This window comes from Cupriavidus sp. AU9028, assembly GCF_019795295.1.
Taxonomy (GTDB): Bacteria; Pseudomonadota; Gammaproteobacteria; order Burkholderiales; family Burkholderiaceae; genus Cupriavidus.
On record NZ_JAIMCG010000004.1, the window covers coordinates 1 to 57671 of the forward strand.

Annotated in this window: 40 protein-coding genes and 1 pseudogene; 19 read left to right on the forward strand and 22 right to left on the reverse strand. The window is 68.5% G+C overall.

All coding sequences use genetic code 11. The features are described 5' to 3' along the window. Window positions 1-315 precede the first annotated feature (315 nt). From K6V06_RS05655 to K6V06_RS05705, 11 genes are all read right to left on the reverse strand, one after another. Complete coding sequence (locus K6V06_RS05655) at window positions 316-1749, reverse strand: sodium:solute symporter family protein (RefSeq protein ID WP_222240862.1); 1434 nt, start codon at window positions 1747-1749, stop codon at window positions 316-318. Window positions 1750-2075: 326 nt separating this feature from the next. Then, on the reverse strand, window positions 2076-3647 hold the full coding sequence (gene ubiB / locus K6V06_RS05660; protein ID WP_222240864.1) for a ubiquinone biosynthesis regulatory protein kinase UbiB: 1572 nt from the start codon (window positions 3645-3647) through the stop codon (window positions 2076-2078). Window positions 3648-3693: 46 nt separating this feature from the next. Further along, complete coding sequence (locus K6V06_RS05665) at window positions 3694-4395, reverse strand: SCP2 domain-containing protein (RefSeq protein WP_222240866.1); 702 nt, start codon at window positions 4393-4395, stop codon at window positions 3694-3696. Between the two features lie 192 nt (window positions 4396-4587). Next, a complete protein-coding gene (locus K6V06_RS05670) occupies window positions 4588-5613 on the reverse strand; it encodes a Tim44 domain-containing protein (RefSeq protein WP_222240868.1) in 1026 nt (341 codons plus the stop codon). A gap of 56 nt (window positions 5614-5669) precedes the next feature. After that, the gene (gene ubiE / locus K6V06_RS05675) at window positions 5670-6401 is read right to left on the reverse strand and encodes a bifunctional demethylmenaquinone methyltransferase/2-methoxy-6-polyprenyl-1,4-benzoquinol methylase UbiE (RefSeq protein ID WP_222240870.1); all 732 of its coding nucleotides are present in this window, start codon (window positions 6399-6401) and stop codon (window positions 5670-5672) included. 26 nt (window positions 6402-6427) lie between these two features. Next, window positions 6428-6841 carry a gamma-butyrobetaine hydroxylase-like domain-containing protein gene (locus K6V06_RS05680; RefSeq protein ID WP_222240872.1) on the reverse strand — a complete coding sequence of 138 codons (414 nt, stop codon included), beginning with the start codon at window positions 6839-6841 and terminating at the stop codon, window positions 6428-6430. A 37-nt stretch (window positions 6842-6878) separates the two neighbouring features. Then, window positions 6879-8759: an ABC transporter ATP-binding protein/permease gene (locus K6V06_RS05685; protein WP_222240874.1), complete on the reverse strand. Its 1881-nt coding sequence runs from the start codon at window positions 8757-8759 to the stop codon at window positions 6879-6881. Window positions 8760-8801: 42 nt separating this feature from the next. Next, complete coding sequence (locus tag K6V06_RS05690) at window positions 8802-9260, reverse strand: HIT family protein (protein ID WP_222240876.1); 459 nt, start codon at window positions 9258-9260, stop codon at window positions 8802-8804. A gap of 5 nt (window positions 9261-9265) precedes the next feature. Continuing rightward, entirely contained in the window at window positions 9266-13240 is a 3975-nt protein-coding gene (locus tag K6V06_RS05695) for an FAD/FMN-binding oxidoreductase (RefSeq protein ID WP_222240878.1), read from the reverse strand. A 147-nt stretch (window positions 13241-13387) separates the two neighbouring features. Further along, entirely contained in the window at window positions 13388-13966 is a 579-nt protein-coding gene (locus K6V06_RS05700) for a YqaA family protein (RefSeq protein WP_222240880.1), read from the reverse strand. A 147-nt stretch (window positions 13967-14113) separates the two neighbouring features. Next, window positions 14114-14326, reverse strand: a complete 213-nt coding sequence (locus K6V06_RS05705) for a hypothetical protein (RefSeq protein WP_222240882.1) — start codon at window positions 14324-14326, stop codon at window positions 14114-14116. Between K6V06_RS05705 and K6V06_RS05710 the strand changes: the two genes are divergently transcribed. The 8 genes and pseudogenes from K6V06_RS05710 (at window position 14325) to K6V06_RS05745 (ending at window position 22503) form a co-directional block, all read left to right on the forward strand. Next, on the forward strand, window positions 14325-14825 hold the full coding sequence (locus K6V06_RS05710) for a (2Fe-2S)-binding protein (protein ID WP_222240884.1): 501 nt from the start codon (window positions 14325-14327) through the stop codon (window positions 14823-14825). The two genes, K6V06_RS05705 and K6V06_RS05710, sit on opposite strands and share 2 nt — an antisense overlap. Window positions 14826-14845: 20 nt before the next feature. Further along, a pseudogene (locus K6V06_RS05715) lies at window positions 14846-17215 on the forward strand (xanthine dehydrogenase family protein molybdopterin-binding subunit); the annotation flags it as partial. Window positions 17216-17321: 106 nt separating this feature from the next. Beyond that, window positions 17322-18128: a xanthine dehydrogenase family protein subunit M gene (locus K6V06_RS05720; protein ID WP_222240888.1), complete on the forward strand. Its 807-nt coding sequence runs from the start codon at window positions 17322-17324 to the stop codon at window positions 18126-18128. Window positions 18129-18149: 21 nt separating this feature from the next. After that, the gene (locus K6V06_RS05725; protein WP_222240890.1) at window positions 18150-19046 is read left to right on the forward strand and encodes a MoxR family ATPase; all 897 of its coding nucleotides are present in this window, start codon (window positions 18150-18152) and stop codon (window positions 19044-19046) included. Between the two features lie 109 nt (window positions 19047-19155). Next, window positions 19156-20331: a VWA domain-containing protein gene (locus K6V06_RS05730; protein ID WP_222240892.1), complete on the forward strand. Its 1176-nt coding sequence runs from the start codon at window positions 19156-19158 to the stop codon at window positions 20329-20331. Beyond that, complete coding sequence (locus K6V06_RS05735) at window positions 20322-20903, forward strand: CoxG family protein (protein WP_222240894.1); 582 nt, start codon at window positions 20322-20324, stop codon at window positions 20901-20903. Before K6V06_RS05730 ends, K6V06_RS05735 begins: the two co-directional genes overlap by 10 nt. Then, the gene (locus K6V06_RS05740; protein WP_222240896.1) at window positions 20876-21904 is read left to right on the forward strand and encodes an XdhC family protein; all 1029 of its coding nucleotides are present in this window, start codon (window positions 20876-20878) and stop codon (window positions 21902-21904) included. Before K6V06_RS05735 ends, K6V06_RS05740 begins: the two co-directional genes overlap by 28 nt. Further along, a complete protein-coding gene (locus K6V06_RS05745; RefSeq protein ID WP_222240898.1) occupies window positions 21886-22503 on the forward strand; it encodes an NTP transferase domain-containing protein in 618 nt (205 codons plus the stop codon). Before K6V06_RS05740 ends, K6V06_RS05745 begins: the two co-directional genes overlap by 19 nt. 6 nt (window positions 22504-22509) lie before the next feature. Here K6V06_RS05745 and otsA read toward each other — a convergent pair whose 3' ends face one another. From otsA to otsB, 3 genes are all read right to left on the reverse strand, one after another. Next, window positions 22510-23904, reverse strand: coding sequence for an alpha,alpha-trehalose-phosphate synthase (UDP-forming) (otsA, locus tag K6V06_RS05750; protein WP_222240900.1), 1395 nt, complete (start codon window positions 23902-23904; stop codon window positions 22510-22512). Window positions 23905-23959: 55 nt separating this feature from the next. Next, on the reverse strand, window positions 23960-25717 hold the full coding sequence (locus tag K6V06_RS05755) for a glycoside hydrolase family 15 protein (protein ID WP_222241494.1): 1758 nt from the start codon (window positions 25715-25717) through the stop codon (window positions 23960-23962). A gap of 119 nt (window positions 25718-25836) precedes the next feature. Further along, entirely contained in the window at window positions 25837-26658 is an 822-nt protein-coding gene (gene otsB / locus K6V06_RS05760; RefSeq protein ID WP_222240902.1) for a trehalose-phosphatase, read from the reverse strand. A gap of 360 nt (window positions 26659-27018) precedes the next feature. Here otsB and ilvA point away from each other — a divergent pair, with 360 nt between their 5' ends. After that, window positions 27019-28557, forward strand: coding sequence for a threonine ammonia-lyase, biosynthetic (gene ilvA / locus K6V06_RS05765; RefSeq protein ID WP_222240904.1), 1539 nt, complete (start codon window positions 27019-27021; stop codon window positions 28555-28557). 33 nt (window positions 28558-28590) lie between these two features. Continuing rightward, a complete protein-coding gene (queF, locus tag K6V06_RS05770; protein ID WP_222240906.1) occupies window positions 28591-29424 on the forward strand; it encodes an NADPH-dependent 7-cyano-7-deazaguanine reductase QueF in 834 nt (277 codons plus the stop codon). Window positions 29425-29467: 43 nt separating this feature from the next. On the opposite strand, the gene K6V06_RS05775 is transcribed toward queF, so the two are convergent. Then, window positions 29468-30787, reverse strand: a complete 1320-nt coding sequence (locus tag K6V06_RS05775; RefSeq protein ID WP_222240908.1) for an ankyrin repeat domain-containing protein — start codon at window positions 30785-30787, stop codon at window positions 29468-29470. 371 nt (window positions 30788-31158) lie between these two features. Here K6V06_RS05775 and uvrA (K6V06_RS05780) point away from each other — a divergent pair, with 371 nt between their 5' ends. After that, complete coding sequence (uvrA, locus tag K6V06_RS05780; protein ID WP_222240910.1) at window positions 31159-37032, forward strand: excinuclease ABC subunit UvrA; 5874 nt, start codon at window positions 31159-31161, stop codon at window positions 37030-37032. 899 nt (window positions 37033-37931) lie between these two features. Here the strand turns inward: uvrA (K6V06_RS05780) and garD are convergent. Further along, a complete protein-coding gene (gene garD, locus K6V06_RS05785) occupies window positions 37932-39446 on the reverse strand; it encodes a galactarate dehydratase (protein ID WP_255581658.1) in 1515 nt (504 codons plus the stop codon). A 509-nt stretch (window positions 39447-39955) separates the two neighbouring features. On the opposite strand from garD, the gene K6V06_RS05790 reads away from it, so the two are divergent. Both K6V06_RS05790 and K6V06_RS05795 read left to right on the forward strand, forming a co-directional pair. Continuing rightward, window positions 39956-40924 carry a tripartite tricarboxylate transporter substrate binding protein gene (locus tag K6V06_RS05790; RefSeq protein WP_222240914.1) on the forward strand — a complete coding sequence of 323 codons (969 nt, stop codon included), beginning with the start codon at window positions 39956-39958 and terminating at the stop codon, window positions 40922-40924. Then, window positions 40914-41864 (forward strand): alpha/beta hydrolase, encoded by a 951-nt coding sequence (locus tag K6V06_RS05795; protein WP_222240916.1) that lies wholly within the window; start codon window positions 40914-40916, stop codon window positions 41862-41864. The genes K6V06_RS05790 and K6V06_RS05795 overlap by 11 nt, the downstream gene beginning before the upstream one ends. On the opposite strand, the gene K6V06_RS05800 is transcribed toward K6V06_RS05795, so the two are convergent. Both K6V06_RS05800 and K6V06_RS05805 read right to left on the reverse strand, forming a co-directional pair. Continuing rightward, window positions 41819-42793 carry a LysR substrate-binding domain-containing protein gene (locus K6V06_RS05800; RefSeq protein ID WP_222240918.1) on the reverse strand — a complete coding sequence of 325 codons (975 nt, stop codon included), beginning with the start codon at window positions 42791-42793 and terminating at the stop codon, window positions 41819-41821. The two genes, K6V06_RS05795 and K6V06_RS05800, sit on opposite strands and share 46 nt — an antisense overlap. A 106-nt stretch (window positions 42794-42899) precedes the next feature. After that, entirely contained in the window at window positions 42900-43895 is a 996-nt protein-coding gene (locus K6V06_RS05805; protein WP_222240920.1) for a LacI family DNA-binding transcriptional regulator, read from the reverse strand. Between the two features lie 266 nt (window positions 43896-44161). On the opposite strand from K6V06_RS05805, the gene K6V06_RS05810 reads away from it, so the two are divergent. Together K6V06_RS05810 and K6V06_RS05815 are read left to right on the forward strand one after the other, a co-directional pair. Next, window positions 44162-45322: a mandelate racemase/muconate lactonizing enzyme family protein gene (locus K6V06_RS05810; RefSeq protein WP_222241496.1), complete on the forward strand. Its 1161-nt coding sequence runs from the start codon at window positions 44162-44164 to the stop codon at window positions 45320-45322. A gap of 113 nt (window positions 45323-45435) precedes the next feature. After that, the gene (locus tag K6V06_RS05815; protein ID WP_222240922.1) at window positions 45436-46401 is read left to right on the forward strand and encodes a tripartite tricarboxylate transporter substrate binding protein; all 966 of its coding nucleotides are present in this window, start codon (window positions 45436-45438) and stop codon (window positions 46399-46401) included. 48 nt (window positions 46402-46449) lie between these two features. Here K6V06_RS05815 and K6V06_RS05820 read toward each other — a convergent pair whose 3' ends face one another. Next, window positions 46450-46635, reverse strand: coding sequence for a hypothetical protein (locus K6V06_RS05820; protein ID WP_222240924.1), 186 nt, complete (start codon window positions 46633-46635; stop codon window positions 46450-46452). Window positions 46636-46809: 174 nt separating this feature from the next. Between K6V06_RS05820 and K6V06_RS05825 the strand changes: the two genes are divergently transcribed. The 3 genes from K6V06_RS05825 (at window position 46810) to K6V06_RS05835 (ending at window position 50374) form a co-directional block, all read left to right on the forward strand. After that, window positions 46810-48210: a carotenoid oxygenase family protein gene (locus tag K6V06_RS05825; RefSeq protein WP_222240935.1), complete on the forward strand. Its 1401-nt coding sequence runs from the start codon at window positions 46810-46812 to the stop codon at window positions 48208-48210. A 267-nt stretch (window positions 48211-48477) separates the two neighbouring features. Then, complete coding sequence (locus K6V06_RS05830) at window positions 48478-50010, forward strand: CYTH and CHAD domain-containing protein (RefSeq protein WP_222240937.1); 1533 nt, start codon at window positions 48478-48480, stop codon at window positions 50008-50010. A 181-nt stretch (window positions 50011-50191) separates the two neighbouring features. Continuing rightward, entirely contained in the window at window positions 50192-50374 is a 183-nt protein-coding gene (locus K6V06_RS05835; protein WP_222240946.1) for a hypothetical protein, read from the forward strand. A gap of 91 nt (window positions 50375-50465) precedes the next feature. Here K6V06_RS05835 and K6V06_RS05840 read toward each other — a convergent pair whose 3' ends face one another. Together K6V06_RS05840 and K6V06_RS05845 are read right to left on the reverse strand one after the other, a co-directional pair. Then, a complete protein-coding gene (locus K6V06_RS05840; RefSeq protein ID WP_222240948.1) occupies window positions 50466-51032 on the reverse strand; it encodes a single-stranded DNA-binding protein in 567 nt (188 codons plus the stop codon). 219 nt (window positions 51033-51251) lie between these two features. Beyond that, complete coding sequence (locus K6V06_RS05845) at window positions 51252-52517, reverse strand: MFS transporter (RefSeq protein WP_222240950.1); 1266 nt, start codon at window positions 52515-52517, stop codon at window positions 51252-51254. Window positions 52518-52986: 469 nt separating this feature from the next. Here K6V06_RS05845 and uvrA (K6V06_RS05850) point away from each other — a divergent pair, with 469 nt between their 5' ends. Beyond that, the gene (gene uvrA, locus K6V06_RS05850; protein WP_222240952.1) at window positions 52987-55860 is read left to right on the forward strand and encodes an excinuclease ABC subunit UvrA; all 2874 of its coding nucleotides are present in this window, start codon (window positions 52987-52989) and stop codon (window positions 55858-55860) included. Window positions 55861-55873: 13 nt separating this feature from the next. Here uvrA (K6V06_RS05850) and K6V06_RS05855 read toward each other — a convergent pair whose 3' ends face one another. Further along, complete coding sequence (locus tag K6V06_RS05855; protein WP_222240954.1) at window positions 55874-57631, reverse strand: Na/Pi cotransporter family protein; 1758 nt, start codon at window positions 57629-57631, stop codon at window positions 55874-55876. Between the last annotated feature and the right edge of the window lie 40 nt (window positions 57632-57671).

The window sequence follows — 57671 nt, forward strand, 5'->3', positions numbered from 1 at the left end:
AGCTCAAAAAGGTGGCGTTGGTGGCAGCCATGCGAAAAGTCCTTGGCATGCTCAACGCCATGGCCAAGCACCGTTGCCCCTGGAATCCTGCTCTTTCCGCTTGACCGGCAAGACGGTTGCTCTCCCCTTGAAGGGGAGAGGGGGAAAACCGCCAGCCACCGAACCACTGCCGGTTTGCTCCCCTCGCCCGCTTGCGGGAGAGGGGCCCGGGGGAGAAGGAGAAAACCCGCCGCATATCCAGTGCTGCCGGTTTGCTCCCCTCGCCCGCTTGCGGGAGAGGGGCCGGGGGAGAGGGCCAGCGGGCGCAACCGGCCCCTAGATATGCAGCTGCTTCACCGGCGCCCGGTCGTTGATCCACTGCGGCAGCAGCGAACCGCCCAGCATGCCGCCCAGCGAGAACAGCAGCCCCACCATCTGCGGCGGCACGGCCGCGTCGGCGAAGGCCACCTCGGCGGTCAGCCACGAGGACAGCCCGAGCAGGATGGCCGCCAGTCCGCCCTGCCGTGTCGCCCGCTTCCAGAACAGACCGAAGGCGAGCGGCACGAAGGACGACACCAGCGTGACCTTGTAGGCGTTCTCCACCATATGGAAGATCGACAGGTGCGAGTTCAGCGCGAACAGCGTCACCAGCGTGGTGAACACCAGCACCACCGCCTGCATCACGCGCAGGAAGCGCCTGTCGTCCAGATGGCGGAAATACGGTCGCAGGATGTTCTCGGCGAAGGTCACCGACGGCGCCAGCAGCGTGGCCGAGGCGCAGCTCTTGATGGCGGAAAGCAGCGCACCGAAGAACATGACCTGCGCGAACAGCGGCGCGTGGTCGAGGATCAGCCGCGGCAGGATCAGTTGCGAATCGACATCGATATAGCGCTGCACCATGGCCGGATCGATCAACGTCGCCGAGTAGGCCAGGAACATCGGGATGAAGGCGAAGCAGAAGTACAGCACGCCGCCCAGCACCGAGGCGCGCGCGGCGATGTTCTCGGTGCGCGACGAGGTGACCCGCTGGAACACGTCCTGCTGCGGAATCGAGCCCAGCATCATGGTGAACAGCGCGGCGGCAAAACCGATGATGGCGATCAGGTCCAGTTCAGGCAGGAACTCGAACTTGCCCGCCGCGGCCGCATGCGACACCACCGCCGAGACGCCGCCGGCCTGGCCGCTGACCTCATAGCCGATATACAGCATGCCGATCACGATGATGATCATCTGGATGAAATCGGTGATCGCCACCGACCACATGCCGCCGAACAGCGTGTAGACCAGCACGCTGGCGGCGCCGATCATCATGCCGGCCTCCTGCGACAGCGCCCCGTCCGACACCGTATAGAACACCAGTCCCAGCGCCTTGATCTGCGCCGCCACCCAGCCCAGGTACGACACCACGATGCACAGCGTGGTCAGCACCTCGGCCAGCCGGCCATAGCGGTTGTGGTAGTAGTCGCCGATGGTCAGCAGGTTCATCCGGTACAGCGGCCGGGCGAAGAACAGACCGACGAGGATCAGGCACAGCGACGAGCCGAAGGGGTCCGATACCACCCCGGAGAGGCCCTCGTTGAGGAAGACGGCCGGAATGCCCAGCACCGTTTCGGAGCCGAACCAGGTGGCGAACACCGTGGCGGTGACCACGTAGAACGGCAGGCTGCGGCCGGCGACGGCGAAGTCCGCGGTGTTGCGCACCCGCAGCGCGGCCCACAGGCCGATGCCGACGGAAATAATCCAGTAGATAACGACAAACCAGATCAGCATGCTGCTGCCTATCCCTCAATGCCCGTGGGCCAAGAAACCGAATGGCGGGCGGCAGCGTCGCCGCGGGCCGGATGGCAGCGGCGAACCACGGCGCCCGCAGTCCAATTCATCGGTCGGGGCCGCGTGGATGGCGGACAGCTGCCCCGGGACGGGCGCTGGCCTGCGGTCGTAGCCGAATCAAAACGCGGATTATAGCGATGCATGGAGGGACACAAAGCGACGAAAACAAAAAATGCCGTCGCCTTGTTTGTGGTAGGGCGCCGTCGGAGCGCCAGGAAAGCGGTACTTCCGCGCCCCCTGCCCCGCCAGGATGGCCGGGACCTCGCCTAGCCGATCCAGTCGCCCAGTTGCGTCAATACCACGGTGGCAAGCAAGGCGGCGCCGACGATCACGGTCACGGACAGCAACCGGTTGGTGCGCCGCTGCTCGACCACCAGCGCGGCCAGCAGCCGGTCCTGCTCGGCGTTGGAAACCAGCGCACGGCGCTCCAGGAACTGGTGCGCGAGGCGCGGGAAGTCGGGGATCATCTTGGCCCATTGCGGCGCCTCGACCTGGATGCGCTCCCAGGCGCCGCGCCAGCCGACCTGCTCGTGCATCCAGCGCTCCAGGTAAGGCTTGGCGGTACGCCACAGGTCCAGGTCCGGGTCGAGCTGGCGGCCCAGGCCCTCGATATTGAGCAGGGTCTTCTGCAGCAGTACCAGCTGTGGCTGAATCTCCACATTGAAGCGGCGAGAGGTCTGGAACAGGCGCATCAGCACCATGCCCAGCGAAATCTCCTTCAGCGGCTTGTCGAAGTAGGGTTCGCAGCAGGCGCGCACTGCACTCTCCAGCTCCTCGACGCGAGTCTGCGGCGGCACCCAGCCCGATTCCACGTGCAGCAGCGCCACGCGGTGGTAGTCGCGGCGGAAGAAGGCGATGAAGTTCTGCGCCAGGTAGTTCTTGTCGAATTCGGACAGCGCCCCGACGATGCCGAAGTCCAGGGCGATATAGCGGCCGAAGGTCTCGGGCTGGACCGAGACCAGGATGTTGCCCGGGTGCATGTCGGCGTGGAAGAAGCCGTCGCGGAACACCTGGGTGAAAAAGATCTCGACCCCTTCGACCGCCAGCCGGTGCAGATCGACCCCGGCCGCCTTCAGCGATTCGGTCCGCGAGATCGGGATGCCGTCCATCCGCTCCATCACGAAGACCTCGCTGCTGCAGAAGTCCCAGAACACTTCGGGCACCAGCAGCAGTTCGGTATCGGCGAAATTGCGGCGCAGCTGGCTTGCATTGGCCGCCTCGATCATCAGATCCAGTTCGTCGTGCAGGTACTTGTCGAACTCGGCCACCACCTCGCGCGGCTTGAGCCGCTTGCCGTCGGCCGATACCCGCTCGATCCAGCGGGCGACATCCCGCATCAGCGCCAGGTCGCTGTCGATCACCGGCAGCATGCCGGGCCGCAGCACCTTGACCGCGACCTCGCGGCCGCGGTGCGGGCCGGCCTTCAGCGTGGCGAAGTGCACCTGGGCGATCGAGGCGCTGGCGATCGGCTGGTGATCGAAGTCCTCGAACAGCTGGTCCAGCCGGCGGCCCAGCGACCGCTCGATGATGGACACGGCAACCACGGAATCGAACGGCGGCACCTGGTCCTGCAGCAGCGCAAGCTCATCGGCGATGTCGGCCGGCAGCAGGTCCCGCCGCGTGGACAGCACCTGGCCGAACTTGACGAAAATCGGCCCCAGCCGTGTCAGCGCCAGACGCAGGCGCACGCCGCGCGGCACGTCCAGACGGCGTCCCACCGTGATGACTCGCGTCAGCAGCCGGATGCGGCGGTTGCGGAAGCCGGACAGCACCAGCTCGTCCAGGCCGTAGTAAAAGATGACAAAGACGATCTTGCAAAGCCGCAGAAATCGAGTCATTCAGGAATTCGGTTGGTTGGTTCCAGACGATGGGACATGCCCCGCGTCAACGATGGGCCGAAGGCAGGCCGCCATGCGGCGTGAGGGGCGTGAGCTGCGCCTGTTGTCCGCCCTGGCGCAGCCGCTCCAGCCGTTCCAGCCGCTTCTCCAGGCGGGCAAGATCGTCGCGCAGCACGGCAACCTCGGTGCTGAACTCCGCCAGCGCCACGTGCCGCACCAGCGTCGGCTGTTCGTCCAGCAGGTACTCGGTGACGTTGTCCAGCAGATGCATGCCGGCACGGATGGCGCCGGCATGCAACTGCTGCACCCCATCGACCACCCGCTGTGCGACCCCATCGCCCATGGTGTTGCCCATCACCGCGCGTAACGCGCGCGACAGATCCTCGGCGGCATCCCATCGCAAATGCCGGGCCAGCCCGGAAACGGTATTGGCCAGCTCGGCGTCGCCTTCCAGCCGGACGTGTCGCATGGCGGCCGCCTGTCCGCCCGAGGCGATGTCCGCCGCCACCAGTGGCCATTGCTGAAGCGGCACGCGCAGGATCACCGATGCTTCCGGGTCGCCCTCGCGGGCAACCGCCACGCGGCCGTCGGGCTCGACCCGCAGCGACAGCGCGAATGCCGCTGCATCGAAGCCGATGACACGGCCGGCATAGCCGGCCAGTTGCTGGCGGGCCCACGGCTCCTGTTCGAGCAAGTGATTCAGCGCGGTGATCAAAGGGGTCAGCAGCGCGGAAGGTAGCAGGTTCATGGCGTATGGCGCTTGCAAGCGCGCACTGAAAGGCGGGCGCGGCGAAGCCGGCGGCAACCGCAATGCCATCCCGCGGGAAGCGGAAGCGACCCCAACGGAACCGCGCGCCCAACAAAAAAGGCCCACGCGCATGCGCATGGGCCTCCATTCTAAGCCAGCGGCTGGCGCATCACGCCGCCGTCCAGCCAGGCGTCAGGATTCCTGCTGGATCCCGGCCAGCACCCAGCCGCCGGCACCGGCAGCCGGCTTGGCGAGATTCCACACCTCGCCGAACGGCTGCGCGGCATCGCCCTCATTCTCGCGAATCATGCCGGAGAAGCGCACGCTGGCGATGTGCTGGTTGTCGATGGTCTCGATGCCCAGCAGTGCCGCGTCCAGCGTGACCACGTCGGTCTTGTTGGTCTGCTGCCCGCGCTCGGTCAGGTCCATCTTGATCTCGGCGAACATTTCCGGGGTGGTGAACTCGCGGATGTCGTCGAGATTGCCTGCGTCCCACGCGGCCTGCAGGCGCACGAAGTAGACCTTGGCATTGCGCAGGAAGGCTTCGGTGTCGAAGTCCGCCGGCACGCCCCACGGCTGGGCCGCTGCCGCCGTGGCCGCGCCAGCCGCGGCAACGCTACCCGCGGCCGGCTGCGCCAGGCGCTCGCCGATCACGGGGCCGCGTTGCTGGGCCGAATCGCGCAGCATCGGCTCATTGGCACGGTCGAAGCCGCCGAAACCGCTGCGGCCCGCGGCGCCGCCTGCCGAACCGGCACCAGCACCAGCGGCCGCGCCGGCATAGGCCGGTTGCGGACGCTTGCTGCCGCCACGGAACTTGCGAATCAGCCAGATCGCGACGAAGGCGATCAGGGCGATCAGGATCAGGTTGGACAGGAAGTTCACCGCGGCGCCGCCCAGACCCATGCTCGACAGCAGCCAGCCAAGACCCAGGCCGGCGGCCAGTCCGCCCAGCATGCCACCCCAGTTGCGGCGCGGCTGCGCGGCGGTGGCCGCGCCTGCTGCGCCAGCCGTGGCCGGTGCCGCCTGCTGCTGGCCAGCCTGGCCCGGCTGCTGCGCCGGTGCCTGCGGCGCCTGCTGGCGCTGCTGCGTCACGCTGGAGGACTGCTTGCCCACGCTGCGCGAACCGCCCATGCGCTTGGCATCGGCGTCGAAGACCATTCCGAAGGCCAGCAAACCGGCCATCGACCCCGCAAGGATTTTCCCTCGAACCAAAGACATATCTGTATCCCCTTATTGCGCCCGATGCACCTGACGGCACCTTTGATGGCGTTGTCTCAGTACTTCCGACCGGTATGAAGTGCTACCACGCCAGCCGCAAGATTGTAGTATTCGACGTTTTCCAGGCCCGCTTGTTCCATCATTTGCACCAAAGTTTGTTGATCCGGGTGCATACGGATGGATTCGGCCAGATATCGGTAGCTTTCGGCGTCTCCGGCCACCCGCTGGCCCAGCCACGGCAGGACCTTGAAGGAATACACGTCGTACGCTTTCTCGAGCGGCTTCCACACCCGCGAGAACTCCAGCACCATCACCTTGCCGCCCGGCTTGACGACCCGGCGCATCTCCCGCAGGGCGGCATCCTTGTGCGTCATGTTGCGCAGGCCGAACGCGACCGTGACCAGGTCGAAGTAGTTGTCCGGAAAGGGAATGCGCTCGGCGTCGCACAGGCAGGACGGCGTCAGGATGCCGTCGTTGAGCAGCCGGTCGCGGCCCACGCGCAGCATCGACTCGTTGATGTCGGTCAGCCATACCTCGCCGGTCGGACCGGCCTTGCGGGCGAAGGCGCGGGCGAGGTCGCCGGTGCCGCCGGCGATGTCCAGCACCTTGTGCCCCGGGCGCACGTTGGCCTGGGCGATGGTGAACATCTTCCAGAGCCGATGCATGCCGCCCGACATCAGGTCGTTCATCAGGTCGTACTTGCTCGCCACCGAGTGAAACACGCCGGCGACCTTGCCGGCCTTCTCGGCCTCGTCGACCTTCTCGAACCCGAAATGGGTCTCGCTCATATCCTGCTCCAGGTTGCGCTCGGGTTTCAGTGATTGCCGCAGGCGTGCCCGCTGGCAGGCGGCATCGGCGTGTCGCGGTCGACGCCGGCGGCCTCCAGCCGTTGCAGGTATTCCTGCCACAGGCTTTCCTGCTCCACGCCGAGCTTGTACAGCCAGTCCCAGGAATAGATGCCGGACTCGTGGCCGTCCGAGAAACGGATCAGGATGGCGTAGTTGCCGACCGGCTCGACGGCCGTCACGCCGACGTCGCGCTTGCCGTACTGGAGAACCTCCTGGCCGGGGCCGTGGCCCTGCACCTCGGCAGAGGGCGAATACACGCGCAGGTATTCGAACGGCAGCCGGAAGCTGCTGCCATTGTCGAAGCCGATTTCCAGCACGCGCGACTGGGTGTGGACCGTCAGCGCGGTGGGATGGGGGGTGTCTTTTTCCAGGCCAGCCATGGTTGCCGCAGGGACGCCGCCCCTCACGGAACGGCTGTCACGAATCTTGTACGACCCGATAGCTTACCGCACGGGGCAGACCTTGCCCATCTTCGTGTGCGGCGCGGCGCTCCTGCCCGGTCCGGGGGTCGCCCTCGGGCACATAGCGCAGGCGCCGCTGGTGGAAGCGCGCTACCGTGCTGCGGTGGGCGATGCTGACGATGGCGGCACCGGGCAGCGCCTCGACCATCAGCGCATACATCGCCGACTCGGTGTCCTCGTCCAGCGCGCTGGTGGCTTCGTCGAGGAACAGGAAGTCCGGGCGCTGCAGCAGCGCCCGCGCAAAAGCCAGCCGCTGCTGCTCGCCGGGCGAGAGCCGCAGCGACCAGTTGTCGAAGACATCGAGCTGGTTGGCCAGTGCGCCCAGCTGGGTCCGATGCAGCACCGAACGCAAGATCTCCTTGTCGTAGGTGGTGCCGGTGTCCGGGTAGCACAGCGCATCGGCCAGCGTGCCGACCGGCAGATAGCTGCGCTGGGGCAGGAACAGCGTGCGCGCCTCCTGCGGGATCGCGATGGAACCGCTGCCGTAAGGCCAGATGCCGGCCAGGGCGCGGAACAGCACGCTCTTGCCGCACCCCGACGGGCCGCTGACCAGCCAGCGCTCGCCGGCGCCGATCGACAGCGAGAACGGCGCCACCAGCGGACGCTGCCCGACCGGCCGGCCGGGCTGGCCGACCACCGGCAACGCCAGCGCCAGTGCGTCGATCTCGATGCCGGCGCCGGGCGCGCGGTGCACCTCGATATCGCGCCGCCCGTCGTGCGACCGCTCCTGCCGCTGGGCCTCGCGAATCGCCTCCTGGAAGTCGATCAGACGGTTGGATGCGGCCTTCCAGCCAACCAGCGTGGCGTAGTTGTCGACGAACCACGACAGTGCGCCCTGCACCTGGCCGAATGCCGAGGACATCTGCATCAGCCCGCCCAGCGTCATCTTGCCGGCGAAGTAACGCGGCGCGGCGACCAGGATCGGAAAGATGATGGCGAACTGCCCATAGGCCGAGTTCACGAAGATCAGCCGCCGCGTGTAGAACATCAGCTGGCCCCAGTTCGCGCGGATCTGCTCGAAGCGCGCGGCCAGCCCGGACTTCTCGGTCGGCTCGCCGCGGTACAACGCCACCGGCTCGCTGTTCTCGCGCAGCCGCACCAGCGAGAAGCGGAAGTTCGCCTCGTACTGTTCCTGCTGGAAGTTCAGCCCGATCAGCGGCCTGCCGATCCAGTGCGTGATCAGCGAACCGACCACCGCGTAGCCGCAGGCGAACCACACCATATAGCCGGGGATGGTGATGGCGTTGCCACCGAGCGCAAAGCTGATGGGCCCCGACACCGCCCACAGGATGCCGACGAAGGAAATCAGCGTGACCACGGCGTTGAGCAGGCCGAGCGACAGCGACAGCGCACCGTCGGTGAACAGCCGCAGGTCGTCGGCCAGCCGCTGGTCCGGGTTGTCGGTGGCGTGGGTCTGCTCGATGCGGTAGTACGCCTGCCAGCCCAGCCAGCGGTCGAGGAACTGGCCGGTCATCCAGGTCCGCCAGCGCATCTGCAGCATCATCGTGTAGTACTGGCGGAAGATCGCCGCGACGATGAAGAAGGCCGCCAGGATCGAAAAGCGCAGCAGCAGGGTCTGGAACGCGGGGAAGTCGCGCTGCTCGAGCGCGTTGTAGAACGCCCGGTTCCAGTCGTTGATCAGTACGTTGATGTAGACGATGCCCAGGTTCAGCGCCACCAGCAGCGCCAGCAGGCCCAGTCCCGCCTTGCGGTCCTCCGACTTCCAGTAGGGCTTGATCAGCTCCCAGGTTGCGCGCACGCGCAGCCGGCTCTGGATCTTCAGTTCGCGGGCCGGTACGGCCGGCCCTGGCACGGTGGCGGAGTCAGGCGTCGACATGAATCTGCGGGGGAATGCGCGGGGCGGCGGGCCCCGCTCCGTTCAGGCGGACAGACCGTCAGGCAATGCGGCAAGCGCGCGGCGCAATGCCGGCAGCCGTTGCGCGAGCGCGGCGATGCGCGCGGCATCGGCGTCGCGCTGTGCGGGCGCCCAGATCGCTTCCGGAAAATGCGTATCCCAGCGATAGCGTGGAATGATATGCCAGTGCAGGTGCGGCACCATATTGCCGAACGCCGCCAGGTTGACCTTGTCCGGCGTCATCACCTCGCGCACGGTGCGCTCGACCTGCGTGACCAGACGCATCAGCCAGTCCCGGTCCGTCTCGACGAGATCGGACAGTTCGGCGACGTGCGCGTTCCAGACGATGCGGCAAAAGCCGGGGAAGCGCTCATGCTCGACCAGGATGATGCGCGCCCGCTCGCCGCGCCAGACCAGCTCGCCGCCCTCGCTGTCGCACAGGGGGCAGCCGGCCACGGCGGCAGGCGCCGCTGTCACTGCCATCCCGATCACACCAGCACCCGCTCGATGCCGCCGGCGTTGGCCGCCGCGACGTAGTCGGGCATCCAGTTCTCGCCGAGCAGGTGGCGGGCCATCTCGACCACGATGTAGTCGGCCTGCACCGAGGCGTCCTCGTTGTAGCGCGACAGGCCCTGCAGGCACGACGGGCAGCTGGTCAGCACCTTGACCGGGCCGTCGAAGCCGTCGTCACGCAGCTTGCCGGCGCCCTTGCGCATCTCTTCTTCCTTGCGGAAGCGGATCTGCGTGGAGACGTCCGGGCGGGTCACCGCCAGCGTGCCCGACTCCCCGCAGCAGCGGTCGTTCTTCTCGATCCTGCCGGCCTCGCCATTGCCGCCCATCAGCTCGTTGACGAGCCTGGTCGGGTCCATGGTCTTGATCGGCGTGTGGCAGGGATCGTGATACATGTACCGCGCCCCGCTGACGCCCTCGAGCTTGACGCCCTTCTCCAGCAGGAATTCGTGGATGTCGATGATCCGGCAGCCGGGGAAGATCTTGTCGAATTCATAGCCGGCGAGCTGGTCGTAGCAGGTGCCGCAGCTGACCACCACCGTCTTGATGTCGAGGTAGTTCAGCGTGTTGGCGACCCGGTGGAACAGCACGCGGTTGTCGGTGACGATCTTCTCGGCCTTGTCGAACTGCCCCGCGCCGCGCTGCGGATAGCCGCAGCACAGGTAGCCCGGCGGCAGCACGGTCTGCACGCCGACGTTCCACAGCATGGCCTGCGTTGCCAGGCCGACCTGCGAGAACAGCCGCTCCGAGCCGCAGCCCGGGAAGTAGAACACCGCTTCGCTTTCCACCGAGGTGGTCTTCGGATTGCGGATGATCGGCACGATCTCGTTGTCTTCGATGTCCAGCAGCGCGCGTGCCGTCTTCTTGGGCAGGTTGCCCGGCATCTTCTTGTTGACGAAGTGGATCACCTGCTCCTGCACCGGTGGCTTGCCGTGCGTGGCGGGCGGATGCGCGGTCTGCTTGCGCGCCAGCGTCTTGAGCACCTCGTTGCCGGCGCGCTGCGCCTTGTAGCCCCAGTCCATCATGACCTTGCGGGTCAGGTTGATGGTCTGCGGGTTGGTGGCGTTCAGGAAGAACATCGATGCCGCGGTGCCGGGGTTGAACTTCTTCTGCCCCATCTTGCGCAGCAGGTTGCGCATGTTCATCGACACGTCGCCGAAGTCGATCTTGACCGGGCACGGCGTCACGCACTTGTGGCAGACCGTGCAGTGGTCGGCCACGTCGGAGAACTCGTCCCAGTGCTTGATCGACACGCCGCGGCGGGTCTGTTCCTCGTACAGGAACGCCTCGATCAGCAGCGAGGTGGCCAGGATCTTGTTGCGCGGGCTGTACAGCAGGTTGGCGCGCGGCACGTGCGTCGCGCACACCGGCTTGCACTTGCCGCAGCGCAGGCAATCCTTGACGCTGTCGGCAATGGCGCCGATGTCGCTCTGCTGCATGATGAGCGACTCGTGGCCCATCAGGCCGAACGACGGGGTGTAGGCGTTGCGCAGGTCGGCGCCTTCGAGCAGCTTGCCCTTGTTGAAGCGGCCCTGCGGATCGACCTTCTGCTTGTAGCGGCGGAAGTCGCCGATCTCTTCCTCGGTGAGGAATTCGAGCTTGGTGATGCCGATGCCGTGCTCGCCGGAGATGACGCCATCGAGCGAGCGCGCCAGTGCCATGATGCGGGCCACCGCCTTGTGGGCGTCCTGCAGCATCTCGTAGTCGTCCGAGTTCACCGGAATGTTGGTGTGCACGTTGCCGTCGCCGGCATGCATGTGCAGCGCGACGAAGACGCGCCCGCGCAGCACCTGCTTGTGGATCTTCTGTGCCTCGTCGAGGATGGGCTTGAACTCGCCGCCATTGAAGATCTTGCGCAGCTCGGCGCGCAGCTCCGCCTTCCACGACACGCGGATGGTGCGGTCCTGCAGCAGGTGGAACACGGTGGCGTCCGGCTGCTGGACAAGGCGGGCCTCGAAGGCCGGGCCGAGCAGGCCCAGGCCATGACCGACCAGGTCGACACGGGCCTGCGCCAGCGGCATGTCCAGATGGTCGCGCAGGAACATCCAGCGGCCGCGCACATCGCGCAGCAGCGTCAGCGCCTGCTGCACGCGGTCTTCCAGCAGCTCGGCGCTGGGGATTTCGTTGGCGTCGTCGCTGCGGCCCAGCGGCAGGTTGCCCCGGGCGAAGAAGCCTTCCAGCTCGTCCACCAGCTTCAGCTTGTTCTTGATCGACAGCTCGATATTGATCCGCTCGATGCCGTCGGTGTACTCGCCCATCCGCGGCAGCGGGATCACCACGTCCTCGTTGATCTTGAAGGCGTTGGTGTGGCGGGCAATCGCGGCGGTGCGCGACCGATCGAGCCAGAACTTCTTGCGGGCCTCGGGACTGACCGCGACAAACCCCTCGCCGCTCTTGCCGTTCGCCATGCGGATCACTTCCGAGGTGGCGCGCGCGACGGCATTCTCGTCGTCGCCGACGATGTCGCCAATCAGCACCATCTTTGGGAAGGCGTTGCGCTTGCTCTTGGTGGCGTAGCCCACCGCGCGCAGATAGCGCTCGTCCAGATGCTCCAGGCCGGCCAGGATGGCGCCACCGGGGGTCTTCGACTCGCCTTCGAGGAAGTCCTTGATCTCGACGATGCTGGGAATCGCGTCACGCGCCTGCCCGAAGAACTCCAGGCACACGGTGCGGATATGGCTCGGCATCCGATGCAGGATCCAGCGCGCGCTGGTGATGATGCCGTCGCAACCTTCCTTCTGCACGCCGGGCAGGCCGGCCAGGAACTTGTCGGTGACGTCCTTGCCCAGCCCTTCCTTGCGGAACTTGCGGCCTTCGATGGCCAGCGTCTCGGTGCGCAGCAGCTTCGCGCCCGGTGCCTGATTGCCGTCGAACCATTTCAGTTCGAAGGTGGCGACCGGCACGTCGTGGATCTTGCCCAGGTTGTGGTCCATCCGGGTGACTTCGAGCCAGTTGCCCTCCGGATCCACCATGCGCCACCAGGCCAGGTTGTCCAGTGCGGTGCCCCACAGCACGGCCTTCTTGCCGCCGGCGTTCATCGCCACGTTGCCGCCGATGCAGGACGCGTCGATCGAGGTCGGATCGACCGCGAACACCAGGCCCGCCTTGTCGGCGGCGTCCGCCACGCGGCGCGTCACCACCCCGGCGCCCGACCAGATGGTGGCGACCTTGCCGGACACTCCGGGCAGCTCGGTCTCTTCGACCGGGCCCAGCTGCTCCAGCTTCTCGGTATTGATGACGGCCGACAGCGGCGTCAGCGGTACGGCGCCGCCGGTATAGCCGGTGCCACCCCCGCGCGGAATGATGGTCAGGCCCAGTTCGAAGCAGCCCTTGACCAGCCCGGCGATCTCTTCTTCGCTGTCGGGGGTCAGCACCACGAACGGATATTCGACCCGCCAGTCGGTGGCGTCGGTCACATGCGACACGCGCGACAGCCCGTCGAACTTGATGTTGTCCTTCTGGGTGACGCGGCCCAGCACGCGCTGCGCACGCTTGCGCAGGTCGTAGGCGTCGGCGAACTCCCGCTGGAAGTCGGCGATCGCCTGGCGGGCATAGCCCACCAGCTGCTCGACACGGTGGGAGCGGTCCTCGGCGGCCGGCTCGGCGTGCTCGGCACGGTCGGCGGCGCGGCGCTTCTCGACCTCGGCCAGCCGGTGCTGCAGCGCCGAGATCAGCATGCCGCGGCGCTTGGGATTTTCCAGCAGGTCGTCCTGCAGGTACGGGTTGCGGCGCACCACCCAGATATCGCCCAGCACCTCGTACAGCATCCGGGCCGAGCGGCCGGTGCGGCGCTCGCCGCGCAGCTCGTCGAGGATTCGCCACGCTTCCTCGCCCAGCAGCCGGATCACGATTTCGCGGTCCGAGAAGGAAGTGTAGTTATAGGGAATCTCGCGCAGGCGCGGCGGAGCATCCTGCGTGGCGAGCTTGGCTTCGAGCACGAGTGGGGCGTTCATGGCGGGACCGCGTATTGCGGCGCTACGCTGGAAATCGGTAGCGCCGTTCTTCGTCAAAGCGCGATTGTACTGCAAGGGCTGACTTTTCCGCAGTGCAGCAAAACCGGCCCCGGGCGGGTCTCGTCCCGCTCCCGCTCTGCCCCTCGATCAGAACCAGGTGCGCATCCCGTCTCCGAGGTTCTGCCAGAAAGAGTCCGGAATCCACAGCAGGGCGGTCGTCATCGCCGCATAACGCAGCAGCTTGCCGATGGCCATATAGAAGACGCTGGGCCAGAAGCGCAGCCGCAGCCAGCCCGCCAGCGTGCACAGGGGATCACCTAGTACAGGCAGCCAGGACAGCAGCAGCGTGGGCGGGCCGATCCGGCGCATCCAGCGGAAATACTTCGCGTCCAGCGCGGGCTTGCGCGGCTTGCGCGGGTGCGGCCGGTGTTCGGCGTGCTCGCGCTCGTGCTCGCGGTGCTGGCGGCGGATGTGGTAGCGCACCAGCGCCAGCTTGGCGGCATAGCCCAGCCACCAGTCGATCATGCCGCCCACCGTATTGCCCGCGGTCGCGACCACGATGGCCAGCCAGAAGGAATCCGGATTGAGCTTGATATAGCCGAACACGGCCGGTTCCGAGCCGATCGGCAGCAGCGTCGCCGACAGCAGGCTAATCAGGAAAATGGCCGGCAGCCCGTACTTGGGCAGCGCGGCAGTCTCGAACAGCCAGTCGATCAGACCATCCATGAATCGGCTTGGGTTGGTTGAGGCAAGCGCAGTGGTGCGCGGGGGCCGGCCATTCTAGCAAGGCCCCCCGGCCATCTGGCGGGGCTTTCCGCATGGCACATGCCGGGTATTTGTGATTTACTGTTAGAGCCCGATCCGGCCAAACGTTCACCAGCCGGCACGACCGGCTGTCGACAGCAGAGGTCGCCAGCAGCGGTCGCCGCCATCGGGCATTGCTGCATCCGTAGCCAACAAAAACCGCATCACGAAAAGCCGCGCCTGAAGCGGCAGCAACGCGCCGTCGCCTGTCCCGTGCAGCATCGCGCCGTTCTTCGCAATGCCGGACCGGGCCACGCGCGTCACCCACAAGGAGACAAGCATGGCGATTCCGATCCGGCTGACGGTCAACGGCAAGGCCGTCGACGCCCAAGTCGAACCCAACACCCTCCTCGTCCAGTTCCTGCGCGATCAGTTGCGGCTGACGGGAACGCATGTCGGCTGCGATACGGCGCAATGCGGCGCCTGCACCGTGCATCTGGACGGCCGCGCCATCAAGTCCTGCAACATCCTGGCCGCGCAGGCCGACGGCTGCGCCGTCACCACCATCGAAGGGCTGGCGCCCGAGGGCGAGTTGCATCCGATGCAGCAGGCGTTCCGCGATTGCCATGGCCTGCAATGCGGCTTCTGCACGCCCGGCATGGTGATGAGCGCCATCGCGCTGGTGCAGGAGATGCCGGGCGCCAGCGCCGACGACATCCGTTCGCATCTGGACGGCAACCTGTGCCGCTGCACCGGGTATCACAACATCGTGCGCGCCGTGCAGCAGGGCCAGACCGCGATGGTGGGCGCCGCCGCGGCCCACGCCATTGCCGCCGAATAAGACCGGACAGGGAGATCGCCATGAACGCACCCGACACCCCGCGCCTGATCGGCGCCTCGGTCAAGCGCAAGGAAGACTACCGTTTCCTGACCGGCGCCGGCCAGTACACCGACGACATCCTGCAGGACCGGCAAAGCTACGGCTATTTCGTCCGCTCGCCCCACGCCCACGCCCGCATCCGCGCAATCGACAAGACCGCCGCGCTGGATGCGCCCGGCGTACTCGCCATCTTCACCGGCGAGGACATGGCGGCCGAGAAGGTCGGCGGCCTGCCCTGCGGCTGGCTGATCCACAGTGTCGACGGCTCGCCGATGAAGGAGCCGGTGCACCCGGTGCTGGCGCAGGGCAAGGCGCGCCATGTCGGCGACCAGGTCGCGCTGGTCGTGGCCGAGACGCTGCAGCAGGCCCGCGACGCCGCGGAGCTGGTCGAAGTCGACTACGAGCCGCTGCCCGCGGTGGTGCGGGCCGAGGATGCGGTATCGGCGAGCACGCTGGTCCATGACGACGTGCCGGGCAACACCTGCTACGTCTGGAGCCACGGCGACCGCGCCGCCACCGACGCCGCGTTCGAGCGCGCCGCGCACGTGACCACGCTGGACATCGTCAACAACCGGCTGATACCCAACGCCATCGAGCCGCGCGCGGTCAATGCCAGCTACAACCGGCAGGACGACAGCTATACGCTGTACGTGGCCAGCCAGAACCCGCATGTCGAGCGGCTGCTGATGGGCGCCTTCGTGCTGGGGCTGCCCGAGTCCCGGCTGCGCGTGATCGCCCCGGACGTGGGCGGCGGCTTCGGCTCCAAGATCTTCCTCTACCCCGAGGATGTGGCGCTGACCTGGGCATCGAAGAAGGTCAAGCGTCCGATCAAGTGGACCGCCGAGCGGTCCGAATCCTTCCTGACCGATGCGCACGGGCGCGACCACGTCACCCGGGCCGAGCTGGCAATGGATGCGGACGGACGCTTCCTGGCGATGCGCGTGCGCACCACCGCCAATATGGGCGCGTACCTGTCCACCTTCGCCTCGAGCGTGCCGACCATCCTCTACGCCACGCTGCTGGCGGGCCAGTACGCGACGCCGGCCATCCACGCCGAGGTGACGGCGGTCTTCACCAACACCGCGCCGGTCGATGCGTACCGCGGCGCGGGCCGGCCCGAAGCGACCTATGTGGTCGAGCGGCTGGTCGAGACGGCGGCGCGCGAGCTTGGCATGGACCCCGCCGAGCTGCGCCGGCGCAATTTCATCCGCGAGTTTCCCTATGCCACGCCGGTGGGGCTGACCTACGACACCGGCGACTACGAGCCGTGCCTGGCGCGGGCCCAGGAGCTGGCCGACGTCGCCGGTTTCCCGGCACGGCGGGAGGAAGCGAAGCGCCGCGGCAAGCTGCGCGGCCTGGGCTACTCCTGCTATATCGAGGCCTGCGGGCTGGCACCGTCGAATATCGCCGGCGCGCTCGGCGCGCGTGCCGGCCTGTTCGAGGTCGGCGAGATCCGCGTGCATCCGACCGGCACCGTGACCGTGTTCACCGGCTCGCACAGCCACGGCCAGGGACACGAGACCACCTTCGCCCAGGTCGTCGCCGACCGGCTCGGCATTCCGCTCGAATCGGTGGAAGTGGTGCACGGCGACACCGGCCGCGTGCCCTTCGGCATGGGCACCTACGGCTCGCGCTCGCTGGCGGTGGGCGGCTCGGCCATCGTCAAGGCGCTGGACAAGATCGAGGCCAAGGCCAGGCAGATCGCGGCCCACATGCTGGAAGCCTCGGCCGACGACATCGAGTTCCGCGATGGCGTGTTCCGCGTGGCCGGCACCGACCGCAGCAAGACCTTCGGCGAGATCGCGCTGTCGGCCTACGTGCCGCACAACTACCCACTGGAGCGGCTGGAACCGGGCCTGAACGAGAACGCGTTCTACGATCCGACCAACTTCACCTACCCGTCCGGGGCCTATGTCTGCGAGGTCGAGGTGGACCCGGATACCGGCGAGACAAAGGTGATCAAGTTCACGGCGGTGGATGACTTCGGCAACATCATCAACCCGATGATCGTCGAGGGACAGGTGCATGGCGGCATCGGCCAGGGCCTGGGGCAGGCGATGCTGGAGCAATGCGTCTACGACCCGGACAGCGGCCAGCTGCTGACCGGCTCCTACATGGACTATGCAATGCCGCGCGCGGCCGACCTGCCCGACTTCACCGTCGAGACGGCCAACGGCACGCCGTGCACGCACAACCCGCTGGGCGTCAAGGGCTGCGGCGAGGCGGGCGCGATCGGCTCGCCGCCCGCCTTCATCAATGCGCTGGTGGACGCGCTGGCGCCGCTGGGCGTGCGCGACTTCCAGATGCCGGCCACCCCGCATCGGGTCTGGCAGGCCATGCGCCAGGCCCGGCGCGAAGGCAACGGCCAGGGTGACGGCGCGGCCGGGCCGGCGTCGGCCGATACCGACGTGGTCGCCGACCGCATGAATCCCCTCGCCATCTGACGCGGAGCACGCCATGTACGCCTTCGAGTTCCAACGCCCCGCCGACCTGCAGGCCACCGTCGCGATGCTGCAGGCCGATCCCGACGCCAAGGTGGTCGCCGGCGGCCAGAGCCTGATCGCGGCGATGAAGCTGCGCCTCGCCGCGCCGTCCGCGCTGGTGGACATCAACCGGCTGCCCGGCATCCGCGACATCCGCTTCGAGGGGGAGTCGCTGGTGGTCGGCGCCGGCGCCCGCCATGCCGATGTTGCCGAGCATCCCGATATCCGCCGCCGCCTGCCCGCGCTGGCGTCGCTGGCCGGCCGCATCGGCGACCGGCAGGTGCGGGCACTCGGCACGCTGGGCGGGTCGATTGCCAACAACGATCCCGCGGCCTGCTATCCGGCCGCCCTGCTCGCACTGAACGCCACCGTGCAGACCGACCGGCGCACGATAGCGGCGGACGACTTCTTCACCGGCATGTACGAGACCGCGCTGGCGCCGGATGAACTGATCGTCGCGGTGCGCTTCCCGGTGCCGGAGCACGCCGCCTACGTCAAGTTCCGCAATCCGGCCTCCCACTTCGCGCTGGTCGGGGTGATGGTGGCCCGCACCGGCGGCGCCGTGCGCGTGGCGGTGACCGGCGCGGCCGACCACGTGTTCCGCTGCGAGCCGCTGGAGCAGGCGCTCTCGGCCAGTTTCACCGCCGACGCGGCGCGCGGCGTGACGATCCCGGCCGACGGCCTGAACGGGGACCTGCACGCCTCGCCCGAATACCGGGCGCACCTGATTCCGGTGCTGGCGGCGCGCGCGGTCGAGCAGGCCCTCGCGCACCGCGCCTGACGCCGGAGCACGATGCCGCCGATGCTGCCGACATCGATCGACGCCACGCAGGCGCTGCTCGAGCGCGAGCGCTACTTCGCCGACCGGGAAACCGCCACGGTGCTGTTCCTCGCGCTGCGGATGCAGCGCCCGCTGTTTCTCGAAGGCGAGCCGGGCGTCGGCAAGACCGCGCTGGCGCAGGCGATGGCCGCGGCGCTGGGCACCGCCCTGCTGCGCCTGCAGTGCTACGAGGGCCTGGACGCGGCCAGCGCGCTGTACGAGTGGGACTACCCGCGCCAGATCATGGCGCTGCGGCTGGCGGAGGCGCGCGGCGAGACGCCGGACGCCGACTCGCTCTACCGCGACGCATTCCTGCTCAAGCGGCCGCTGCTGGAGGCGCTGCTGCCCGACCCGCAGGCGCCCGGCGTGCCGCGGGTGCTGCTGATCGACGAGATCGACCGCGCCGACGAGCCGTTCGAGGCCTTCCTGCTGGAGGTGCTGTCCGAATTCCAGGTGTCGATTCCCGAGGTGGGCCGCATTCGCGCCGAGCGGCCGCCGCTGGTGATCGTCACCTCGAATCGCACGCGCGAGGTGCACGACGCGCTCAAGCGCCGCTGCCTGTACCGCTGGATCGGCTATCCCGAGCGCGAGCGGGAGCTGGCCATCGTCGCCGCGCGGGCGCCGGAAGCGGCCGCGCAGTTGCAGGCGCAGGCGGTCGACTTCGTGCACCGCCTGCGTGGCATCGACCTGTTCAAGGCGCCGGGCATCGCCGAGGCGATCGACTGGTGCCGTGCGCTGGCGGCGCTGGGCACCACGGAGCTGGATCCGGACTCGGTGCGCGCCACGCTGGGCGTACTGCTCAAATACCAGGACGACCTGGCGCGCGTCGACGGGCCGACGGTGGCGGAGCTGCTGGCGCGCACCGGCACCGCGGGCTAGGCGGCACGGCATGACAGGCGAACACCCGCACACTCACCGCCGGTTCGCTCCCCTCTCCCGCTCGCGGGAGAGGGACGGGGGAGAGGGCACAGCGCCGGCACTTCCCCCGATGCTCGCCCGCAACCTGACCCACTTCGTCCGCCTGCTTCGGGCGGCGGGACTGGCGCTGTCGCCGACGCATGCGGTCGACGCCCTGAACGCGCTGGCCCATACCGGCCTGGAGCGGCGCGAGGACGTGCGCGCCGCGCTGGCTGCGCTGATGCTCGGCGGCCCCGACCAGCGCCCGCTGTTCGATGCCGCCTTCGACCTGTTCTGGCGCGACCCCGACTGGGAGGGCAAGCTGCGCGCGCTGCTGCTGCCACGCGTGGACGGCACCGCCCCGCCACCGCCGCGCAACAACCGGCTGGCCGATGCGCTGGCCGCCCGGCAGGCGCCGCCCCCCGCGCCCGCGAACGGCGCGCCGGCAAGCCAGCGGATCGACGCCACGCTGACCTTCTCGGCCGAGGAACGTCTCGCCCAGCGCGACTTCGACACGCTGTCGGCCGTGGAATGGCGGGCGCTGCAGCACCTGATCCGCTCGCGGCGGCTGCATCTGGCCACCGAGCGCACCCGCCGGCTGCGCCCCGCCAGCCGCGGCACCCACGCCGACCTGCGCGCCAGCGCGCGGCAGGCAGTGCGCCAGCATGGCGAATGGCTGCGCTGGAAATACCGCCGCCGTGCCGAGCGGCGCCCGCCGCTGGTGCTGCTGCTCGATATTTCCGGCTCGATGAGCCAGTATTCGCGCGCGGTGCTGTACTTCTGCCACGCCCTGATGCAATCGCGCGAGCGTCTGTCGGTCTTCCTGTTCGGCACCCGGCTGACCAACATCACCCGGCGGCTGCGCGAACGGGATCCCGACGTCGCCATCGCGGCCATCGCCGACCAGGTGCGCGACTGGTCCGGCGGCACGCGGATCGGCCAGACGCTGGCGGCGTTCAATCGCGACTGGGCGCGCCGGGTGCTCGGTGGCCGCGCCACGGTGCTGCTGGTCACCGATGGCCTGGATCACGACAACATCGCGCTGCTCGCTGGCGAAATGGCCCGGCTGCGCCGCTTCGCCCATCGCATCGTCTGGCTCAATCCGCTGCTGCGCTACGCCGGCTTCGAGCCGACGGCTCGCGGCGTGCGCGCCATGCTGCCGCACGTGGACACGATGCGGCCGGCCCACAACCTGTCCAGCCTGCTCGCGCTGGAGTCGGTGCTCGGCACCCCAACCCAACAGGAGACCATCGCACCATGGAAATGACACAGAGCCAGCGTCTGCCGGTGCCGCAGGCGCAAGCCTGGGAAGCGTTGAACGACGTCGACCTGCTCAAGCGCTGCATTCCCGGCTGCGAGAGCATGGAGCCGGATGGCGAGAACGCGTACCAGGTCGTGCTGACCGCCGCGATCGGTCCGGTGAAGGCGCGCTTTCGCGGCAGGATGGCACTGCAGGACATCCAGGCGCCGGACAGCTATACCATTGCCTTTGACGGCCAGGGCGGCGCGGCCGGGTTCGGCAAGGGCACCGCCGATGTGCGGCTGGAGCCGGATGGCGAGGAGACGGTACTGTCGTACGCGGTGCACGCACAGGTGGGCGGCAAGATCGCGCAGATCGGCTCCCGGCTGGTGGACGGCGCGGCCCGCAAGATGGCCAACAGCTTCTTCAGCGCCTTTCGCCAGGCGCTTTCCGGGCCGACGGGCGAGAATGCCCAGCCGGATGCGGCCCCTGCGCCGGCCGAAGGCGAACCGGCAGAACCTTCGGCAAGCGGCCAGGACCAAGCGAACGAGCCAGACAAGCGGAAAGGATTATGGACAGCGTGGATCTCGAAGTCCTGAGAAGCACCGTGCGATGGACGGCCGCCGGCCATCGCACGCTGCTGGTCACAGTGGTCAGGACCTGGGGCTCGTCGCCCCGCCCGGAAGGGGCGATGCTCGCGGTGCGCGATGACGGGCTTGTGGTCGGCTCGGTCTCGGGCGGCTGCATCGAGGACGACATCATCGACCGCGTGCGGCGCGAAGGGATCGCCGGCACGCTGCCGGAAACCATTCGCTATGGCATCAGCGCCGAGGAGGCGCACCGCTTCGGCCTGCCCTGCGGCGGCACCATCGAACTGGTGGCCGAACCGGTCGGCGCCGCCAGCCGGCTCGCCGAACTGCTCGACGCGGTGGAGAACGGCCGCCTGGTCAGCCGGGAGCTGGACATGGCCAGCGGCGAGGCGACGCTGGGCAAGGCCGACGCCACCGACGGGCTGCGCTTCGATGGCCGCACGCTGTGGACGGTGCACGGTCCCCGCTACCGGATGCTGGTGATCGGCGCCGGGCAGCTGTCGAAATACCTGTGCCAGATCGCGGTGGGCCTGGGCTTCCAGGTGACGGTGTGCGATCCGCGCGAGGAGTACACCGAGACCTGGGACATCCCCGGCGTCACCATGGTGCGCACCATGCCCGACGACACGGTGATGGAGATGAAGCTGGACGAGCGCAGCGCGGTCATCGCGCTGACGCACGACCCCAAGCTGGACGACCTGGCACTGATGGAGGCGCTGCGCACCCCCGCCTTCTACGTCGGCGCACTCGGTTCGCGCCGCAACAACCAGGCGCGGCGCGAGCGGCTGCGCGAATTCGACCTGAGCGACGCGCAGCTGGCGCGGCTGCATGGGCCGGTCGGCATCTATATCGGCAGCCGCACGCCCCCGGAGATCGCCATCTCGATCCTGGCCGAAGTGGTCGCGGCGAAGAACCATGTCACCCTGCCCGACATCCTGCAGGTGGAGGGCGCCAAGGCTGCGCGCGAACTGGCGGCCAACGAGGCGAGCACATGCAGTCCGGCCCGCTGATCGATTCCGACCTGCCGGTTGGCGTGCTGCTCGCCGCGGGATTCGGGCGCCGCTTCGATGCCACCGGCGCGCGCAACAAGTTGCTGGCGCCGCTGGAGGATGGCCGCAGCGTGGCATGGCACAGCGCCAGGACACTGGCCACCGCGCTGCCAGGCGCGCTGGCCATCGTGCGGCCGGACCAGCAGGCGCTGTCGGAGCAATTGCGCGAGGCCGGCTGCCACGTGATCGCCACTGCTCGGGCCGAGGCCGGCATGGGTGCGGCGCTGGCCGCCGCGGTGGAGCAGACGCCTGGCGCCCGGGGCTGGGTGGTGGCGCTGGCCGACATGCCGTGGGTGCCGCTGGAGCTGGTCCGCGCCGTGGCGCTCAGTATCGTCACGCCCGAAGCCATCGCGGCGCCCTGGCGGGACGGCCGGCGCGGCCACCCGGTCGGCTTTGGCGCCGCCTGGCGCGACGCGCTGCAGCGCCTCGATGGCGACCAGGGCGCGCGGGCCCTGCTGGAGACGCGCACGGTCACGCGCATCCTGACCGATGACGACGGCGCCTTTCGCGACATCGACACCCACGCCGATCTGCCGGGCAGCAGCGCCGGTCCGGCCTGAGCCGGCCTAGTTGTCCTCGATCTCCCGCAACGAGCGCAGGTATTCGCGGCTCCACCAGTGCACGTCCTGTGCGCGAATGCGCTCGAGCAGCTTCTGATGCCGGTTGCGCCGCTCGGCCAGCGGCATGTGCAGCGCGAACTGGATCGCCTGCGCCGTGCCCTGGACATCGTACGGATTGACCATCAGCGCTTCCTTCAGCTGCTCGGCAGCGCCGGCGAAGCGCGACAGCACCAGCACGCCCGGATCGTCCGGATCCTGCGCGGCGATATATTCCTTGGCCACCAGATTCATGCCGTCGCGCAGCGGCGTCACCAGCGCGACCCGGCTGGCGCGGCACAGCCCGGGCAGCCGCTTGCGCGAGGTGGTGCGATGGATATAGCGGATCGGCATCCAGTCGAGTTCGCCGAACTCGCCATTGATCGAGCCGGACATGCCCTCGAGCTGGCGCCGCAGGTCGGCATAGGCGTCGACCGACTCGCGCGACGGGGCGGCGATCTGCACCAGCGTGGCGCTCGAGCGGTTCTCCGGATACTGCGCCAGCAGCGCCTGGAACGCCTTCAGCCGCTCGGGCAGGCCCTTCGAGTAATCGAGCCGGTCCACCCCCAGCAGCAGCCGCCGGCGGGCGTACTGCGCCATCATCATCTCGTAGGTTTCCTGCGCCTCGGCGCCCTTGCCCAGGGCGACGAACCCGTCCACGTCGATGCCGATCGGGAACGCCTGGGCGCGTACGGTGCGATGGTAGGCCCGATAGCGGTGGTCGCCCATCGGCTCGGCCCGACCTTCGGACTGCGCATAGCGGCTGAAGTGCTCGAGGTCGGCCTGGCTCTGGAAGCCCACCAGATCGTAGGCGAACAATGCCCGCATCAGCCATTCATGCTGCGGAATGGTGGACAGGATCGGCGGCGGCGGCAGCGGGATATGCAGGAAGAAACCCATGCGCTGGCCGCATCCCATCGCGCGCAGCTCGGCCGCGAGCGGGATCAGGTGGTAGTCATGGATCCAGATGATGTCGTCTGGCTTGAGCAGCGGCGCAAGCTTGCGCGCGAACAGCTGGTTGACGCGGCGGTAGCTGTTCAGGTGGCCGGCGTCGAAGTCCGCCAGATCCACCCGGTAGTGAAACACCGGCCACAGCACGCCATTGCTGTAGCCGAGGTAATACGCATCGTGGTCTTCCCGGGAAAGATCGACCGTGGCCAGGGTCACGTTGCCGGCATGCTGGATATGCAGCTCGCCTTCGCCGGGGGTGCCGCCCCGCTCGGTCTGGATCACCTTGCCACTCCAACCGAACCACAGCCCGCCCGTGGCGTTCAGGGTTTCGCCGAGTGCCACGGCGAGGCCGCCCGCGGCGGCGGCGTTGCGCGGATCGGCCACACGGTTGGATACCGCTACCAGTCTTGACATATGCCTCCTGTCCGGCGGCGCGCCGGCGCGCACCGCCCGTTGACCCGGGGCCGGATCAGATCACCGCATCCCATGGGGACGACAGGCGCATGGCGCCATTGATCAGGCCGACCATCGAATAGGTCTGCGGGAAATTGCCCCACATCTCGCCGGTAACCGGGTGGGTGTCCTCCGAAAGCAGTCCGAGCGGATTGCGGGCCGCGAGCATGGCTTCGAAGATCTCGCGCGCCTGCTCCTTGCGGCCGATGCGCGCCAGCGCGTCGATCCGCCAGAACGTGCAGATATTGAACGCCGTCTCCGGCTTGCCGAAGTCGTCCGGCGCCTCGTAGCGGCGCATGTACGGCCCGTCGCACAACACCTGCTCCAGCCGCTCCAGCGTGGAGACGAAGCGCCGGTCGCGCGGGTCGATGAAGTTGACCTCGGCCATCAGCAGCACGCTGGCGTCCAGCTCCCGGCCGCCGAAGCTCTCGGCGAAGGCCTGGCGCTCCTCGCTCCAGGATTCGCGCAGGATCCGCTCGCGCATCGCCTGCGCATGCTGGTGCCAATACGCGGCGCGCGACTGCAACTGCAGCGTCTCGCCGATCTTGGCCAGCCGGTCGCAGGCGGCCCAGCACATCAGCATCGACGAGGTGTGCACCCGTGCGCGGGTGCGCAGCTCCCACATGCCGGCGTCCGGCGTGCCGAAGACCCGCACCGCCTGTTCGCCCACCTGCTCCAGCACCCGGTACTCGGCCGGGCCGGCGCGGTGCAGCAGCCGGTGATCGTGGAATGCCTGCGCGGCGCCCAGCACCACGTTGCCATAGACATCGTGCTGGAAGTGCTCCTGCGCCTGGTTGCCCACGCGCACCGGCCCCATGCCGCGATAGCCGCCGATGTGGTCCAGCACGTGTTCGGGCAGATGCCGCTCCAGGCCGATGCCATAGAGCGGCTGGATATGGCCGTCCTGGGACTGCATCACGACGTTGGACATCCAGCGCAGGTAGTCCTCCATCGTGCCGACTTCGGACAGGCTGTTCAGCGCGCGAATCACGAAGAAGGCGTCGCGCAGCCAGCAGAAGCGGTAGTCCCAGTTGCGCCCGCTGTGCGGCGCCTCGGGAATGCTGGTGGTCATCGCGGCGACGATGGCGCCGGTTTCCTCGTACAGCGACATCTTCAGCGTGATGGCGGCGCGGATCACCGCATCCTGCCATTCGCGCGGCACCGCCAGCCGGCGCGTCCACAGCTTCCAGTACGACACCGTCTCCTGCTCGAAGTCGCGCGCGGTCTCCTCGATGCCGCCCATCAGCGTCTCGTCGGGGCCGAGGATGAAGTCGACCGGCCGCAGCAGCAGGAAGGGCGTGCGCTCCAGCACGTAGGTCAGCGGCGCATTGGTGGTCATGCGCAGCGTCATGTCGTCGCCGATATAGCGGACATGGCTGCTGCCGCGCGCGACCCGGGCCGCGTTGCGGCCCCAGCCGAAGCGCGGCGCCACGGTGACGCGAATGCGCGGCGCGCCCTTGAGCGGACGCACGCGCCGCACCAGCGTCAGCGGCCGGAAGTAGCGTCCGTGGCGGAAAAAGCGCGGGGCGAAGTCGGTGACTTCGAGACTGTTGCCGTGGCGGTCGGTGAGCTGGGTGCGCAGTACCGCCGTATTCGGCTCGTACCACTGGCGCGCGTGCTCGAAGTCCTCGATCTCGATGGAGAAGTGCCCGCCGTTCTCGCTCGAATCGAGCAGGGCATTGAAGACCGGATCGCCGTCAAAACGGGGCAGGCAGCTCCAGACGATGCGGCCCCGCTGGTCCACCAGCGCCGAGAAGGCGCAATTGCCGATCATTCCCAGCGACAGCGATGGTTCGCAATGCGGCGACAACCGCTGTTCCGCGCCCACGCCGGCGTCCGCCGCGACACGGTCGTACGCGACTCCGGTGCCTGACTCGCTCACTCGTACCCCCTTCAACTTGCGCGATGATTGCTGGATGACGCCATGTCTTGTCCGCCGGGCGGAACCGCCGGCGGCGTGGCTGGCGAGGCCGGCGGCCCCGCAGCGGAATCGAGCGCCCGGGCACTGTGGTGCAGCCAGGCGCGCAGGTCGGCGGGCGCCGGCACGCTGACCGAAGCGGCGCTTTGCCGCTGCCCGACCAGCACGCCGAGGCCGCCCAGATGGTTGACCATGGCAAAGCCGTCTTCGTCGGTAACATCGTCGCCGGCGAAGACCGGGCGGCGGCCGGCAAACGGCGCGGAGCGCATCATCAGCTCGATGGCGCTGCCCTTGGTGACCCCGGCCGGCTTGACCTCGACCACCATCTTGCCGTGCAGCATCTCGGCGCCGCTGACGTTGCACAGGGCATCGGCGACCTGGTCGCGCACCAGCGCCTCCAGCGCGGGCACCGCGCGGTAGTGCACCGCCAGCGCCATCGGCTTGCGCTCCAGCCGCAGACCGGGATTGGCGGCCACCAGCGCCTCCAGGCTCGGCAACAGCTTGTCCAGGTCGAAGCCCGGTGCCTCCAGACGGCTGCCGTCGGCGGCGCGCATCTCGGCGCCATGGACACCGGCAGTGGGAAGCTTCAGCGGCTGGAGGAAGTGATCCAGTTCGGCGATGGTCCGCCCCGACACGATCGCCAGCGCGCCGTCCAGATGACGATGGAGGGCGCGCAGGGTCCCCACCAGTTCCGCTTCGACCTGCACGAGGTCGGGCCGAGGGGCAAGATCGGCCAACGTGCCGTCGAAGTCCAGGAACAGCGCAGTATCGGGAGCGATCAGCGATAGGGATGACATCGCTGCACACCGTAACACGACAGCCAACGAGCGTCCACCCGCTGGCGTCCTACATGGCGCTTGCTGCATACCGTGCGCTGGCTGTCCCTCTCCCCGGACCCCTCTCCCACAAGTGGGCGAGGGAGAAAACCGGCGGGGCAGTCGTCCGTGGTGGGTTCGCTCCCCTCTCCCGCCCTGCGGGAGAGGGGCCGGGGGAGAGGGCAATCCGGCGCGCAAACATGGCCCCTGCGGCGGCCACACCGCCTCATCCCTTATCATTAATGGTTTACCGCAGCCCCCCTTCCCGGGCCGCCCTGCCCTATCGCGCACTTTCGCGCCCTCGGGCCGACACCTCCACCGGCAAGCAAGCCGGCCGCCGACATGACCAGCAAGACAGCCAGCAAACCCGACTACCTGAAGAAGATCCTGACCGCCAAGGTGTACGACGTGGCGCAGGAGACCGAACTGACCTTTGCGCGCGAGCTGTCGGCACGAATTGGCAACAACGTATGGTTCAAGCGGGAGGACACCCAGCCGGTGTTTTCGTTCAAGCTGCGCGGCGCCTACAACAAGATGGCGTCGCTGACGCCCGAGGAACTCAAGCGCGGCGTGATCGCGGCATCCGCGGGCAACCACGCACAAGGTGTCGCGCTGTCCGCGGCCCGCCTGCAGTGCAAGGCCGTGATCGCGATGCCGGTCACCACGCCCCGCGTCAAGATCGATGCCGTGCGCGAGCGCGGCGGCAAATGGGTCGAGGTGGTGCTGCACGGCGAGTCGTACAGCGACGCCTACCAGCATGCGGTCGAGCTGGAAAAGAAGCAAAAGCTGACCTTCATCCATCCCTTCGACGATCCGGACGTGATCGCCGGCCAGGGCACCATCGCCATGGAAATCCTGCGCCAGCATCCCGGCCCGATCCACGCGGTGTTCGCCGCCATCGGCGGCGGCGGCCTGATTTCCGGGGTGGCGGCCTACATCAAGGCGGTGCGCCCCGAGATCAAGGTGATCGGGGTGCAGACCGTCGATTCGGACGGCATGAAGCGTTCGATCGACGCCGGCAAGCGGGTCGAACTGAAGGACGTGGGCCTGTTCGCGGACGGCACCGCGGTCAAGCTGGTCGGCAAGGAAACCTTCCGGCTGGCGCGCGAGCTGGTCGACGAGATCGTGCTGGTGGACACGGACGCGATCTGCGCTGGCGTCAAGGACGTGTTCCAGGACACCCGCAGCATCCTCGAGCCGTCCGGCGCGATGGCGGTGGCCGGCCTGAAGCTGTACGCGCAGCGCGAGAAGCTCAAGGGCCAGAACCTGGTGGCGATCGCCTGCGGCGCCAACATGAACTTCGACCGCCTGCGCTTCGTCGCCGAGCGCGCCGAGGTGGGCGAGGCGCGCGAGGCGGTGTTCGCGGTCACCATTCCCGAGGAGCGCGGCAGCTTCCGCCGCTTCTGCGAGCAGCTGGGCACCCGCAACGTCACCGAGTTCAATTACCGGATTGCCGACAACCGCGTCGCCCATATCTTCGTCGGCGTGCAGATCAGCAACCGCGCCGAGAGCGACCGCATCGCCGCGAACTTCCGCCGGCACGGCTTCGACACGCTGGACCTGTCGAACGACGAGCTGGCCAAGCAGCATATCCGCTACATGGTGGGCGGCCATTCGCCGCTGGCGCACGATGAACTGCTGTACCGCTTCGAATTTCCCGAGCGCCCCGGTGCGCTGATGCGCTTCCTGTCGAGCATGAGCCCGAACTGGAACATCAGCCTGTTCCACTACCGCAACCAGGGCGCGGATACGTCCAATATCCTGGTCGGCATCCAGGTGCCGAAGAACGAGAAGCGCGCCTTCCGCGAATTCCTCGCGACCCTGGGTTACGTACACTGGGAAGAGACCGACAACCCCGTCTACAAGCTGTTCCTGGCCTGAGGGGCATGCCGCGTCACCCTTGATGGAGCTTCAATGAGCCTGCCCGAACATTCCCCGCTCGGCAAGGTTTCGGCCTACAAGGCCGAATACGACCCGAGCCTGCTGTTCCCCATTCCGCGCGCACCCAAGCGCGCCGAGATCGGGCTGGCCGAAGGCGCGGCCTTGCCGTTCTTCGGCGTCGATTTCTGGAATGCCTACGAACTGTCGTGGCTGAACCAGAAGGGCAAGCCCCAGGTCGCGCTGGCCACCTTCATTGTGCCGGCCAACACACCGAACATCGTCGAATCGAAGTCGTTCAAGCTTTATCTGAACAGCTTCAACCAGACCCGGCTGGCGTCCGCCGAGGCGCTGCAGCAGCTGCTGCACCAGGACCTGTCGGAGGCAACCGGCGGCCCGGTACAGGTGCGCCTGACCACCGAGGCGGATTTCGCCGGGCAGCGCATGGGCGAACTCGACGGCCTGCTGCTGGACCGGCTCGATATCGAAACCGACATCTACGAGCCGGCGCCCCAGTTGCTGCGCGCCGATCACGAAGAGACCATCGTCGAGGAGACGCTGGTGTCGCATCTGCTCAAGTCGAACTGCCTGGTCACCGGCCAGCCGGACTGGGGCAGCGTGCAGATCCAGTACGTTGGCGCCCCGATCGACCAGGAAGGCCTGCTGAAGTACCTGATCTCGTTCCGCAACCACAACGAATTCCATGAGCAGTGCGTGGAGCGAATCTTCGTGGACGTGATGCGCCAGTGCAGGCCGGCCAAGCTGGCGGTCTACGCCCGCTACACCCGGCGCGGGGGGCTCGACATCAATCCGTTCCGTACCAACTTCAACACGCCCTGGCCGGACAACCGGCGCAACGCGCGCCAGTAAGGCCGGCCGCGCCAGACGGGCGGCCCCCGGCCAAGGGCGCGTCTCAGCCGGCCTGCAGCATCCGGGCCAGGGCCGCATGGCCGGCCCCGTCCGCCAGTTCCGCGGCCGTGCGCCCGGTTGCATCGCGCGGCGTCAGGCTGGCGCCGGCCTGCAGCAGGCGGCGTGCCGATGGCATGTCCCCCGCCTGCCCGACGTACATCAGCGGCGTCATGCCCGCCATGTCGGCGACCTCGGGGCTGGCGCCCGCCTGCAGCAGCAGGGACAGCGTGGCGGCGCGGCTGCCGCCCTCGCCCTGCAGCTCGTCCGAGCGGGCCGCCAGCAACAGCGGCGTGCGCATCGCGGCATCGCGCCGCTGCAGTTCCTCGGACTGCGCCCCGTCCACCAGCAGGTCCACCGCCTCGGCATGCAGGCCGGCGGCGGCGTAGCACAGCGCCGTCCAGCCAGCCCCGGCCGACCCTTCGCGCGGATCGCGGCGGGCACCGGCCTGCAGCAGCAGCCGGACCATGCCGGCATCGCCGAACAGCGCCGCCAGCATCAACGGCGTGCGTCCGCGGCTGTCGGTGGCATCGACACGGGCGCCGGCCTCGATCAGCGCGGCAGCCGCCTCCGGCTGGCCGGCGGCCGCCGCGCACATCAGCGCCGTCTCGCCGCCGGCGAAGGCGGGCAGGTCGGCCGCGGGCACGGCGGCGCGATGCGAACCTTGCGCCTGCAGCAGCAGGCGCACGATGTCGGTATGGCCATGCGCCGCCGCGATGGCCAGCGCATCGTGCCCGCCGGTCGTCAACGGCGCCTGCAGCCACTGCGGATCCGCCAGCCACTGCCGCACCGTCGCGGCGTCGCCGCACTCCAGCGCTGTCGTCAGCGCTCCCGCGCCGCAGCGCGCCAGCCAGCGCCGGTAGTCGCCCGCCAGTTCCCGCACCAGGCTGCCCAGCATCGCCTCGCCGGCATTGTTGCCGCGCGCCAGCGCGGCCGGTACCAGCCCGGCCCGGTTGCGCAGCACCAGCACGGCGCGCGCGGCGCAGGCTTCGCCGGCATCGTTGCGGTCCAGATGCCGGACCATCATGCGCACCGCCTGCGGCACCGGCGGCCGCATGGCGAAGGCCAGATGCAACGGCGTGTCCCCGGCGGCGTTGGCGCGGGTCGGATCGGCATCGTGGCGCAACAGCCAGTCGAGCATGTCCGGATCGGCGCCGGCGAGCACGGCATGGTGCAGGGCCGTGTTGCCATCCGCATCGCCGGCATTGAGCGCCGCCGCGCCGGTGCCGGCCGGCCCCGGCAGCGCGGCGGCGCTGCCCGCGCTGCCAGCGTCGAGCGGGCGAACCATGTCAATCAGCCGGGAAGAAGAGGAGGAAGGAAGCACCATGGGATTCTCCGGAGGTAGTCCTGGCGTTCGGGTTGACTGTTGCGGTCGGGGCGGCAATGACGCTCGGTATGCCGCTCGACCGGTGGCATGAAAGATGAGGCCGCAATGCTATGGGCACGGGGCAGCCGGCTCTTGCGAAAACTGGCCAAAGCTGTGCAAAGGATTCGGACTACGGTGCAGACCTGAGCCAAGGCCACGGTGGTCGTGGCAACGGCCTGGAACGGGCGCGAGCGCCGTGCGGAGGCGGGATCGGCGGGGATGCGGCAGAGGCGGGAACGCCCCTTGGCAACATATTTGCTACAGTTTACGCCCGACCTGCCCCCGGGCCCGGCCTCCGGTGCCTGGGGCGCTTCATCAAAGGACCGCTTCCCATGTCTTCCGGCGTCATCCGCATCCGCGGCGCGCGTCAGCACAATCTCAAGCAAGTCGACCTGGACCTTCGCACCCGCGAGATGACCGTGGTGACGGGTCCGTCCGGCTCCGGCAAATCCAGCCTGGTCTTCGATACGCTCTATGCCGAGGGCCAGCGCCGCTACGTCGAAACCTTCAGCGCCTACGCGCGCCAGTTCCTGGACCGGATGGACCGGCCCCAGGTCGACCGCGTCGAGGGCGTGCCGCCCGCCATCGCCATCGACCAGACCAATCCGGTGCGCAGCTCGCGCTCGACGGTCGGCACGATGACGGAGCTGAACGATCACCTGAAGCTGCTGTTCGCCCGCGCCGCCCAGCTGTTCGACCGGCAGACTGCCCTGGCGGTACGCCACGACACGCCCGAGACCATCTACGCCGAGCTGCGCGAGCGTGCGGCGGCGGCCGGCGACTGCCGGCTGGCGGTGACCTTCCCGGTCGAGCTGCCCGAGGCCACCACCGAGGACGAGATCGCCCAGTGGCTTTCGGTCAGCGGCTATACGCGGGTGCAGGCGCAACGGGTGGTGCAGTCGTCCACCGGACCGCGCAAGTTGCTGGACGTGGTGGCGGACCGCTTCCGCATCGGCGGCGCCGACAAGGCGCGCGTGATCGACGCCATCGAATCCGCGCTGCGCCGCGGCGCCGGCCGCGTCAACGTCTATGCGCTGCTGGACGAGGGCGAGCAGATCTGGCGCTTCTCCACCGGCCTGCACTGCCCGGAGAGCGACCTGCGCTATGCCGATCCCCAGCCCGCGCTGTTCTCCTTCAACTCCGCCTACGGCGCCTGCGAAGCCTGCCGCGGCTTTGGCCGCGTGATCGGCGTGGACCTGGGCCTGGTCATTCCCGACGGCCGCAAGACGCTGCGCGAGGGGGCGATCAAGCCGATGCAGACGCCGGCCTGGAAGGAGTCGCAGGACGACCTGATGCGCTACGCGGCGCGCGCCGGCATCCCGCGCGATACCCCGTGGGCCGAACTGACCGAAGCGCAGCGCCACTGGGTCATCGAGGGCGACCCCGACTGGAGCGGCAAGTGGAATACGCAGTGGTACGGCGTGCGCCGCTTCTTCGACTACCTGGAGTCGAAGGCGTACAAGATGCATATCCGCGTGCTGCTGTCCAAGTACCGCAGCTACACGGTGTGCGACACGTGCGGCGGCGCGCGGCTCAAGACCGAGGCGATGCAGTGGCGCCTGGGTTCGCGCGAGAACGCGGACGCCGTGCTGGCGCCCGAGCGCCGCTTCATGCCACGCGGCGTGCAGTGGTCGCGCGACCAGCTGGAGTCATTGCCGGGCCTGACCGTGCACGACCTGATGCTGCTGCCGATCGCCCGCATCCGGCGCTTCTTCGACGAGCTGACGCTGCCCAGCGCGCTGCTGGACGACGCGCTCAGGCTGCTGCTGACCGAGGTCCGCACCCGGCTGAAGTACCTGTGCGATGTCGGCATCGGCTACCTGACGCTGGACCGGCAAAGCCGCACGCTGTCCGGCGGCGAAGTGCAGCGCATCAACCTGACCACCGCGCTCGGGACCTCGCTGGTCAACACGCTGTTCGTGCTCGATGAGCCCAGCATCGGCCTGCATCCGCGCGACCTGAACCGCATCGTCGAGGCGATGCGCCGGCTGCGCGATGCCGGCAATACGCTGGTGGTGGTCGAGCACGACCCTTCGGTGATGCTTGCCGCCGACCGGCTGATCGACATGGGACCGGGTCCCGGCGAGCGCGGCGGCACCATCGTCTACGACGGCACCCCGGACGAGATCCGGCACGCGGATACGCTGACCGGCCTCTATCTGGGCGGCCATCGCCGCGTCGCGCACGCCTCGGACTGGACCCCTCGCCCCGTCGACGACGCGACGCCCCGGCTGGTACTGGAAGGCGCCAGCGAGCACAACCTGCGCGACGTCACCGTGTCGATTCCGCTGCAGCGGCTGGTCTGCGTCACCGGCGTGTCGGGCTCGGGCAAATCGACGCTGATCCAGGACGTCCTGCATCCGGCCCTGGCACGCCACTTCGGCCGGGCCACCGAAACGCCGGGCGCGCACCGGGCGCTGCACGGCGCCGGGCAGATCGCCGACGCGGTGTTCGTCGACCAGTCGCCGATCGGCAAGACGGCTCGCTCCAACCCCGCCAGCTATGTCGGCGCCTTCGACGAACTGCGCAAGCTGTTCGCCAAGGCGTCGCTGGCAAAGCAGCGCGGCTATACCGCCGGCACCTTCAGCTTCAACTCCGGCGACGGCCGTTGCCCGACCTGCGGCGGCTCGGGCTTCGAGCATGTCGAGATGCAGTTCCTGTCGGACGTGTATCTGCGCTGCCCGGACTGCGACGGCACCCGCTACCGCGCCGAAATCCTCGAAGTGAAGATCGAGCGCGGCGCGCGCGCGCTGAGCGTGGCCGATGTGCTGGAGCTGACCGTCAGCGAGGCGGTCGAGCTGTTCGCCGGCGACGCCGAGGTCCTGCGCGTGCTGCAGCCGATCGTCGATGTCGGCCTCGAATACGTCAAGCTGGGCCAGCCGGTACCGACCCTGTCGGGCGGCGAGGCGCAGCGCCTGAAGCTCGCCGGCTTCCTCGCGGAGACGGCGCAGGCTGGACGCAAGCGCGTCAAGCCCGATGCCAGCGAAGGGCGGCTCTTCATGTTCGACGAGCCCACCACCGGTCTGCATTTCGACGATATCGCCAAGCTGATGCGCGCCTTCGGCAAGCTGCTGGAGGGGGGCCATTCGCTGATCGTGATCGAACACAATCTCGACGTGATTCGCGCGGCGGACTGGATCATCGACCTGGGCCCCGAGGGCGGCGACGGCGGCGGCGAAGTGGTCTGCGCCGGCACGCCGGAGGACACCAAGGCCTGCGCGCAGTCGCACACCGGCGCGGCGCTGCTGCAATACGAGCGCGACATGACGCAGGACGACGCGCACGCGCGCCAGGCGGCGCTGCGCGAGCAGGCCCGCACCGGTTCGCCGGCGGCGCGGCGGGCCCGCCATGCCATCGAAGGCGAGGACGTGGTGCGCATCGTCAATGCCCACGAGCACAACCTGAAGGGGCTGAACGTCGATATCCCGCACAACCGCTTCAATGTGGTGACCGGCGTGTCCGGCTCGGGCAAGTCGACGCTGGCCTTCGACATCCTCTTTCACGAGGGCCAGCGCCGCTACCTCGAATCGCTGAACGCCTATGCGCGCTCCATCGTGCAGCCGGCCGGGCGGCCGGAGGTCGATGCGGTGTTCGGCATTCCGCCGACCGTGGCCATCGAGCAGCGGCTCTCGCGCGGCGGACGCAAGAGCACCGTGGCGACCACCTCCGAGGTCTGGCACTTCCTGCGGCTGCTGTACGTGAAGCTCGGCCTGCAGCACTGCGTCAATGACGGCACGCCGGTCAGCGCGCAATCGCCGGAGTCGATCCTGGCCCAGCTGCTGCGCGAGCACCGCGGCCAGCATATCGGTCTGCTGGCGCCGCTGGTGGTCAACCGCAAGGGCGTCTATACCGATCTGGCCAAGTGGGCCAAGGCGCGCGGCTACAGTCACCTGCGTGTGGACGGCGCCTTTGTGCCGGTCGATCCCTGGCCGCGGCTGGACCGCTTCCGCGAACACACCATCGAGCTGCCGGTCGGCGACGCGGTGGTGTCCGCCGACAACGAGGCCGCGCTGCGGGCGTTGCTCGAGCAGGCGCTCGAGCACGGCAAGGGCATCGTGCATCTGCTCGCCCCGCTCGATGGCCTGCGCGAGGCGCTGGACGGCGGCGAGAACGGCGACGGCATCGGCGCGGTGACGGTGCTGTCCACGCTGCGGGCCTGCCCGTGCTGCGGCACCAGCTATCCCGAGCTGGACCCGCGCATGTTCTCGTACAACAGCAAGCATGGCTGGTGCCCGCACTGCGTCGGCACCGGTCTGGCGCTCACGCGCGAGCAGCGCGCCGCCTATGACGACACCGTGCTCGCCGGCGACGACCGTGGCCGCGAGCAGACCCTGCCGTCCGAGGAGCCAGAACCGGAAGGACTCGGCCATGCGCCCTGCCCCGAATGCGGCGGCACGCGCCTGAACCCTGCCGCACGCGCCGTGACATTCGCAGGCCGCGCCATCACCGACATCGCGCAATGGACGGTGTCGCAAACCCGCCAGTGGGTGCCGCAGCTGCGGCTGCGCGGGCGCGACGCCGACATCGCGCGCGACGTCGTCAGCGAGATCCGCGGCAGGCTGGAGTTCCTGGAGGAAGTGGGACTCGGTTATCTGACGCTGGACCGCGCCGCGCCCAGCCTCTCCGGCGGCGAAGCGCAGCGGATCCGGCTGGCGGCGCAGCTGGGCAGCAATCTGCAGGGCGTCTGCTACGTACTGGACGAGCCAACCATCGGCCTGCATCCGCGCGACAACCGCATCCTGCTCGATGCGCTGCGCAAGCTCGGCGACAAGGGCAATACGCTGGTGGTGGTCGAGCATGACGAGGACACCATCCGGCGCGCCGACCATATCATCGATATCGGACCCGGCGCGGGCAAGCGCGGCGGCAACGTCGTCGCGCAGGGCAGCGTGGACGATCTGGCGGCGCAGCCGGATTCGCTGACCGGGCGCTTCCTCGCCCGGCCGATCGTCCATCCGCTGCAGCCGCGCCGGCCGGTGGTCGAGCCGGGCGATGGCGCCGAGGCACAGCCGCCGCACTGGCTCACCGTGCACGGCGCCAATCTGCACAACCTGCGCGACATCACCGCCACGCTGCCGCTGTCGCGGCTGGTGGCAATCACCGGCGTCAGCGGCTCGGGCAAGTCCACGCTGGCGCGCGACGTGCTGATGACCAATCTGCTCGACGCGGTGGGCCGCTCGGTGCTGTCCTCGCCCGCCACCCGGCGCGCACGCAAGAGCGCCAGCGCGGACAAGCCCGCACAGACACAGGGGCGCGGCACGCGCAGCGCGGTGGAGGTGGTGCACAACTGGGTCGGCTGCGCCTCGGTCACCGGATGGGAAACCATCGACCGCGTGCTGGAGGTCGACCAGACCCCGATCGGCAAGACGCCGCGCTCGTGCCCGGCCACCTATATCGGCGTGTGGGACGCGATCCGCCGGCTGTTCGCCGATACGCTGGAAGCGCGCGCACGCGGCTATACCGCCAGCCGCTTCTCCTTCAACACCGGCGACGGCCGCTGCCCGGCCTGCGAGGGCCAGGGCGTGCGCACCATCGGCATGAGCTTCCTGCCGGATGTGAAGGTCGCCTGCGATGTCTGCCACGGCCAGCGCTTCAATGCGGAAACGCTGGCGGTCACCTGGCGCGGCCGCAATATCGGCGAAGTGCTGACGATGGAAATCGACGAGGCGGTCGAGTTCTTCGCCGCGATGCCGGGCATCGCCCATCCGCTGCAGCTGATGAAGGACGTGGGGCTGGGCTACCTGACGCTCGGCCAGCCATCGCCCACGCTGTCCGGCGGCGAGGCACAGCGGATCAAGCTGGTAACGGAGCTGGCCAAGGTGCGCGACGACATCACCCGGCGCGGCCAGAAGCCACCGCACACGCTGTACGTGCTGGACGAGCCCACGGTAGGCCTGCACATGGCCGATGTCGCCCGGTTGATCCACGTGCTGCACCGGCTGGCCAACGGCGGGCACAGCGTGGTCGTGATCGAGCACGACCTCGATGTCATCGCCGAGGCGGACTGGGTGATCGACCTGGGACCGGAAGGCGGGGACGGCGGCGGCACCATCGTCGCGGCCGCGCCGCCCGAGGTGCTGGCGCGCGAGCCGCGCAGCCATACCGGCGCGGCACTGGTGCCGGTGCTGGCGCGGCAGGCGCCGGAAACGGACGAGAAGGAGGCGGACACCGAGCCGGTAGCGGCGCCGCTGGCCCGCGCCGGCTAAATGCTGACCAGGCTTGCACAACGAACGCGTCGTTCCCGCGAAAGCGGGAATCCAGCGTCTTCAAAAGCCACTGGGTCCCCGCCTTCGCGGGGACGACGAGGTGTTGTCACCGGCGTCGGGATGACATGCTGACCACGCTTGCACAACCAATGCGTCGTTCCCGCGAAAGCGGGAATCCAGCGTCGTCAAAAGCCACTGGGTCCCCGCCTTCGCGGGGATGACGGGGTGTTGTCACCAGCGGCGGGATGACATGCTGACCACGCTTGCACAACCAACGCGTCGTTCCCGCGAAAGCGGGAATCCAGCGTCTTCAAAAGCCACTGGGTCCCCGCGTTCGCGGGGATGACGGGGTGTTGTCACCGGCGTCGCGACGACATGCTGACCACGCTTGAACAACCAACGCGTCGTTCCCGCGAAAGCGGGAATCCAGCGTCTTCAAAAGCCACTGGGTCCCCGCCTTCGCGGGGACGACGGGGTGTTGTCACCGGCGTCGGGATGACATGCTGAACCACGCTTGCACAACCAACGCGTCGTTCCCGCGAAAGCGGGAATCCAGCGTCTTCAGAAGCCACTGGGTCCCCGCGTTCGCGGGGATGACGGGGTGTTGTCACCGGCGGCGGGATGACATGCTGACCACGCTTGCACAACCAACGCGTCGTTCCCGCGGAAGCGGGAATCCAGCGTCTTCAAAAGCCACTGGGTCCCCGCCTTCGCGGGGACGACGAGGTGTTGTCACCGGCGGCGGGATGACATGCTGACCACGCTTGCACAACCAACGCGTCGTTCCCGCGGAAGCGGGAATCCAGCGTCTTCAAAAGCCACTGGGTCCCCGCCTTCGCGGGAATGACGGGGTGTTGTCAGCAGCGTGGGTCCCCGCCACGGCGGGGACCCGCCATCCATCAGGTCACCGGCGCCGGATTGAACAGCACCAGCGAGTTGTGCAACTTGTAATGCTCGGCCCATGACTTGCGGCCGCTGGCGACGTCCAGCATCTTGTGGAACAGCTCCCAGCCGACCTGCTCGATGGTCGCCTCGCCGGTGGCGATGCGGCCAGCGTCGATATCCATCAGGTCGTGCCAGCGGCGTGCAAGATCCCGCCGCGTGGCTACCTTGATCACCGGCACTTCGGCCAGGCCGTACGGCGTGCCCCGGCCGGTGGTGAAGATATGCAGGTTGATGCCGGCGGCCAGCTGCAGCGTGCCGCAGACGAAGTCGCCTGCGGGCGTGGCCGCATAGATCAGCCCCTTCTGCGTGACGCGCTCGCCCGGACCGGAGACGCCATGGATGGCGCCCGTGCCGGACTTGACGATCGAGCCCATCGCCTTCTCGACGATATTGGACAGTCCGCCCTTCTTGTTGCCCGGCGTGGTGTTGGCGCTGCGGTCCACCTCGCCCTTCTGCAGATAGTTGTCGTACCAGGCCATCTCGCGGATCAGCGCCTGCGCGACTTCCGGGGTGGCGGCGCGCGCGGTCAGCTGGTCGATGCCATCGCGCACCTCGGTCACCTCCGAGAACATCACCGTCGCACCCGCGCGCACCAGCAGGTCCGCGGCGAAGCCGACCGCCGGATTGGCAGTGACGCCGGAAAACGCATCGCTGCCGCCGCACTGCACGCCGACCACCAGGTCCGAGGCCGGACAGGTCTCGCGCTGGCGGGCATTCAGCCGCTGCAGATGGCGCTCGGCGCTGGCCATGATCGAGTCGATCATCGATTCGAAGCCGACGTGCTGCTCATCCTGCAGGCAGACCACGTCCAGTTCGCCCTCGCGCTGGATCGGAATGGTGCCGGCACTGGCCAGCCGAGCCGGCTGCAGCTTCTCGCAGCCCAGGCTCACCACCATCACCTCGCCGCCGAAGTTCGGGTTCAGCGCGATATTGCGAATGGTGCGAATCGGAATGGCGGCGTCCTTCGCATCGATTGCCACGCCGCAGCCATAGCCGTGCTCGAGCCCGACCACGTCATCGACGTTGGGGTACTTCGGCAGCAGCTCGGCCTTGATCCGGCGCACCGCGTAGTCGACCACCCCCGAGACGCACTGCACCGTGGTGGTGATCGCCAGGATGTTGCGCGTGCCGACCGAGCCGTCGGCATTGCGGTAGCCCTCGAAGGTATAGCCCTCCAGCGGCGGGGCGGGCGGCGGGACGCGTGTGCAAATCGGCAGGTTCTCCAACCCGGGCGGTTCCGGCATGCGCAGCACGCGCTCGTTGACCCAGCTGCCGCGCGGCAGCGCCCTGGCGGCATGGCCGATCACCACGTTGTAACGCACCACCGGATCGCCCTCGGCGAAGTCGGTCAGCGCGACCTTGTGCCCTTGGGGCACCGCCTCGGCAAGCACCAGGCCGCAGTCGAAGCGCGTGCCGGCGGGCAGCCCGCCATCGTTGGCGACGATGGCCACGTTGTCGTCCGGGTGCATGGTGATGTAGAGCGGCCGGGCGGCCGCGGGCTTCTGGGCAGGCGGATTCGCCACTGCGGGAATCGCCACGGCGGCGTCGGATGTCTGTTGCATTGCTGGTGTCCCCTTGCTTGTCCGCATGTCCAGCGGACCGATGACAACGTTATCATTTGCCGCTCGGCGTTGCAAGAATCGCGATGGGCTTTTCGCCAATTGAGGCGCCCGAGACCCTCTCCCCCGGGCCCCTCTGCCGCTCGGCGGGAGAGGGGAGCAAACCCTGGGTGATTAACCGCTACCGGGGTTTTCCCCTCCCCCGCTTGCGGGTGAAGAGAGCAAACCCGGGTGATTCAACCGCTGCCGGCGTTCTCCCCTCGCCCGCTTGCGGGAGAGGGGCCGGGGGAGAGGGCACGCCATGGCTCGCCGTCCCCCAAAGCCATTCCTCTCCTTCATGCGCATGAGAAACCGTCAACCGCCAAGGCATGGCCATATGACATAGTCGCCGCAACAGAAATAGAGCGAGGAGACTGACCATGCGATTCAACCTGCTTGGCGCCATGATGGCGTCGCTGACTCTCATCACGGCCGCCGCCTCGGCGCACGCAGCCGACTGGCCCACCAAACCGGTGCGCATCATCGTGCCGTATGCCCCGGGCGGCATCGCCGACATCTCGGCCCGCGCCACGGCCCAGCAACTGCAGGCCATCACCGGCCAGACCTTCATCGTCGACAACCGCCCCGGCGCGGATACCCGCATCGGCACCGAGTATGTGGCAAAACAGCCGGCGGACGGCTATACCCTGCTGCTCGCCGGCGGCGGCTTCGCCGTCAACAATTCGCTGTTCGACAAGCTGCCCTATGACACGGCGAAGGATTTCGAGCCGGTCGCCATGGTCGTCTCCAATCCGCTGCTGCTGGTGATCGGTTCGGTGCAGCCCATCAAGACCGTGGCGGACCTGAAGGCGGCCGCCGGCAAGGACAAGGGGGTGACGCTGGCCTCGGGGGGCAAGGGCACCCTCAGCCATATGTCGATGGAGCTGTTCGCCTCGGCGACCAAGTTGCCGATCTCGCACGTGCCCTACCGCGGCGGCTCCGCGCATACCGCCGACGTGGTCAGCGGCCTGGTCACCGGCATCTTCGAGAACCCGAGCTCGGCGCTGCCCATGATCGAGGCGGGCAAGTATCGCGCAATCGCCGTGACCTCGGCGCAGCGCAACCCGGCCTTCCCGCAGGTGCCGACGATGCAGGAAGCCGGTACGCCCAACTTCGATGTGATCAACTGGTTCGGCCTGTTCCTGCCTGCCGGCGTGCCGGCCGACACCGCCGAGAAGATCCGCGGGGCGGTCGCGCAGGCGCTGGCCAATCCGCAGCTGAAGCAGCGGTTCGCCAAGGAAGGCGTCACGGTGGGCGGTCCGGCCGGCAAGGCTTTCGGCAAGTTCGTCGCCGACGAGACCCGCCGCTGGGGAGACATCATCCGCGCCCGGGGGATCCGTGCAGACTGAGGACCGACCGATCGACCCGGCGCTGCTGGCGGCCGTGGAGGAAACGCAGGCGATGCCCGGCGAGGCCGACGGCGTGGAACTGCCGGAGGCCGAGGCGCGCAGGCTTGCCAGCGAACTGCGCGCGCGCCGGCTGGCGCGCGCCACCGGCGGCCACGAGCGAGTGTTGCGCGACAACTGGTACGTCACCGCGCCGGGCCGCGAGATACCGCTGGCGCTGTATCGCCGCGACGCCGACACGCCGGCACGGCCGCTGCTCTACTTCCACGGCGGCGGCTGGGCGGTGGGCAGCATCGTGACGCACGACGCGCTGTGCGCCCATCTGGCCGCAAGGACCGGGATGGCGGTGATCAGCGTGCACTATCGCCGCACGCCGGAGAACCCCTATCCGGCGCAGCAGGCCGACGGGCAGGCCGTGCTGGACTGGCTGCTCCGCCATGCCGCCATCCTCAAGCTCGACTTTGGCCCCGGCTGGGTGATCGGCGGCGACAGCGCCGGCGCCCATGTCGCGCTGACCCTTGCCTATGCGCTACGGGGCCTGGAGCGCGCGCCGCGGGCGCAGTTGCTGTTCTATCCGGCGCTGGACCCGGGCCTGGACACGCTCAGCGCCCGGCTGTACGCCGATGGCCCGGCGCTGACGCGCGCCAGCATGCGCTGGTACTGGCGCGCCCTGCTCGGCGGCGGCATGCCGGAGGGCGCGCTGCCGCTGCGCTGGCCGGACCTGTCCGCGCTGCCGTCGACGGTGCTGGTCACCGCCGAGCACGACCTGCTGCGCGACGAAGGCGAACTGCTGCATCAGCGGCTGGCCGCGCAGGGCATCGACGTGCGGTTTCGCCGGGCGCCCGGCATGCTGCATGGCTTTGCCCGGCTGCTGAACGCCAGCGAGGCGGCCCGCCGTCAGGTGGACGACGCCGCGGACGCGCTGCTGTCGCTGCTGCGGTAATGCACAGGCGGGCTGGCATGCGCCAGCCACGCCTGCGCCATCTCCCGGGCCTGCGCGACGAACCAGTTGCGCACGGTGCTGAGACGCCGCGGCGGAATCCGTGTTTCGTCCAGCACCAGGAAGTAGCCGCAGCTGCCGAGCATCACCTCGTTGAACGGCGCCACCAGCAGGCCGTCCGACAGATGCTGGCGCACCAGCAGGCGCGGCATCAGGCCGATGCCCAGGCCCGCGCGGATGGCCTCGATCATCACGGCGTAGTGGTCATAGGATTGGCGCGGCGCCGGCAGCCGCATGCCCGGCGCGAGCGTTGCGTTCCACTCGGCCCACGCGGTGGGATAGAGCACGTGCTGCAGCAGCGGCCAGCGCGCCAGATCCTCCGGCCGGGTGACCGGGTCGCGCGACAGGTGCTCCGGCGACGCGATCACCGCCATCTCCCGGCCGAACAGATAGTCGGCGCTGACGCCCTGCCAGGAACCGGTGCCGAAGCGGATCTCCGCATCGACGTCCTGCTCGGCCACGCGTGCCGACAGCAGCCGCGTCGATACCTGCAGGTCGATGTCCGGATGGTCCTTGCCGATGCCCGGCAGCAGCGGGATCAGCCAGTATTGCAGCACCGCGGGCGGAGCGAGGATACGGATCTGTGTGACATCCGGGTCGGTCTGCCGCACGCGCCGGTCGGTGGCGGCCAACTGGTCCAGTGCCGGCTCGACGCCCTCCAGGAACATCCTGCCGGCGGGGGTCAGCGCCACGCCACCCACGCGGCTGAACAGCGGCACGCCCAGATGCGACTCCAGCAGACGGATATGCTTGCTGACCGCGCCCTGCGTCAGGCACAGGCATTCCGCCGCGCGCGTGAAACTGCCCAGCCGGGCGACGGCGAGAAACGCTTCCAGCGTGGCGATCGAATATGGCGGGCGGAACGGCGTCATGGAGGTGCCGGCAATGTCGCTCTGATGCCGCCAGCTTAACGCCAGTGCCCGGCAAGTCATATCCCGATTGTCCCGGGGCGCCCTGCCGGCCGCGATGCCACGCCTGTCAGGTCGAGGCCCGCTCCACGATGCGAAAGCCGACGTCGATCACCGGCTCCGGCACCGTCTCGCCACGGCAGCGAGCCAGGATCAGCCTTGCCGCGCGATCGCCGATGCCGTGGCCGTCCACCTGCACCGTGGTCAGCGAGGGCTCCATATGCGCGGCGAAATCGGCATCGCCGAAGCCGCAGATCGCCAGATCCTCGGGGCTGCGAAGCCCGCGCGCCGCCGCCTCCACCAGTACCCCCTGGGCCAGCTGGTCCGAACTGCAGCAGATCGCCTCGATTCGCCGGTCCTGTTCGAGCAGCTGCGCCAATGCGCGCCGGCCCGAGGCCAGGCTGCTTGGTGCGGGGACGACCACCGTGGGCACGTCATGGCCAATCGTCGACAGGAAACCCTCGCGCCGCACCGCCGCCCGGTGGTCGTCCGCGGTCGCGATGGCCACGCGGCGCCAGCCGCGCGACAGGAAATAGCCCGCCACCGCGCTGCCCACCTTCAGATGGGAGAAGCCGACGGCCATGTCGACCGGGCGGTCGCTCAGTTCCCAGGTTTCCACCACCGGAATGCCGGCGCGGCGCAGCTGCTCGCGCGAGGTCGGCGAGCGCAGCAAACCGGCCACCACGATGCCGTCGGGGCGACGGCTGATGATGGTGTTCAGCAGCGCCGCCTCGCGCGCGTGGTCGTACCCCATCTGGGCCAGGATCAGCTGGTAGCCGGCCGCATCCAGCGCTTCGGTCAGCGCCTTGATGGTCGGCACGAACTGCGCCACCGAGATGCTGGGCACCAGCAACGCCACCGTCATGCTGCGCCGTGACTTGAGGCCGCCGGCCAGCAGATTGGGGATGTAGCCGGTGGCCTCGACCGCGGCACGAACCCGCTCGATGGTGGCGTCGGACACGAGGTTCGGCTTGCTCAACGCGCGCGACGCGGTGATCAGCGACACGCCCGCCTCGCGTGCCACGTCATGCAGCGTCACGGACTTTGGAGCGGTGGAGTCGGTCATGGCGGTCAGTAGGGGTAAATCAGGAGGGCGTACCCGCAGTACGGCGGTTGACCCGCCAAAATGACAACGTTAGCATTCGTCATCAAGGCAGCCGGGCGACCCAAGAGGGTGGCCCCGAGCGATTATACCGCTGCGCAACACCGCTGAAGCGCGCCGCACTCCGCGCAAAAATGACAACGTTGTCATTCTCTTTCCAGAGCGGCAAGCGCTGCGGGCGGGCTGCCCGATTCTCCTTCCACCTAACGGGATGCCGCCTCGCCATGACCATGCCGCCCTCCTTCACCGCCTCCGCTCCTGCGCTGCCCGGCGCCATCGCCTGGATCCGGCTGTCCTCCTGCTACCTGCCGCTCGCCACGCCGATCAGCGATGCCAAGGTGCTCACGGGCCGGCAGAAGCCCATGACGGAAGTGGCGATCCTGTTCGCCGAGATCCGCACCGCCGACGGGCATGAAGGTCTCGGCTTCAGCTACGCCAAGCGAGCCGGTGGCCCCGGACAGTTCGCGCACGCCTGCGAGATCGCCCCCGCGCTGCTCGGCGAGGACGCCAGCGATATCGCCCGGCTGTGGGACAAGCTGTGCTGGGCCGGCGCCTCGGTCGGCCGCAGCGGCCTGTCGACGCAGGCGATCGGCGCCTTCGACGTCGCGATGTGGGACCTGAAGGCGCGGCGGGCGGGGCTGTCGCTCGCCAAGCTGCTGGGCGCCCACCGTGATTCCGTACGCTGCTACAACACCTCGGGCGGCTTTCTGCATACCCCGCTGGACCAGTTGCTGGTCAACGCCGCCGCATCGGTCGAGCGCGGCATCGGCGGCATCAAGCTGAAGGTAGGCCAGCCCGACGGGGCGCTGGACCTGAAGCGCGTCGCAGCGGTACGCGAGCGGCTCGGCGACGCCGTGCCGCTGATGGTCGATGCCAACCAGCAGTGGGACCGGCCGACCGCGCAGCGCATGTGCCGCACCTTCGAGTCGTTCAACCTGGTGTGGATCGAGGAGCCGCTCGACGCCTATGACCACGAGGGACATGCGGCCCTGGCCGCCAGCTTCGATACGCCGATCGCGACCGGGGAAATGCTGACCAGCGCGGCCGAGCACTGGGAGCTGATCCGCCACCGCGCCGCCGACTACCTGATGCCCGATGCGCCGCGCGTGGGCGGCATCACGCCGTTTCTCAAGGTCGCGGCGCTGGCCGAGCACGCCGGGCTGATGATCGCGCCCCACTTCGCCATGGAGCTGCATGTCCACCTGGCCGCCGCCTATCCGCGCGAGCCGTGGGTCGAGCATTTCGACTGGCTCGAACCGCTGTTCAACGAACGGCTGCAGATCCGCGACGGCCGCATCGTGGTGCCGACCGCGCCCGGCCTGGGCGTTTCCATCAGCGAGCAGGCGCGCGCCTGGACGCGGCAGCAGACCGAGTTCGGCGCCCGACCATAAGGCGCCCAGCCCCCGGACCATCGTGCCCGGCAAGGGGGAATCGACGTCAACGGGGCACACCGCGCTGTCCGGGCAACCGGTCAACGAGTCGTCAGAACCACGAGGAGAGGTGGATGAGAACGCTGAACACGCTGGTTGCAACCGTACTACTGGGCGCGTCGATCGCCAGCGCCCACGCCGGCTGGCCGGACAAGCCGGTCACGATGGTCGTGCCCTTCCCGCCGGGGGGCTCGACCGACAACGTCGCCCGGATGCTCAGTGCGAAATTCCAGGAGCGCTTCGGCGGCACCTTCGTCGTCGACAACCGACCGGGGGCCGCTGGCATGATCGCCGCCGCCGCGACGCGCCGGGCGGCGCCCGACGGCTATACGCTGTTCGTGTCCTCGCTGGGACCGTTCGTCATCGCACCCCATCTGGTGAAGAGCCCCGGCTATGACCCCCTGAAGGACTTCGACTACATCAGCGTCGCGGTGCAGGCGCCGAACGTGCTGGCCGTGCCGGCCAGCTCGCCGCACAAGACGCTGCAGGATGTGATTGCCTTCCTGAAGGCAAACCCCAACAAGATGACCTTCGCGTCCGCGGGCAATGGCACCAGCGACCACCTGACCGCCGAACTGTTCTGGCAGCAGACCGGCACGACCGGCATCCATGTTCCCTACAAGGGCGGCGCGCCGGCCATGACCGATCTGATCGGCGGCCAGGTCGATGCGACCTTCATGAACATCAATACCGCGGTGCCGCTGGTCAAGGCCGGCAAGCTTCGTGCGCTGGCGATCACCAGCAACCAGCGCTCGCCCGTGCTGCCAGCCGTGCCAACCATGGAGGAGTCCGGCATCCGCAATACGACCGTCTATTCCTGGCAGGCGGTCGCGGCGCCCAGGGGGCTGCCGGCGGACATCAAGGCAAAGGTGCAAGAGGCCATCGCAGCGGCCGTCAACGATCCGGCGGTGAAGCCGAAACTGCTGGAGGTGGGATTCGAGATCGTAGCCAATACGCCGGAAGAGTTCGCGGCGTTCCAGGCAAAAGAGTACGCGCGCTGGAAGAAGGTAATCGAGGTGGGCGGAATCACGGCGGACTGAGAGCCGTCCCTGGGCTGGCCGTCCCGGCGCTCGCCTGGACGCCGCCGGCTAGCGTTCCTGCTTCGTCGGCGGCACGGCCTTGCCCAGCAGTTTGCCCAGCAGGCCGCCGCCGTTGTCCGGCTTGCGCCCCTGCTGCTCACCCTTGGGCACACCGGCGCCGCGCCGCGCACCAGCGTGCTTCATGCTGTTGGCGATTTTCAGCCCCTTGTTTTTCTCCAGGTCGGTCTTCTTCACTGCGATTCCCCAATTGCGCAATAGTCAGGCCGCCATTTTACGCATGGCGCCGCACGCGCCGCCGTTCGTCGCACGCAGGGGAGATTTTCTGGACAAATCGCGGCCCGCTACCTAAACATCAGGGGCGGTCGATCGCCGCGGCCCCTCCCCTCTCGACTCGACCGGAGTCTCGCCATGGACACCCAACTGGAGCTTGCCTCAATGGACGCCACCGCGGTGCAGGACAACTACGCTCCGGTGCACAGCGAGATCGAGGCAGACAAGCTGGTCATCCGCGGCGAGCTGCCGCGCGGCCTGCAAGGGGTGCTGTACCGCAACGGCCCCAACCCCCGCTTTCCCCTGCCCGGCCTGCACTGGTTCGGCGGCGACGGCATGATCCACGCCATCGCCATCGACAACGGCCAGGCGTCGTACCGCAACCGCTGGGTGCGCACGCCGAAATGGCGCGACGAGGATCGCGCCGGCCGGGCGCTGTTCCGCACCTTTGCCGGCAAGCTGCCCGACGCGCCGGCCTGGGCCGGCAAGGACGGCGGCGTGGCCAACACGCACATCGTGCAGCACGCGGGCCAGCTGCTGGCCCTGGAGGAAGGTCACCTTCCCACCGGCATCGCGCCGCGCACGCTGGAGACCCTCGGTTACGTCGACTTCGGCTTGCCTACCGGCCCGTTCACCGCGCATCCGAAGACCGACCCGGATACCGGCGAGATGGTCTTCTTCGGCTACAACGCCACCGGCATGCTGAGCACCGGCGTGCGCGTTGGCGCCATTGATGCCGGCGGCGCGCTGCGCCATGTGCAGGAACTGCAGACCCCGTACTGCAGCATGATCCACGACTTCATCGTCACGCAGAACCACATCGTGCTGCCGGTGCTACCGCTGACGGGAAGCCTGCCGCGCGCGCGGCAAGGCGGCCCGGCGTATGCCTGGGAGCCCGGCAAGGCCGCCATGCTGGGCGTGCTCGCACGAGGCAATCCGGCCGGGGAGGTGCGCTGGTTCGAGGGCCCGCCCTGCTACGTCTTCCATGTGATGAACGCCTGGGAAGCCGACGGCCGGCTGCATGCGGACGTGATGATGTACGACGAAGCGCCGCTGTTCCCGCACGCGGACGGCAGCGCCGGCAATCCAGCACGTCAGCAGGCCTACCTGACGCGCTGGACGCTGGACCTGTCCGGCGCCGGGAACAGCTTCGGGGTCGAGCGGCTTGACGATGCCGCCGGCGAATTTCCGCGCATCGACGAGCGCCGCAATGGCCTGCCCTATCGGCACGGCTGGTTCGCGGCCGCCGATGACGACGGCAGCGGCGAGCTGGCCGGTATTGTCCATGCCGACATGGTCACCGGCGCACGCGACCGCTACGCCTTCCCCGACGGCGGCGTGCCGTCCGAGCCGGTCTTCGCCGCGCGCGGGGCCGACGAGGGCGACGGCTGGATGCTGACGGTGGTCTGGCAACCCGAAACCGGACGCAGCGAGATGCAGATCTTCGAGGCGTGCGACATCGCTTCCGGACCGCTCGCCGCCATCGAGCTGCCACAGCGCGTGCCCTTCGGCTTTCATGGCTCCTGGGTAGCGGGCTGACGGCGGCATGAGCGCCGCCTGAGCGGCCGCTACCTGCGGCCGGCACGCGGGGACGCGCGGTCCCGGTCGGGTCCTGATGCCCAACGTGAACGTTTTGCGACGACGTGAATTTGTCACAAAAAAGGCACGCCTTTTGCGGCTTTTCGTTGACTTGGCCGCTGCCACATCGCAGCGCGCCACCGTCGATGAAGACCAACCCGGACGCACCGCGCGCCCTGCTTCCCCAGCTCGCGCGGCGGTGCGGTTCGTAAAGATGGAGCCTTTTGCATGGAGAGGGAACTGAAATTCGAGTTGACTCAGGATCAGCAAGCCGCACTCCGCGAATTGCCGCTGTTGCAGGAATTGCAGGTGCAGCCGCCGCACGAGGAGCAACTGGAGAGCCAGTACTTCGACACGGCGGACCTGCAGCTGCGCCGCCACGGCGCCTCGCTGCGCGTGCGCAGCAATGGCGACCGTCATGTGCAGACCGTCAAGTGCGCCGGCTCGCCGGAGGGTGGCTGGTTCGAACGCGAGGAATACGAGACGGAAGTTGCCGGGGCCCAGCCCGACTTAGGCGCGTTGCTGGCCGTCGTGCCGACAACATCGCCCCTGGCGGCAATCCTGCGGGAACCGACCTTGCAGGCGGGACTCGCGCCCATCTTCCGAACGACCGTCACCCGGCTCGTGTGGCAGCTCAAGGCGCCGGAGGGCGAGGAAGTCGAACTGGCGCTCGATTCGGGCAGCGTCTCCACCGAAGAGCAGGACCAGCCGTTCACCGAACTCGAACTGGAACTCAAACGCGGCGAGCGCACCAGCCTCGCGGCGCTGGCACTGCATCTTGCCGAACGGCTGCCGCTGCGCCTGAGCCTGCAAAGCAAGAGCGACCGTGGCTACCGGCTGCTGGTCAGCGAGCCGCCCACCGTGGTGACGGCCACGCCCATCGTGCTCAAGAAGAAGGACAGCGTGGACGACGCGTTCTTCAAGATCGTGCAGAACTGCCTGACGCAGGTCCACGCCAACGCGCCCGGCGTCGCCGCCGGCTATTCGGCCGAGGCGGTGCACCAGATGCGCGTCGGCCTGCGCCGCCTGCGCTCCGCGCTGGACCTCTTCGCCGGCGTGATCACCCCGCCCGAAGCGCTGCAACGCGAACTCAAGTGGATCGCCGATGAACTGGGCAAGTCGCGCGACTGGGAAGTGCTCGCCAGGGCCACCCTGCCGCAGGTCACGGCGCCGCAGAGCCAGCAGGAAGAGATGCGCCGGGCCGAGACCGCCGTGACGGAGATCGCCAGGGCACGGCGCGAGGATGCCGCCGAGGCGGTGCGCTCCCCTCGCTACGCGCGGCTCGCGCTGGAATTGGATCACTGGCTCGCGACCGCGCCCTGGCGAGCGGACAGCGACCCGATGGTCCGCAAGCAGCTGAAGCAGCGCGTCGGCGACCTTGCCGGCGACGTGCTGCGCCAGCGCCATCGCAAGCTGCTCCGACGCGGCAAGGCGCTGCACAAGCTGGCCCCCGCCGATCGCCACCGCGCGCGCATCGCGGCAAAAAAACTGCGCTACACCACCGAGTTCTTTGCCTCGCTGTACCAGCGCAAGGCCCTGCAGCACTACCGCCGTGCGCTGACACGCCTGCAGGACGACCTGGGCTGGGGCAACGACATCGCAGTGGCCGACCAGTTGCTCGATCACCTGCAACGCCGGCATCGGCAGGCGGCGAACGGCGCCAGCTACGCGCGCGGATTCCTGGCGGCCCGCTTGGCCGATGACCGCGGCAGGCAGAGGAAGTTGTGGAAGGCATTCCGGAAGACCGCCCGGCCGGATTGATCCTTCATATGACTCGCAAGGCGCGTGGGCTGCGATGGCACGGCGCTTGCGACCGCAGCAGGGAGCGGTCGCCCTGGAGGCGCACATCGGGCAACGAGGAACCATCGAAGGACCATTCCCTTGCCTCGCATTCAAGACGGCCGTCCCATCGATCCCCCTTACCCTGAACGAGGAGCCGACCATGAAAACCGCCCCCCCGAGCAACCGCACCGAGCAGGACGTCAAGGCCGAAGCGAATTCGGGCAAGCCGGCCACCACCGACAGCAGCAAACCCTCCAGCGGCCAGCACGCCGGCAGTCATACCAAGGCCGGCAAGGACCATGGCGCGGGAGGCGGGGCAAAGCGTCGCCATGGTCCCCGGTAACCACCCGAGAATTCGCTGGGCACAAATGCGATGAAGCCCGCATGACGCGGGCTTCATCGATTGTGCGGCACAGGTCGGACTTCGGTCCGCGTCAGAACGGAATATCGTCGTCCATATCCTCGAAGCCGTTCGACGGCGCCTGTTGTGGACGGCGTGCGCCGCCACCTTGGCCGCCGCCACCACCGCCGCCACCCGAGCGGCCGCCGCCGTAGCCACCGCCACCGCCGCCACCACCGCCACCACCGCCACCGCCGTAGCCGCCGCCCGACGATTCGCGCGAGTAGCCGCCGCCCATGTCGTCACCGCCACCACCGCCGCCGCCTCCGCGGCTGCCCAGCATCTGCATCGCCTCGGCGACGATCTCCGTGCTGTACTTGTCCTGGCCGGACTGGTCCTGCCACTTGCGGGTGCGGATGCGGCCTTCGATATAGACCTGCGAGCCCTTGCGCAGATATTGCCCGGCGATCTCGGCGAGCTTGCCGAAGAAGGCGATCCGGTGCCACTCGGTCATCTCCTTCATTTCGCCGCTCTGCTTGTCCTTGTAGCGATCGGTCGTCGCCAGCCGGATGTTGGTGACGGCGTCGCCGCTGGGCATATAGCGGGTTTCGGGGTCCGCGCCGAGATTCCCGACGAGGATGACTTTGTTGACGGATGCCATGCGAGTTCTCCGAAAACCGCGCCGGCTGGCGTCCTGGCGCGGGTACTGAAACGGATACGCCGGCGCGAGGGCCGGCGAACGATGCGATACGACTGAGTTTCTTTTGGCCGCCTGCGGGCGCCGTGGCGCCTATCTTACGGCCATCGGCGACTGGAAAATCTTACCGCTTGATGCGAAATCCGGCGGCGAAATACGGTCCCGGCGGCTCCCCGACGCGGTTCATCCCACGGCGGCCGCGTCCCCGGCCCGCTCGCGGGCTGGCGGAGCCTTCATGCTCCAGGCGATTATAAGCCACAGCCCCATCGCAGCCGCGCAACCGAGAAAGACCCCGGACCGTCCCTGGTGCTGCAGCAACCAGCCCCCCAGCGCGCCGCCGAGAAACAGCCCGAGCGCCTGCATGGTGTTGTAGACACCCAGCGCAGCCCCACGCGCGGCGGCGGCGTAGCGCGACACCAGCGAGGGCTGCATCGCTTCCAAAATATTGAACGCGATGAAGAACAGCAGCAGCACGCCAACGATCGCCCACAGGCCATGGATCACCGCGAACAGCAGCTGCACCACCGTCATCAGCGCGACGGCGCCCAGCACCACGACGCGCACGCGCCCATGCCGCTCGGCGGCGATCATCGGGCCGAGCATCAGCACGAAGGACAGCAGCACGACCGGCAGATAGACCTTCCAGTGCGCATCGACCGGCAGCCCGGCACTGACCAGCATGCCCGGCACGACCATGAACATCGCCACCTGTGCCGCGTGCAGGGCCAGCACGCCGGCGTTCAAGCGTGCCAGGTCGGCGTGCAACAGCACGCGGCCGAAGGGCAGACGGTTGGCCTGCGGCGCGGGCGGCGCCGGCACCAGGAACAGCGTGACGGCGATCGCCAGCACGCCCAGCACGGACATCAGCGCGAAGATGCCCGGCATGCCGATGGTGCGCAGCAGGGGCGAGGCGATCACCAGGGACAGCGCGAAGGTGAGCCCGATGCTGCCGCCGACCATGGCCATCGCCTTGGTGCGGTTGCGCTCGCTGGTCAGGTCGGCGATGCAGGCGGTGATGGCAGCGGAGATCGCGCCCATCCCCTGCAATGCGCGCCCGATAGTGATGCCGACCAGCGTATCGGACATCGCAGCGACCGCCGCGCCGGCGACGAACAGCAGCAGCCCGCCGACCATCACCGGCTTGCGGCCAATGCGGTCGGACAGCCAGCCGAGCGGAATATGCAGGAAGGCCTGCATCAGGCCATAGATGCCCATGGCGAGGCCGATGCGCTGCGCGTCGTGACCATCGGGCAGGCCCCGCGCGTATTCCGCGAAGACCGGCAGGATCAGGAACAGCCCGAGCATGCGCAGCGCAAAGATGCTGGCCAGCGACACGCTGGCACGCAGCTCCATCGCGCTCATGCGCTGGCGGGCCGCCTTTGGCTTGGCGGCGGTCTCGCTGCTCGCGCTGTCGACTGCCTGGGAAGTGGAAGACTGGGTCGAGGGCATTGCGCTCGTGGGGCGACTGATCGGGAACGTGCGGCCGGCCATGGTGCACGGCGGGGCATCTGCCCGGCTGTTCCCTGTCCGTACTGCCTGACCGGCAGGACCGGCAGTCAGAGGGGTGGCAACCCCCGAAACCGAAGTTCGGTATATTAGCAGGTTTGCTTCCCGGCTCCGGCGGCCCTGGGCCGGGAAGCCGCAGTCAACCGCAGCAGTGCAAAGTCCCGACAAGAGCGCCAGTCAGCCCTGTGCCTCGCTGCGCCTTGCCGGGGCTGGCCATGACTGGCTGGACCCGTGCCACCGCTCGCATCGACGTGCCGGAGCGGGCCTGCGCTCGTGCCCGCGCCTCACAGGAGCCTCCGGGCGCACTTCCTGCTAATGCATCGGCCGTGGCGCCCAGGCGCCCTGGCGCCATCGAGGCGGGACCGACCGTACCGACACGGCCGGCGGCCCGTCTGGCGAAGACGAAGGGAATATGGACGAAATCCGCATCCGTGGGGCCCGCACCCACAACCTGAAGAACATCAATCTCGACCTGCCGCGCAACCGGCTGGTCGTGATCACCGGGCTGTCCGGCTCGGGCAAGTCGTCGCTCGCCTTCGACACGCTCTACGCCGAGGGGCAGCGCCGCTATGTCGAGTCGCTGTCGGCCTACGCGCGCCAGTTCCTGCAGCTGATGGAGAAGCCGGACGTCGACCTGATCGAGGGCCTGTCGCCCGCGATCTCGATCGAGCAGAAGGCCACCAGCCACAATCCGCGCTCCACGGTCGGCACGGTCACCGAGATCCACGATTACCTGCGCCTGCTCTACGCACGCGCCGGCACGCCCTATTGCCCGAATCACGATCTGCCCCTGCAGGCGCAGAGCGTGTCGCAGATGGTCGACGCCGTGCTGGCACTGCCCGAGGACACCAAGCTGATGATCCTCGCGCCGGTGGTGGCCGATCGCAAGGGCGAACATACCGACCTGTTCGAATCGATGCAGGCGCAGGGCTTCGTGCGCTTTCGCATCCGCTCGGGCGGCGGTACCGCGCACGAGGCGCAGCCGCGCGTCTACGAGGTGGACTCGCTGCCCAAGCTGAAGAAGAACGAGAAGCACTCGATCGAGGTGGTGGTCGACCGCGTCAAGGTGCGCCCGGATATCAAGCAGCGCGTGGCTGAATCGTTCGAGACCGCGCTGCGCCTGGCCGACGGCCGCGCGCTGGCGGTGGAGATCGACAGCGGCCACCAGCACCTGTTCAGCTCCAAGTTCGCCTGCCCGGTCTGCTCCTATTCGCTGCCCGAACTGGAGCCGCGGCTGTTCTCCTTCAACAACCCGATGGGCGCCTGCCCGGCTTGCGACGGTCTGGGCCAGATCACCTTCTTCGATCCGAAGCGGGTGGTGGCTTTCCCCAACCTGTCGCTGGCTTCGGGCGCGATCAAGGGCTGGGACCGCCGCAACCAGTTCTACTTCCAGATGCTGCAAAGCCTGGCGGCCTACTACGAGTTCGACCTGGACGCGGCCTTCGAGGACCTGCCCGCCGAGGTACAGCAGGTGGTGCTGCACGGCTCGGGCGAGGTGGAAATCCCCTTCACCTACATGAACGAGAAGGGTCGCACCACCACGCGCTCGCACGCCTTCGAAGGGATCATTCCGAACCTGGAGCGGCGCTACCGCGAGACGGATTCGGTTGCGGTTCGCGAGGAACTGGCCAAGTACCAGAACAACCAGGCCTGCCCGACCTGCCATGGCACCCGGCTGCGTACCGAGGCGCGGCACGTCAAGGTCGGCGAGAACGAGCAGGCCCGCGCCATCTTCGAGATCAATGGCTGGCCGCTGCGCGACGCGCTGACATGGTTCCTGACGCTGAACCTGCAGGGCGCCAAGCGCGATATCGCCGACAAGATCGTCAAGGAAATCACTGCGCGGCTGAACTTCCTGAACAACGTCGGCCTGGACTACCTGTCGCTGGAGCGCAGCGCCGATACGCTGTCCGGCGGCGAGGCCCAGCGCATCCGCCTCGCCTCGCAGATCGGCTCCGGCCTGACCGGGGTGATGTACGTCCTGGACGAACCGTCGATCGGCCTGCACCAGCGCGACAACGACCGGCTGATCGGCACGCTCAAGCATCTGCGCGATATCGGCAACTCGGTGCTGGTGGTCGAGCACGACGAGGACATGATCCGCGCCAGCGACTATGTGGTCGATATCGGGCCGGGCGCCGGCGTCCATGGCGGCCAGATCGTCGCCGAGGGCACGCCGCCGCAGATCGAGGCGTCGCCCCAGTCGCTGACGGGCCAGTATCTGTCCGGAGAGCTGACCATCGACGTGCCGAAGACGCGCGCCCAGCCGGACCCGGAACGGATGCTGCGCATCCTGAATGCGAGCGGCAACAACCTGAAGAACGTCACGGCCGAGATTCCGGTCGGCTTGCTGACTTGCGTCACCGGCGTATCGGGCTCCGGCAAGTCCACGCTGATCAACGACACCCTGTATCCCGCGGTGGCGCGGCATCTGTACAACTCGTCGGCGGAACCGGCACCGCACGACCGCATCGACGGGCTGGAGCACTTCGACAAGGTCATCAACGTCGACCAGAGCCCGATCGGCCGCACGCCGCGCTCGAACCCGGCGACCTACACCGGCCTGTTCACGCCGATCCGCGAGCTGTTCGCCGGCGTGCCGTCGGCCAAGGAGCGCGGCTACGATCCCGGCCGCTTCTCGTTCAACGTCAAGGGCGGCCGCTGCGAAGCCTGCCAGGGCGATGGCGTGCTCAAGGTCGAGATGCACTTCCTGCCCGACGTCTACGTGCCGTGCGACGTCTGCCACGGCAAGCGCTACAACCGCGAGACGCTCGAGGTGCTGTACAAGGGCAAGAGCATTTCGGAGGTGCTGGACCTGACGGTCGAGCAGGCGCACGAGTTCTTCAGCGCCGTGCCGGTGGTGCGGCGCAAGCTGCAGACGCTGCTGGACGTGGGGCTGGGCTATATCCGCCTGGGCCAGTCGGCCACCACGCTGTCCGGCGGCGAGGCCCAGCGGGTCAAGCTGTCGCTGGAGTTGTCCAAGCGCGATACCGGCCGCACGCTCTATATCCTGGACGAGCCCACCACGGGCCTGCATTTCCACGATATCGCGCTGCTGCTCAAAGTCATCCACAAGCTGCGCGACCAGGGCAACACGGTCGTCATCATCGAGCACAACCTGGACGTGATCAAGACCGCGGACTGGCTGCTGGACCTCGGTCCCGAGGGCGGCGCGGGCGGCGGCCAGATCATCGCCCGCGGCACCCCCGAGGCGGTGGCCGCCAGCAAGGCGAGCTTCACCGGCAGGTACCTGGCGCCGCTGATCGAGCGGGGCCAGGGCAAATAGCGCCCCGGCCGCGCTAGGCCTCCCGGGGCCGGCGGGCGTGCGCGTCCGCCAGCCCGGGCGCCGGCGCGGAGTCCGGCTCGCGGCGCGCGGGCTCGATCGTGACCGGCTGCAACGGGGCGGCCGCCGAGGCGGACTCCTCCTTCATCCGGCTAATGTTCAGCACGCCCGCTTCCTCCAGCACCGGGTAGGCGGTGGCGCAGAACAGCGAGTTCAGCCGCTTCAGGTCGCTGATCACGTCCAGGTGCAGCGAGCTGGTATCGATGCTCTCGATGGTCTGCGTCGCCACCCGCCGCAGATGCGTATGGGCGTACTTGCGCTCCAGTTCGCGGAAGGTCGCCTTCTCCGTCATCAGCTGCTGCGCGCTGCGCAGATCGCCGTTGAGGAACACCGACAGCCCCAGCCGCAGGTTGGCCACCAGCCGCCCGTGCATCTCGGTGATCTCCTGCATGCCGGCCTCGGAAAAGGCCAGGTTGTGGGCAATCTTTTTCTCGCGCGCGTCCATCAGGATGCGTTCGATGATGTCGGCGGCATGCTCCAGGTTGATGTTGAGCGAGATGATTTCGGTCCAGCGCCGGCCATCGCGCTCGTCCAGCGCTTCGACGCTGATGCGGGTCAGGTACAGCTTGATGGCGGTATAGAGATCGTCCACCTCGTCATCGATCCGGCAGGTCGCCGCCGCCAGCTTGGCATCGTTGGTGCGCAACACGCGCAGCATGTTGTCGAGCATCTGCTCGACGCGGTCGCCGATGCGCAGCACCTCCCGCGCGGCATTGGCCAGCGCCAGCGTGGGGGTGGTCAGCGCCGCCTGGTCCAGATGCCGTGGCGTGACCTGGCTCTCGCCGGTGTTCCGTCCGGGCAGCACCGCTTCGCACAGGCGCGCCAGCGGCGTGGTCAGGCCGATCAGCAGCACCGCCAGCACCACGTTGAACAGCATGTGGAAATTGACCACCAGCCGCTGCGGATCGGCGTCGATCATGCGCAGCAGGCCCTGGGCTTCGTCCAGCAGCGGCAGCGCCACCAGGCAGCCCAGCAGGCGCGACAGCAGGTTGCCCAGCGTCACGCGCTTGCCCGGCTGATTGTTGCCGCTGGTGGAGAGGAAGGCCGACACGCCGGAGCCCAGGTTCGCACCGAGCACCAGCGCCATTGCCACCGGCAATGCCACCACGCCGGCCGAGGCCAGCGCGCCGACGAACAGCACCACGGCCAGGCTCGAATAGGACAGCACCGTCAGGAAGGCGCCGACCAGCATGTCCAGCGCGGTATCGCCAGTCAGGCTGGCGAACAGCACCTTGACCCCGGCGGCCTCCACCACCGGACGCGTGGCATCGGAGATCAGTTCGAGCGCAAGCGTGATCAGGCCCAGGCCGATCAGCACACGGCCCACGTGACCGGGGCGGCTGCCCTTCCAGCTGAGGTGGCAGATCACGCCGACAAAGATCAGCAGCGGCGACAGCCACGACAGGTCCAGCGAAAACACCTGGACCATCAGTGCCGTGCCGACATTGGCCCCCAGCATGATGGCCAGCGCCGGTGCAACGGCGATGAGACCCTGGCTGACGAAGGAGCTGACGATTACCGCGGTGGCGTTGCTGCTTTGCACCAGGCCGGTCACGCCCAGGCCCGCCGCGAAGGCGGTGAAGCGATTGGCGACGCTGGCGCTCAGCACGTGGCGCAGGTTGGCGCCGTAGACGCGCAGCACGCCAACCTTGACGATATTCGTGCCCCAGACCAGCAGTGCGACTCCCGAGAGGAGATGAAGCAATACGCCCATGGTGGCACCTAATGGGGCCGGTACGGCGGATCAACGTCTT

Excerpts from the sequence above, each read along its gene's own strand:
- K6V06_RS05655 (WP_222240862.1), bottom strand. The coding sequence starts at position 1,749 with ATGCTGATCTGGTTTGTCGTTATCTACTGGATTATTTCCGTCGGCATC.
- ubiB (WP_222240864.1), bottom strand. The coding sequence starts at position 3,647 with ATGACTCGATTTCTGCGGCTTTGCAAGATCGTCTTTGTCATCTTTTAC.
- K6V06_RS05665 (WP_222240866.1), bottom strand. The coding sequence starts at position 4,395 with ATGAACCTGCTACCTTCCGCGCTGCTGACCCCTTTGATCACCGCGCTG.
- K6V06_RS05670 (WP_222240868.1), bottom strand. The coding sequence starts at position 5,613 with ATGTCTTTGGTTCGAGGGAAAATCCTTGCGGGGTCGATGGCCGGTTTG.
- ubiE (WP_222240870.1), bottom strand. The coding sequence starts at position 6,401 with ATGAGCGAGACCCATTTCGGGTTCGAGAAGGTCGACGAGGCCGAGAAG.
- K6V06_RS05680 (WP_222240872.1), bottom strand. The coding sequence starts at position 6,841 with ATGGCTGGCCTGGAAAAAGACACCCCCCATCCCACCGCGCTGACGGTC.
- K6V06_RS05685 (WP_222240874.1), bottom strand. The coding sequence starts at position 8,759 with ATGTCGACGCCTGACTCCGCCACCGTGCCAGGGCCGGCCGTACCGGCC.
- K6V06_RS05690 (WP_222240876.1), bottom strand. The coding sequence starts at position 9,260 with ATGGCAGTGACAGCGGCGCCTGCCGCCGTGGCCGGCTGCCCCCTGTGC.
- K6V06_RS05695 (WP_222240878.1), bottom strand. The coding sequence starts at position 13,240 with ATGAACGCCCCACTCGTGCTCGAAGCCAAGCTCGCCACGCAGGATGCT.
- K6V06_RS05700 (WP_222240880.1), bottom strand. The coding sequence starts at position 13,966 with ATGGATGGTCTGATCGACTGGCTGTTCGAGACTGCCGCGCTGCCCAAG.
- K6V06_RS05710 (WP_222240884.1), top strand. The coding sequence starts at position 14,325 with ATGGCGATTCCGATCCGGCTGACGGTCAACGGCAAGGCCGTCGACGCC.
- K6V06_RS05705 (WP_222240882.1), bottom strand. The coding sequence starts at position 14,326 with ATGCTTGTCTCCTTGTGGGTGACGCGCGTGGCCCGGTCCGGCATTGCG.
- K6V06_RS05720 (WP_222240888.1), top strand. The coding sequence starts at position 17,322 with ATGTACGCCTTCGAGTTCCAACGCCCCGCCGACCTGCAGGCCACCGTC.
- K6V06_RS05725 (WP_222240890.1), top strand. The coding sequence starts at position 18,150 with ATGCTGCCGACATCGATCGACGCCACGCAGGCGCTGCTCGAGCGCGAG.
- K6V06_RS05730 (WP_222240892.1), top strand. The coding sequence starts at position 19,156 with ATGCTCGCCCGCAACCTGACCCACTTCGTCCGCCTGCTTCGGGCGGCG.
- K6V06_RS05735 (WP_222240894.1), top strand. The coding sequence starts at position 20,322 with ATGGAAATGACACAGAGCCAGCGTCTGCCGGTGCCGCAGGCGCAAGCC.
- K6V06_RS05740 (WP_222240896.1), top strand. The coding sequence starts at position 20,876 with ATGGACAGCGTGGATCTCGAAGTCCTGAGAAGCACCGTGCGATGGACG.
- K6V06_RS05745 (WP_222240898.1), top strand. The coding sequence starts at position 21,886 with ATGCAGTCCGGCCCGCTGATCGATTCCGACCTGCCGGTTGGCGTGCTG.
- otsA (WP_222240900.1), bottom strand. The coding sequence starts at position 23,904 with ATGTCAAGACTGGTAGCGGTATCCAACCGTGTGGCCGATCCGCGCAAC.
- K6V06_RS05755 (WP_222241494.1), bottom strand. The coding sequence starts at position 25,717 with ATGATCGGCAATTGCGCCTTCTCGGCGCTGGTGGACCAGCGGGGCCGC.
- otsB (WP_222240902.1), bottom strand. The coding sequence starts at position 26,658 with ATGTCATCCCTATCGCTGATCGCTCCCGATACTGCGCTGTTCCTGGAC.
- ilvA (WP_222240904.1), top strand. The coding sequence starts at position 27,019 with ATGACCAGCAAGACAGCCAGCAAACCCGACTACCTGAAGAAGATCCTG.
- queF (WP_222240906.1), top strand. The coding sequence starts at position 28,591 with ATGAGCCTGCCCGAACATTCCCCGCTCGGCAAGGTTTCGGCCTACAAG.
- K6V06_RS05775 (WP_222240908.1), bottom strand. The coding sequence starts at position 30,787 with ATGGTGCTTCCTTCCTCCTCTTCTTCCCGGCTGATTGACATGGTTCGC.
- uvrA (WP_222240910.1), top strand. The coding sequence starts at position 31,159 with ATGTCTTCCGGCGTCATCCGCATCCGCGGCGCGCGTCAGCACAATCTC.
- garD (WP_255581658.1), bottom strand. The coding sequence starts at position 39,446 with ATGCACCCGGACGACAACGTGGCCATCGTCGCCAACGATGGCGGGCTG.
- K6V06_RS05790 (WP_222240914.1), top strand. The coding sequence starts at position 39,956 with ATGCGATTCAACCTGCTTGGCGCCATGATGGCGTCGCTGACTCTCATC.
- K6V06_RS05800 (WP_222240918.1), bottom strand. The coding sequence starts at position 42,793 with ATGACGCCGTTCCGCCCGCCATATTCGATCGCCACGCTGGAAGCGTTT.
- K6V06_RS05805 (WP_222240920.1), bottom strand. The coding sequence starts at position 43,895 with ATGACCGACTCCACCGCTCCAAAGTCCGTGACGCTGCATGACGTGGCA.
- K6V06_RS05810 (WP_222241496.1), top strand. The coding sequence starts at position 44,162 with ATGCCGCCCTCCTTCACCGCCTCCGCTCCTGCGCTGCCCGGCGCCATC.
- K6V06_RS05815 (WP_222240922.1), top strand. The coding sequence starts at position 45,436 with ATGAGAACGCTGAACACGCTGGTTGCAACCGTACTACTGGGCGCGTCG.
- K6V06_RS05825 (WP_222240935.1), top strand. The coding sequence starts at position 46,810 with ATGGACACCCAACTGGAGCTTGCCTCAATGGACGCCACCGCGGTGCAG.
- K6V06_RS05830 (WP_222240937.1), top strand. The coding sequence starts at position 48,478 with ATGGAGAGGGAACTGAAATTCGAGTTGACTCAGGATCAGCAAGCCGCA.
- K6V06_RS05835 (WP_222240946.1), top strand. The coding sequence starts at position 50,192 with ATGAAAACCGCCCCCCCGAGCAACCGCACCGAGCAGGACGTCAAGGCC.
- K6V06_RS05840 (WP_222240948.1), bottom strand. The coding sequence starts at position 51,032 with ATGGCATCCGTCAACAAAGTCATCCTCGTCGGGAATCTCGGCGCGGAC.
- K6V06_RS05845 (WP_222240950.1), bottom strand. The coding sequence starts at position 52,517 with ATGCCCTCGACCCAGTCTTCCACTTCCCAGGCAGTCGACAGCGCGAGC.
- uvrA (WP_222240952.1), top strand. The coding sequence starts at position 52,987 with ATGGACGAAATCCGCATCCGTGGGGCCCGCACCCACAACCTGAAGAAC.
- K6V06_RS05855 (WP_222240954.1), bottom strand. The coding sequence starts at position 57,631 with ATGGGCGTATTGCTTCATCTCCTCTCGGGAGTCGCACTGCTGGTCTGG.